Origin of the sequence: Roseibium sediminis (assembly GCF_008711325.1) — a bacterium.
Taxonomy (GTDB): Bacteria; Pseudomonadota; Alphaproteobacteria; order Rhizobiales; family Stappiaceae; genus Roseibium; species Roseibium sediminis.
On the sequence record NZ_VXDB01000020.1, the window covers coordinates 1 to 55,551 of the forward strand.

General features: G+C 58.1%; 57 protein-coding genes and 1 tRNA gene (1 of these 58 only partly in view). 21 read left to right on the forward strand and 37 right to left on the reverse strand.

Going from position 1 to position 55,551, the window contains the following annotated elements; genetic code table 11:
• Nucleotides 1-119: 119 nt before the first annotated feature.
• Nucleotides 120-383 carry a hypothetical protein gene (locus F0155_RS17735; RefSeq protein ID WP_208999346.1) on the reverse strand — a complete coding sequence of 88 codons (264 nt, stop codon included), beginning with the start codon at nucleotides 381-383 and terminating at the stop codon, nucleotides 120-122.
• 207 nt (nucleotides 384-590) lie between these two features.
• On the opposite strand from F0155_RS17735, the gene F0155_RS17740 reads away from it, so the two are divergent.
• Nucleotides 591-1,766: a low temperature requirement protein A gene (locus F0155_RS17740; protein ID WP_150525893.1), complete on the forward strand. Its 1,176-nt coding sequence runs from the start codon at nucleotides 591-593 to the stop codon at nucleotides 1,764-1,766.
• 166 nt (nucleotides 1,767-1,932) lie between these two features.
• On the opposite strand, the gene F0155_RS17745 is transcribed toward F0155_RS17740, so the two are convergent.
• The 9 genes from F0155_RS17745 to F0155_RS17785 form a co-directional block, all read right to left on the reverse strand.
• Nucleotides 1,933-2,715 (reverse strand): SCO family protein, encoded by a 783-nt coding sequence (locus F0155_RS17745; protein WP_150525894.1) that lies wholly within the window; start codon nucleotides 2,713-2,715, stop codon nucleotides 1,933-1,935.
• Entirely contained in the window at nucleotides 2,712-3,302 is a 591-nt protein-coding gene (locus tag F0155_RS17750) for a hypothetical protein (RefSeq protein ID WP_150525895.1), read from the reverse strand. The genes F0155_RS17745 and F0155_RS17750 overlap by 4 nt, the downstream gene beginning before the upstream one ends.
• Before the next feature lie 12 nt (nucleotides 3,303-3,314).
• Nucleotides 3,315-3,761 carry a hypothetical protein gene (locus F0155_RS17755; protein ID WP_150525896.1) on the reverse strand — a complete coding sequence of 149 codons (447 nt, stop codon included), beginning with the start codon at nucleotides 3,759-3,761 and terminating at the stop codon, nucleotides 3,315-3,317.
• Between the two features lie 170 nt (nucleotides 3,762-3,931).
• The gene (locus F0155_RS17760; protein WP_150525897.1) at nucleotides 3,932-4,486 is read right to left on the reverse strand and encodes an RBBP9/YdeN family alpha/beta hydrolase; all 555 of its coding nucleotides are present in this window, start codon (nucleotides 4,484-4,486) and stop codon (nucleotides 3,932-3,934) included.
• 82 nt (nucleotides 4,487-4,568) lie between these two features.
• The gene (locus tag F0155_RS17765) at nucleotides 4,569-5,318 is read right to left on the reverse strand and encodes a metallophosphoesterase family protein (protein WP_150525898.1); all 750 of its coding nucleotides are present in this window, start codon (nucleotides 5,316-5,318) and stop codon (nucleotides 4,569-4,571) included.
• Nucleotides 5,319-5,330: 12 nt separating this feature from the next.
• Nucleotides 5,331-6,659, reverse strand: a complete 1,329-nt coding sequence (purB, locus tag F0155_RS17770) for an adenylosuccinate lyase (protein ID WP_150525899.1) — start codon at nucleotides 6,657-6,659, stop codon at nucleotides 5,331-5,333.
• Nucleotides 6,660-6,760: 101 nt separating this feature from the next.
• Nucleotides 6,761-7,213 (reverse strand): MarR family winged helix-turn-helix transcriptional regulator, encoded by a 453-nt coding sequence (locus tag F0155_RS17775; RefSeq protein WP_150525900.1) that lies wholly within the window; start codon nucleotides 7,211-7,213, stop codon nucleotides 6,761-6,763.
• Nucleotides 7,206-8,312: an Acg family FMN-binding oxidoreductase gene (locus tag F0155_RS17780; RefSeq protein ID WP_150525901.1), complete on the reverse strand. Its 1,107-nt coding sequence runs from the start codon at nucleotides 8,310-8,312 to the stop codon at nucleotides 7,206-7,208. Before F0155_RS17780 ends, F0155_RS17775 begins: the two co-directional genes overlap by 8 nt.
• Before the next feature lie 113 nt (nucleotides 8,313-8,425).
• Entirely contained in the window at nucleotides 8,426-8,953 is a 528-nt protein-coding gene (locus tag F0155_RS17785) for a hypothetical protein (protein ID WP_150525902.1), read from the reverse strand.
• Between the two features lie 131 nt (nucleotides 8,954-9,084).
• Between F0155_RS17785 and F0155_RS17790 the strand changes: the two genes are divergently transcribed.
• On the forward strand, nucleotides 9,085-9,420 hold the full coding sequence (locus F0155_RS17790) for a hypothetical protein (protein ID WP_150525903.1): 336 nt from the start codon (nucleotides 9,085-9,087) through the stop codon (nucleotides 9,418-9,420).
• Between the two features lie 73 nt (nucleotides 9,421-9,493).
• Here F0155_RS17790 and rpe read toward each other — a convergent pair whose 3' ends face one another.
• The 3 genes from rpe to F0155_RS17805 all read right to left on the reverse strand — a co-directional run bounded on the left by rpe (nucleotide 9,494) and on the right by F0155_RS17805 (nucleotide 12,051).
• Complete coding sequence (gene rpe, locus F0155_RS17795; protein WP_150525904.1) at nucleotides 9,494-10,165, reverse strand: ribulose-phosphate 3-epimerase; 672 nt, start codon at nucleotides 10,163-10,165, stop codon at nucleotides 9,494-9,496.
• A 118-nt stretch (nucleotides 10,166-10,283) separates the two neighbouring features.
• A complete protein-coding gene (locus tag F0155_RS17800) occupies nucleotides 10,284-11,012 on the reverse strand; it encodes a DUF2259 domain-containing protein (protein ID WP_150525905.1) in 729 nt (242 codons plus the stop codon).
• 76 nt (nucleotides 11,013-11,088) lie between these two features.
• Nucleotides 11,089-12,051, reverse strand: coding sequence for a sodium:proton symporter (locus F0155_RS17805; protein ID WP_150525906.1), 963 nt, complete (start codon nucleotides 12,049-12,051; stop codon nucleotides 11,089-11,091).
• Between the two features lie 106 nt (nucleotides 12,052-12,157).
• Here F0155_RS17805 and F0155_RS17810 point away from each other — a divergent pair, with 106 nt between their 5' ends.
• On the forward strand, nucleotides 12,158-13,405 hold the full coding sequence (locus tag F0155_RS17810) for an NAD(P)/FAD-dependent oxidoreductase (RefSeq protein WP_150525907.1): 1,248 nt from the start codon (nucleotides 12,158-12,160) through the stop codon (nucleotides 13,403-13,405).
• Nucleotides 13,406-13,418: 13 nt separating this feature from the next.
• On the opposite strand, the gene F0155_RS17815 is transcribed toward F0155_RS17810, so the two are convergent.
• A complete protein-coding gene (locus tag F0155_RS17815; protein WP_150525908.1) occupies nucleotides 13,419-13,898 on the reverse strand; it encodes an Lrp/AsnC family transcriptional regulator in 480 nt (159 codons plus the stop codon).
• Between the two features lie 145 nt (nucleotides 13,899-14,043).
• Here F0155_RS17815 and F0155_RS17820 point away from each other — a divergent pair, with 145 nt between their 5' ends.
• Nucleotides 14,044-17,562: an indolepyruvate ferredoxin oxidoreductase family protein gene (locus F0155_RS17820; RefSeq protein ID WP_150525909.1), complete on the forward strand. Its 3,519-nt coding sequence runs from the start codon at nucleotides 14,044-14,046 to the stop codon at nucleotides 17,560-17,562.
• Between the two features lie 60 nt (nucleotides 17,563-17,622).
• Here F0155_RS17820 and F0155_RS17825 read toward each other — a convergent pair whose 3' ends face one another.
• The gene (locus F0155_RS17825) at nucleotides 17,623-18,624 is read right to left on the reverse strand and encodes a P1 family peptidase (RefSeq protein WP_150525910.1); all 1,002 of its coding nucleotides are present in this window, start codon (nucleotides 18,622-18,624) and stop codon (nucleotides 17,623-17,625) included.
• A 12-nt stretch (nucleotides 18,625-18,636) separates the two neighbouring features.
• Nucleotides 18,637-19,152: a flavin reductase gene (locus F0155_RS17830; protein ID WP_208999348.1), complete on the reverse strand. Its 516-nt coding sequence runs from the start codon at nucleotides 19,150-19,152 to the stop codon at nucleotides 18,637-18,639.
• Nucleotides 19,153-19,431: 279 nt separating this feature from the next.
• On the opposite strand from F0155_RS17830, the gene F0155_RS17835 reads away from it, so the two are divergent.
• Together F0155_RS17835 and F0155_RS17840 are read left to right on the forward strand one after the other, a co-directional pair.
• The gene (locus tag F0155_RS17835; RefSeq protein WP_150525911.1) at nucleotides 19,432-20,535 is read left to right on the forward strand and encodes a branched-chain amino acid ABC transporter substrate-binding protein; all 1,104 of its coding nucleotides are present in this window, start codon (nucleotides 19,432-19,434) and stop codon (nucleotides 20,533-20,535) included.
• Nucleotides 20,536-20,649: 114 nt separating this feature from the next.
• Nucleotides 20,650-21,171, forward strand: a complete 522-nt coding sequence (locus F0155_RS17840) for a L,D-transpeptidase (protein WP_150525912.1) — start codon at nucleotides 20,650-20,652, stop codon at nucleotides 21,169-21,171.
• A 207-nt stretch (nucleotides 21,172-21,378) separates the two neighbouring features.
• Here F0155_RS17840 and F0155_RS24055 read toward each other — a convergent pair whose 3' ends face one another.
• The gene (locus tag F0155_RS24055) at nucleotides 21,379-21,501 is read right to left on the reverse strand and encodes a hypothetical protein (RefSeq protein ID WP_280177010.1); all 123 of its coding nucleotides are present in this window, start codon (nucleotides 21,499-21,501) and stop codon (nucleotides 21,379-21,381) included.
• A gap of 180 nt (nucleotides 21,502-21,681) precedes the next feature.
• On the opposite strand from F0155_RS24055, the gene F0155_RS17845 reads away from it, so the two are divergent.
• A complete protein-coding gene (locus tag F0155_RS17845) occupies nucleotides 21,682-22,218 on the forward strand; it encodes a P-loop nucleotide/nucleoside kinase family protein (RefSeq protein ID WP_161599832.1) in 537 nt (178 codons plus the stop codon).
• A gap of 77 nt (nucleotides 22,219-22,295) precedes the next feature.
• Here the strand turns inward: F0155_RS17845 and F0155_RS17850 are convergent, their stop codons facing one another.
• From F0155_RS17850 to ftrA, 3 genes are all read right to left on the reverse strand, one after another.
• Nucleotides 22,296-23,525 carry a vWA domain-containing protein gene (locus tag F0155_RS17850; protein ID WP_150525914.1) on the reverse strand — a complete coding sequence of 410 codons (1,230 nt, stop codon included), beginning with the start codon at nucleotides 23,523-23,525 and terminating at the stop codon, nucleotides 22,296-22,298.
• Nucleotides 23,526-24,473 carry an AAA family ATPase gene (locus F0155_RS17855; RefSeq protein WP_150525915.1) on the reverse strand — a complete coding sequence of 316 codons (948 nt, stop codon included), beginning with the start codon at nucleotides 24,471-24,473 and terminating at the stop codon, nucleotides 23,526-23,528. It lies immediately after the preceding gene.
• Nucleotides 24,474-24,622: 149 nt separating this feature from the next.
• Entirely contained in the window at nucleotides 24,623-25,630 is a 1,008-nt protein-coding gene (gene ftrA / locus F0155_RS17860; protein ID WP_192913839.1) for a transcriptional regulator FtrA, read from the reverse strand.
• Between the two features lie 71 nt (nucleotides 25,631-25,701).
• On the opposite strand from ftrA, the gene F0155_RS17865 reads away from it, so the two are divergent.
• The 3 genes from F0155_RS17865 to F0155_RS17875 all read left to right on the forward strand — a co-directional run bounded on the left by F0155_RS17865 (nucleotide 25,702) and on the right by F0155_RS17875 (nucleotide 27,014).
• Nucleotides 25,702-26,103 carry a rhodanese-like domain-containing protein gene (locus F0155_RS17865; protein WP_150525916.1) on the forward strand — a complete coding sequence of 134 codons (402 nt, stop codon included), beginning with the start codon at nucleotides 25,702-25,704 and terminating at the stop codon, nucleotides 26,101-26,103.
• Between the two features lie 119 nt (nucleotides 26,104-26,222).
• Entirely contained in the window at nucleotides 26,223-26,585 is a 363-nt protein-coding gene (locus F0155_RS17870) for a cytochrome c (RefSeq protein WP_150525917.1), read from the forward strand.
• A 156-nt stretch (nucleotides 26,586-26,741) separates the two neighbouring features.
• Nucleotides 26,742-27,014, forward strand: a complete 273-nt coding sequence (locus F0155_RS17875) for an usg protein (protein ID WP_150525918.1) — start codon at nucleotides 26,742-26,744, stop codon at nucleotides 27,012-27,014.
• Between the two features lie 8 nt (nucleotides 27,015-27,022).
• Here F0155_RS17875 and F0155_RS17880 read toward each other — a convergent pair whose 3' ends face one another.
• On the reverse strand, nucleotides 27,023-27,829 hold the full coding sequence (locus F0155_RS17880; protein ID WP_150525919.1) for a tRNA1(Val) (adenine(37)-N6)-methyltransferase: 807 nt from the start codon (nucleotides 27,827-27,829) through the stop codon (nucleotides 27,023-27,025).
• 13 nt (nucleotides 27,830-27,842) lie between these two features.
• Nucleotides 27,843-28,082, reverse strand: coding sequence for a putative signal transducing protein (locus tag F0155_RS17885; protein WP_150525920.1), 240 nt, complete (start codon nucleotides 28,080-28,082; stop codon nucleotides 27,843-27,845).
• A gap of 147 nt (nucleotides 28,083-28,229) precedes the next feature.
• Here F0155_RS17885 and F0155_RS17890 point away from each other — a divergent pair, with 147 nt between their 5' ends.
• On the forward strand, nucleotides 28,230-29,246 hold the full coding sequence (locus F0155_RS17890) for a polyprenyl synthetase family protein (protein ID WP_204934524.1): 1,017 nt from the start codon (nucleotides 28,230-28,232) through the stop codon (nucleotides 29,244-29,246).
• 190 nt (nucleotides 29,247-29,436) lie between these two features.
• The gene (locus F0155_RS17895; protein ID WP_208999349.1) at nucleotides 29,437-30,447 is read left to right on the forward strand and encodes a zinc transporter ZntB; all 1,011 of its coding nucleotides are present in this window, start codon (nucleotides 29,437-29,439) and stop codon (nucleotides 30,445-30,447) included.
• A gap of 10 nt (nucleotides 30,448-30,457) precedes the next feature.
• Here the strand turns inward: F0155_RS17895 and F0155_RS17900 are convergent, their stop codons facing one another.
• Together F0155_RS17900 and F0155_RS17905 are read right to left on the reverse strand one after the other, a co-directional pair.
• Nucleotides 30,458-31,339 (reverse strand): 4-(cytidine 5'-diphospho)-2-C-methyl-D-erythritol kinase, encoded by an 882-nt coding sequence (locus F0155_RS17900; RefSeq protein ID WP_150525921.1) that lies wholly within the window; start codon nucleotides 31,337-31,339, stop codon nucleotides 30,458-30,460.
• An 8-nt stretch (nucleotides 31,340-31,347) separates the two neighbouring features.
• Nucleotides 31,348-33,150, reverse strand: coding sequence for a tetratricopeptide repeat protein (locus F0155_RS17905; RefSeq protein WP_150525922.1), 1,803 nt, complete (start codon nucleotides 33,148-33,150; stop codon nucleotides 31,348-31,350).
• Between the two features lie 309 nt (nucleotides 33,151-33,459).
• On the opposite strand from F0155_RS17905, the gene ppdK reads away from it, so the two are divergent.
• Together ppdK and F0155_RS17915 are read left to right on the forward strand one after the other, a co-directional pair.
• A complete protein-coding gene (gene ppdK / locus F0155_RS17910; RefSeq protein ID WP_150525923.1) occupies nucleotides 33,460-36,129 on the forward strand; it encodes a pyruvate, phosphate dikinase in 2,670 nt (889 codons plus the stop codon).
• Nucleotides 36,130-36,172: 43 nt separating this feature from the next.
• Nucleotides 36,173-37,132, forward strand: a complete 960-nt coding sequence (locus tag F0155_RS17915; protein ID WP_208999350.1) for an ArgK/MeaB family GTPase — start codon at nucleotides 36,173-36,175, stop codon at nucleotides 37,130-37,132.
• Between the two features lie 21 nt (nucleotides 37,133-37,153).
• On the opposite strand, the gene F0155_RS17920 is transcribed toward F0155_RS17915, so the two are convergent.
• The 3 genes from F0155_RS17920 to map form a co-directional block, all read right to left on the reverse strand.
• Nucleotides 37,154-39,433 (reverse strand): bifunctional diguanylate cyclase/phosphodiesterase, encoded by a 2,280-nt coding sequence (locus F0155_RS17920; RefSeq protein WP_150525925.1) that lies wholly within the window; start codon nucleotides 39,431-39,433, stop codon nucleotides 37,154-37,156.
• A gap of 141 nt (nucleotides 39,434-39,574) precedes the next feature.
• Entirely contained in the window at nucleotides 39,575-40,288 is a 714-nt protein-coding gene (radC, locus tag F0155_RS17925; protein ID WP_150525926.1) for a RadC family protein, read from the reverse strand.
• An 8-nt stretch (nucleotides 40,289-40,296) separates the two neighbouring features.
• A complete protein-coding gene (gene map / locus F0155_RS17930) occupies nucleotides 40,297-41,130 on the reverse strand; it encodes a type I methionyl aminopeptidase (RefSeq protein ID WP_150525927.1) in 834 nt (277 codons plus the stop codon).
• Nucleotides 41,131-41,337: 207 nt separating this feature from the next.
• Here map and F0155_RS17935 point away from each other — a divergent pair.
• Nucleotides 41,338-41,422 (forward strand) — tRNA-Leu (locus F0155_RS17935).
• Nucleotides 41,423-41,470: 48 nt separating this feature from the next.
• On the forward strand, nucleotides 41,471-42,244 hold the full coding sequence (locus F0155_RS17940; protein WP_161599833.1) for an HNH endonuclease: 774 nt from the start codon (nucleotides 41,471-41,473) through the stop codon (nucleotides 42,242-42,244).
• 59 nt (nucleotides 42,245-42,303) lie between these two features.
• Here F0155_RS17940 and F0155_RS17945 read toward each other — a convergent pair whose 3' ends face one another.
• From F0155_RS17945 to F0155_RS17965, 5 genes are all read right to left on the reverse strand, one after another.
• Nucleotides 42,304-42,654: a M48 family metalloprotease gene (locus tag F0155_RS17945; protein WP_161599834.1), complete on the reverse strand. Its 351-nt coding sequence runs from the start codon at nucleotides 42,652-42,654 to the stop codon at nucleotides 42,304-42,306.
• Nucleotides 42,655-42,685: 31 nt separating this feature from the next.
• Nucleotides 42,686-43,471: a hypothetical protein gene (locus F0155_RS17950; RefSeq protein WP_150525930.1), complete on the reverse strand. Its 786-nt coding sequence runs from the start codon at nucleotides 43,469-43,471 to the stop codon at nucleotides 42,686-42,688.
• A 39-nt stretch (nucleotides 43,472-43,510) separates the two neighbouring features.
• Entirely contained in the window at nucleotides 43,511-44,581 is a 1,071-nt protein-coding gene (locus tag F0155_RS17955) for a D-alanine--D-alanine ligase family protein (protein ID WP_204934526.1), read from the reverse strand.
• 511 nt (nucleotides 44,582-45,092) lie between these two features.
• Entirely contained in the window at nucleotides 45,093-46,154 is a 1,062-nt protein-coding gene (locus tag F0155_RS17960) for a M48 family metallopeptidase (RefSeq protein WP_150525931.1), read from the reverse strand.
• On the reverse strand, nucleotides 46,154-47,203 hold the full coding sequence (locus F0155_RS17965; protein ID WP_150525932.1) for a YjgN family protein: 1,050 nt from the start codon (nucleotides 47,201-47,203) through the stop codon (nucleotides 46,154-46,156). The genes F0155_RS17960 and F0155_RS17965 overlap by 1 nt, the downstream gene beginning before the upstream one ends.
• A gap of 322 nt (nucleotides 47,204-47,525) precedes the next feature.
• Between F0155_RS17965 and F0155_RS17970 the strand changes: the two genes are divergently transcribed.
• Together F0155_RS17970 and sfsA are read left to right on the forward strand one after the other, a co-directional pair.
• Nucleotides 47,526-48,950, forward strand: a complete 1,425-nt coding sequence (locus F0155_RS17970; RefSeq protein ID WP_150525969.1) for a TrkH family potassium uptake protein — start codon at nucleotides 47,526-47,528, stop codon at nucleotides 48,948-48,950.
• A gap of 36 nt (nucleotides 48,951-48,986) precedes the next feature.
• Entirely contained in the window at nucleotides 48,987-49,691 is a 705-nt protein-coding gene (gene sfsA / locus F0155_RS17975) for a DNA/RNA nuclease SfsA (protein WP_150525933.1), read from the forward strand.
• A 21-nt stretch (nucleotides 49,692-49,712) separates the two neighbouring features.
• Here sfsA and F0155_RS17980 read toward each other — a convergent pair whose 3' ends face one another.
• The 5 genes from F0155_RS17980 to F0155_RS18000 all read right to left on the reverse strand — a co-directional run bounded on the left by F0155_RS17980 (nucleotide 49,713) and on the right by F0155_RS18000 (nucleotide 53,431).
• Nucleotides 49,713-50,378 (reverse strand): L,D-transpeptidase, encoded by a 666-nt coding sequence (locus F0155_RS17980; RefSeq protein WP_150525934.1) that lies wholly within the window; start codon nucleotides 50,376-50,378, stop codon nucleotides 49,713-49,715.
• A 231-nt stretch (nucleotides 50,379-50,609) separates the two neighbouring features.
• Entirely contained in the window at nucleotides 50,610-51,119 is a 510-nt protein-coding gene (gene gpt, locus F0155_RS17985; protein WP_150525935.1) for a xanthine phosphoribosyltransferase, read from the reverse strand.
• Between the two features lie 13 nt (nucleotides 51,120-51,132).
• Nucleotides 51,133-51,885 (reverse strand): competence/damage-inducible protein A, encoded by a 753-nt coding sequence (locus tag F0155_RS17990; RefSeq protein WP_150525936.1) that lies wholly within the window; start codon nucleotides 51,883-51,885, stop codon nucleotides 51,133-51,135.
• Between the two features lie 73 nt (nucleotides 51,886-51,958).
• Nucleotides 51,959-53,173 (reverse strand): FAD-dependent monooxygenase, encoded by a 1,215-nt coding sequence (locus tag F0155_RS17995; RefSeq protein ID WP_150525937.1) that lies wholly within the window; start codon nucleotides 53,171-53,173, stop codon nucleotides 51,959-51,961.
• Nucleotides 53,174-53,185: 12 nt separating this feature from the next.
• Nucleotides 53,186-53,431: a zinc-finger domain-containing protein gene (locus tag F0155_RS18000; protein WP_150525938.1), complete on the reverse strand. Its 246-nt coding sequence runs from the start codon at nucleotides 53,429-53,431 to the stop codon at nucleotides 53,186-53,188.
• A gap of 231 nt (nucleotides 53,432-53,662) precedes the next feature.
• Between F0155_RS18000 and F0155_RS18005 the strand changes: the two genes are divergently transcribed.
• The 3 genes in view from F0155_RS18005 to F0155_RS18015 are tightly spaced (at most 44 nt apart) and all read left to right on the forward strand, a layout consistent with a single transcriptional unit that may run on beyond the window.
• Nucleotides 53,663-54,415, forward strand: a complete 753-nt coding sequence (locus F0155_RS18005) for an alpha/beta fold hydrolase (protein ID WP_150525939.1) — start codon at nucleotides 53,663-53,665, stop codon at nucleotides 54,413-54,415.
• A 2-nt stretch (nucleotides 54,416-54,417) separates the two neighbouring features.
• Nucleotides 54,418-55,293 (forward strand): alpha/beta fold hydrolase, encoded by an 876-nt coding sequence (locus F0155_RS18010; protein ID WP_150525940.1) that lies wholly within the window; start codon nucleotides 54,418-54,420, stop codon nucleotides 55,291-55,293.
• 44 nt (nucleotides 55,294-55,337) lie between these two features.
• On the forward strand, nucleotides 55,338-55,551 hold the 5' end (the start) of the coding sequence (locus F0155_RS18015) for a hypothetical protein (RefSeq protein ID WP_150525941.1). Its footprint extends 371 nt past the window's final position; the window shows 214 of its 585 coding nt (coding positions 1-214); the start codon lies at nucleotides 55,338-55,340; its stop codon lies off the right edge, out of view.

Here is a 55,551-nt window from a genome sequence, read left to right on the forward strand (position 1 = left end):
GTCATCATCCAACCAGGATTTGAGCGAAAAAACCAGCGGGTTATTCAGCAGCCTGCTAAAGGATTCCAAAGCGTATTTCCGGCTTGCGCCCCTCACGAGGCGCAGGTGCGAGCAGGCCTCTATTGCTTGCGTTGCAGGTGACAGACCTTGGTCTTTGAGCCGTCTGCATTCTTGCGCCAGCTGCAACCTTGCTTGGCGGGTTTGCCCTCATAGACGTGGTATTCACCGCGCTTCTTCTTGTTGAAGGTCTGGTTGGAGACGTCATGCTCGCCGATACGGACATTCTTGCCGAAGCGCACTTCTGCGGAGGCGGGCAAACTGCCGATGATCACAAAAGCGGTAAGGCAAAGCGTTGCCAGCAGGCTTAAAGCGGTGCGGCTCATTCAAAAACTCCCTGGTCCAATTTTTAAATGAAAAGTCGATCAGTCAATGCGAAGCGTAACCATAGGTGAAAATATAACGCTGGGGAAGGTTTTGGTGGCGGATGTTGCCCTTGATCCTGTCAGGGCGCGAACGCTTTTGAGGTGACGTTTACGTAATATGGGTCTTGCAATTCCGATTTGTAAAAATTACGTAGCGGCATTCGCTTCGTGAAACGATTGGACACCTTCATGCTGGACGGCCTTGCACTTCCTCCTCGAGACACGGACCAGGGGCACAGGGCTGCCACACAGCTGGAACTGCTGTTTGACCTTGTCAGCGTGATCGCGATCGCCTCGGCTGCAGTCGGGCTGCATCATGGAATCGCCCATGCCCATTATGCCGAAGCGATCCTGAAGTTCTCCTTTGCCTTCTTCTCGATCTGCTGGGCGTGGATGAACTATTCCTGGTTTGCTTCGGCCTATGACAATGGCAGTGCCTTTTTCAAGATCAACACGCTGGTCATCATGTTCGGCTCTCTTGTCTTTGCGGCCGGGCTGCCACGCTTTTTTGAAACCAACGACCTGACCCTCGGCTATATCGGCTACGGTATCATGCGGTTTGGCATGGTGATTTTCTGGCTTCTGGCAGCGCAGGGGCATCCCGAACGTCGCAAAACGGCGCTTCAATACGCCATAGGCATTTCAGCAGCCCAGGTTTACTGGGTACTGGTCATTGTATTTGCTCATGAACTGGGAGCCATCTACGGCGGTCTTCTGTTTCTCGGCCTTCTTATCGAACTGAGCATTCCCTATTTTGCAGAGGCCGATCAGCGTACGCCCTGGCACAGGGAGCACATCATCGAGAGATACGGTCTGTTGAACATCATTGTGCTTGGGGAATTGCTGCTGGCGGCCTCATTGGCCATCGGACAAACCGCGGACCTTGACCACTTCAATCCGGCTTTCCTGACTGTCGGTGCAAGCGCATTTATCGTTTGCTGCTGCATGTGGTGGATCTATTTCATTGACATTGAGGCCCTCGATACGGACGTCAAGACGCGCACTTTTACATGGGGTTACGGTCATTTCCTGATATTCGGATCAGGAGCTGCAGTTGGTGCGGGATTTGCCGTTTTGGTGGATGTCATCGCGCACAAGGCGCACACGACAATGCATGTCGGCGTCATGGCGGTCGGCCTGCCGCTGGCACTCTATCTTCTTGCGGTCTGGCTCACACGTGACCGGTTCCGCCGCTCGGGTGCCCATGGTCTCGTGCTGCCGGTGGCGGCAGCAGTGGTTGCCGCACTTTCTCTTCTGGGTGGGAATCTGGTGCTGATCACAGGTGCAATCGTGGTGACGACCATTGCCCATCACCTGACCCATCGCGAGGCCGCGCAAGGCTAAAGCGTTTCTAGGCGAAGTGGACACCGGTTCGCCGTTAGGAAACGCGATAAATCAAGTATTTAGAGCGCGTCGAGCGATTCAGTAAAAACGAGACGTGCGCTGGTAAAATCGGAGGGCGGCAGAGATGTGTCAGCCCTCCGGTCCTTGGGGTGCTTGTTAAAGCGTCTCAGCTTGCGCTTGCGGCACTCACATAGCCACGAATGACCTTGGCCAGATGCTCCGGGCTGAACACGGGGGGGAGGATGGTCTGGAGACGACCGTCCGGGCCGATCAGGTACACAAGGCTGCCATGGGCATAGATCGGTTCGCCCTTTTCATCGCGGCCAACTTCGGAAATTTCCACCTGAAACAGCTTGCGAACTTTGGCCAGGTCTTCCGGTGACCCTGTCAGGCCGATCAGGTTCTTGTGCCATTTGGCGAGGTTCTTGCGCATGGCTTCTGGCGTATCGCGGGCCGGATCGACGCTGATCATGACCGTTTCTACCGAGCTGCCTTCCTGATCCAGCACCTCCATTGCGTTGGCAATGTCCGGCAGAACGGCGGAGCAGATGGCTTCACAGCTGGCGTAGCCGAAGAAGAGGGCATAGGTCTTGCCACGGAAGTCGTCCGCCGTGCGCCGCGTCCCGTTCTGATCAACGAGGTCAAATTCAGCGGTCAGGTCGATCGGGAACGGCGTCTGCGGTCCGGAGGCTGATGGGCCAGCGCCGAAATTCGGTGCGATCTCTGCCAGTTTGCTGCGGCGGTCCTGCATTTCGCTTTCGATGGCGTCGCGCGTCATTGCCGCCCGCTCGCGCTTCTGGTGAACTTCGCACGTGTCCAGCGCCAGAAGATGCTCAAGGGCCGCAACCGGGCCCTTGATGTCAGGTTCTGCCTGAATGACCGCAAGCGCCCAGCCGGTGCCGGATGCGGCACCGATCAGGAGAAACGCGATCATCAGTGATCGGATCATTGGTTTTCCTCAAGCCAAGCCTTGTCGGCGTCGAGGCCAAGACCAAAATAGCCGTTCTTTTCGATCTCGGCCTTCACGTTCGGGTCGCGCTTGAACCACGGGCCCTTGCCCTTGGCTTCCGGATACCGTTCGGCCCACTGCTTGGTGTAGAGATTGGTCTTCAGCCACTCTTCAGAGCCAACCGCACGGATGAGCTGAACCTGATAGACCTTTGCGCCGATGCCCGGTGTCAGGTCCGGATCGCCGACCAGAAGACCATCCACTTCCACGTCCTGATTGCAGAACTCGGACAGGCGATAGTTGGCTGCGGTGAAATTCGGAGCGCCGCTCTTGTTCACCAGCAGCATCTTGTTGTCGTCCTTACGGATGACGGCCATCGGGCGTTCACCTGCGCCGCAATCTGCCGGGCAGTCGCCGGTCAATGCGCACAGCGCGTCGGTGACCTTGGCTTCAAAGCGGGCCTTTTCCTCGCCGAACAGGCTCCAGCTCTTGGCTTCACTGTTGGCGGAATAGGGACCTTCTCCGTCCTGAGCGAGGGCCGGGGCGGCAAGGGCGCTGAAGGCGAGAAGCAAAGCAATGCGTTTCATCAGATTTGCTCCTTATTGGCCGGGCTGCGCGAAGGGCGGCACAAAACCGTAGTCTTCGTGATTGTGGAGGGTGATGCCCTCGTCGGACGAGACTTCCTCAACCAGAATATAGTCGATCCCGTCACGCTCGTAGTGGATGCCGTCGGCAACAAGCTGGTGGCTTTGGACGGAGAGCATCGTCTTGCCGTCGGCGACCTTGTCGTTATTCGCCCATTTCAGCACCATGTAGATCTTGCCTTCCTCGGTCAGAAGGCCGACCGGAATGCCGCCTGCTGCACACCAGAGCGCGCAGGTATGGTGTGCCGACCCTGTCACGGCATCCGGACCGCCCATGACGCCGGAATAGTAGCACCAGCTGTCGATGACCTCTCCGGTGACTGTCACACGCTCACCGTTGGCCGCCAGTCCGGGAAATGCAGACAGGGCGAGAGCTCCTGCCGCCAATAACGTTCTCAACACGTTTCCACCTCCAAATGGCAATATTGTCGATACTATCGCTGAGGCAGGTGAGAATAAAAACCCGTATTTGAAACAATACCTTTCACAAAGTTGTCAACGAACTCCGTGAAAGCATGGCGGGCCTCTTGAGCAACAAAAAAGGTCGCCAGTGGCGACCTTTTCAGATTTCGTCAGCCGAGCTTGTTCATGAACCCGGCAAAGGACATCATGCCCTCCGGCCATGGACCATGGCCGGAATCGATGTTGATGTGCCCGACTTGCCCGGCATCCTGAAGGGTTGCTCCCCACGAGCGTGCAAAATGTTCCGCGCGCTTGAAGTCACAGTAGGGATCGTTCTGGCTTGCGACCACATGGGTTCTGAACGGGAGCGGGCTGAGCGGGATCGGCTTGAACGCTCCGCCATCAAATTCTGCCACCAATCCGTCGCGATCCCAATCGGACGGCGCGACCAGATAGGCGCCGCGAACCTTGTCCTTCAGCCTGTCGCCCGCGTGAGCGATCAGAATACAGCCAAGGGAGTGGCCGACCAGAACCACGGGCCGAGTGGTCTTTGCCAACCGCGCAAGCAGGGTGTCTTCCCATTCTTGCCTTTCAGGCTTGAAATAGTCCTTCTGCTCCACGATCCAGGCATTGGCCATCTTCGCCTGCCATCGCTGCATCCAGTGATCAGGCGGCGTTTCGCCGTAGCCGGGAACGAGAAGAATGTCCGTGTCTGCGATTTTCATCGACCAGCTTTCATTGTTTTCAAAGTCAGCTATGTGAGGCGACAGCTTCAGAAATTCAAGTGTTTACAATGCCAAGAGGCGACTACGAAAGGGGACCAAAAAAACCATGCCTGAGTGAATGAGCCCAAGTTGGTCGACCATTTAGCTCGGCTTGTTGCGCTGCCTTTTCCCAATCATAGGTCACGACTTTTTCGTAAAAGAACCAGCCGATATGCGTTTCCTGCATGATCGCATATCGTGCATGCGGGCTGCCGATCTCCATCTTGTGCCAAAGAGGCTGGTCATCGTCATAAGCAGGCAAACCGATGCTTCCCGGATTGACGATTGTCTGGCCGGTGCAGGTCAGCCGAATGACCCGGGGAATGTGGGTATGGCCGCAGCAGATGAGGGGTGAGCGTTCGCCTTCAAGCGCGGCTGCAATTGTTGCTTCATCCGCCAAAAAGGCTTTAGAGCCTTCGACCTGTTCTGTCAGGTATTTGTTGTCACGAGTTGGTGTGCCATGACAGAGGAAAATCTCTTCAGAAAACCGGATAGTCGGTTGCAGGGATGCGAGCCATTGTTTGCTTGTTTCTGAAAGCCGCCGAATGGAGAAACCGTCGGTGGTGGTTTCAGGCGAACTTAGTGCGTTCAGAACCTGCCTGTCATGGTTGCCTCGAACCGTCGGCCACTCTTGCTCCATGAGCAGTTGCGCAGTCTCCTCCGGCCACAGCGGACCAGATACGCAATCGCCAAGATTGACGACAACATCCGTCGCCTCCGACTTCAAATCGGCAAGCACAGCCTCAAGAGCTGGCAAGTTGCCATGAATGTCAGAGACGACGGCGATTTTCATGAGTGCAGGTCCTTAGCCTTCCCCGAACACCCGCTTGAAGATCGTGTCGACATTCTTGGTGTGGTAGCCAAGGTCGAACCGGTCGCGGATTTCCTCTTCGGAAAGATACTTGCGCACGTCCTCATCCGCCAGCAGTTCGGTCAGGAAGTCGACCTTGGCGTCGCCGGAGACCTGATAGCTGTCCCAGACCTTCATGGCGTTGCGCTGAACGAGGCGGTAGGCGTCTTCACGGGAAGACCCGGCCTGTGTGAGCGCCAGCAGGATGCGCTGGGAATGAACGAGACCGCCGAGGCGATCCATGTTGCCGACCATGCGCTCCGGATAGACCATCAGCTTGTCGATAACATTGGTCAGACGGACGAGGGCGAAGTCGAGGGTGACGGTGGTGTCCGGACCGATCATGCGCTCAACGGAGGAGTGGGAGATGTCCCGCTCGTGCCACAGGGCGACATTTTCCATGGCCGGAACGGTGGACATGCGTACCAGACGTGCCAGACCGGTCAGGTTTTCCGTCAGCACCGGGTTGCGCTTGTGCGGCATTGCCGACGAGCCCTTCTGGCCCTTGGAGAAGAATTCCTCGGCTTCCAGAACTTCAGTGCGCTGCAGGTGACGGATTTCCGTTGCCAGACGCTCGATGGACGAAGCGATGACGCCGAGCGTTGCGAAATACATGGCATGCCGGTCACGCGGGATGACCTGAGTGGAGACCGGCTCGGCCTGCAGGCCCATCGCCTTGGCGACATGTTCTTCAACGCGCGGATCGATGTTCGCGAAGGTGCCGACAGCGCCGGAAATGGCACACGTGGCGATTTCCTCGCGGGCATTGACGAGGCGGGTGCGGCAGCGGTCAAACTCGGCATAGGCCTGTGCCATCTTCAGGCCGAAGGTGACCGGCTCGGCGTGGATGCCGTGGGAGCGGCCGATGGTGACCGTGTCCTTGTGTTCAAAGGCGCGGCGCTTGATGGCAGCCAGCAGGTCGTCCATGTCCTTCAAAAGAAGGTCGGTTGCCTTGACCAGCTGCACGTTGAAGCACGTGTCCAGCACGTCGGACGAGGTCATGCCCTGGTGGACGAAACGGGCATCAGGGCCAACGATTTCCGCCAGATGGGTCAGGAAGGCGATGACGTCGTGCTTGGTCTCGCGCTCGATCTCGTCGATGCGGTCGATGTCAAAGGTGGCCGCGCCGCCCTTTTCCCAAATGGTCTTTGCCGCGTCCTTTGGAATGACGCCGAGGTCTGCGAGCGCGTCACAGGCATGCGCCTCGATTTCAAACCAGATGCGGAACTTGGATTCAGGGGACCAAATGGCGACCATGTCAGGCCGCGAATAGCGCGGGATCATCAGCTATCCTCTAGCTCGGGAGAAGGTGGGTGCGGCATAGCAGACGATGTGCCGGACCTCAACATGTCAGGCCTAGTGAATTGGTCGTCTGATGGCTAATCTCAGCGATTATCGCGGTTTGCATCCAGATAGGACCGGATTTCGGCGAGCTTCGGCAGGAGGTCGATGATGCTTTCCAGCGGGATTTGCTGCTGCAGTTTGGCAATGTCCGGGGCAAGGGCCAATATCGCGGCATCGCGCAACTGCCTGCCGTCCTCGGTCAGCCAGACGCATTTGCTGCGTCCGTCCTCCGGGTTTGGTGAGAGCGTCACCAGTTTGCGCCGTTCAAGACCGCCAAGCGTGTGGGTCATGGTTGTCTTGGGAACCTGAAAGGCATGCGCGAGGGCAAGTGGCGTTTGCCCGTCCTTTACCCGGATCAGGTGATTGAGCACGCCGAAATGAGCAGCTGTCAGCCCGTCCGGCAAACGGGCTTCCAGCAGCGTGCGACTCAATTGCTCTATGATGCCGATCTCGTTGAAAAAGCCGAAATAGGCAGCAAGCGTCTCGTTATGCATTCACAATCCGGGTTTCCAATGGCCAACGCGGGGAGGGTGCCCTTTGCGGACCATAGCCCAGCCGCCCGAGCATTTGCACCGTGTGGCCGGGTTCGGTAAGCAGTTCATGCACGGCTTTGTAATGGTCGGCCATTTCGGGATATTCCTGCAAGGCTTGGCTCACCGGGTGAAGGGCAAGGCCCAGCTCGGTTGTCGTCAGGTTCAGCCGGATCCAGCGACGACCTGCCTCGATTTGATCTTGCCGTGTATTTCCTTTTGTAGTGACCACGGCATAGGCGGGTGTGTTTTCGTGAATCTCGTGATAGATGCGCATGCCTTCCTGAAAGGCGCTGGATGTTGTGTCCAGCTGCGCTTCCCGCGTCAGCATGCCAACCAACATCAGGCTTTCCAGAAAAGGGCCGCCAAGATCGATTCCGTCGGGATTGGCATTGATTTCCGCCTTTCCCATGCGCATCAGATCCACGCTCTCCTTGAGGGTGTTCGGGGTCTGCATCTCGACCTCGTGAGCGGCCCAAGCCAGTTTTTTAACAGCGGAAACCTGCTGTTCCTCGGTTATCACCCTCGCAAGGGAGCTCAGGGCCGCAATCTTGTCGGCAGGAACCGGTGTTGACGCGAAGGGCTCCTTGCAGGTCCGGCGATGCATGATCTGGGCAAAGAGCGGATCGGCTTCCGCTCCCTTCGAGAATTTGGCGACCGACACCGGTCCCGTTTCCCCTTGGGGGTAAAGGTTCAGATCTACCCTGTAACCGTCCTGAGCGGCCGCAATGATCATGAGTTCCAGAAAACAACCAAGGCCGATGGTCAGCTGGCGGTGATAGGGATCGGTATGCGGCAGGTCACGTGTCGTGTCGCGGTAAAGGATCACTGTGTCCGGTGTGTTCAGATCCACCAGCCAGGGCTGGCGGTTATGCGGGTTGGGGGCGAGGATCGCGTAGGACAGGGCTTTGCGTCGCGGCTCTGTTTCGGCTCCGGCCTGATCCCACGGTGCAAGAGCAGTCTTGGGCGTTCGGGTGGCGGTAAAGGATCCGATGCCTGCACCGGCTGCCAAAATGGCTCCACCACCGAGGACAAACAACATCTTGCGTCTGGAAAGAGACATCTGAAACTCCATTAGTGCGATTTCGAACTAAATAGTGCGACATCGTACTAAATGCAAGAGTGAACTTTCCATAGACCTGATCGGGACCCCGGACGTCGTTTAATCTCAAAATGTTAGCGACTGTTTTTAGAGCGTCGGACTTCGAATGCACATGCACCCAACAGCAGCACAACACCCCAAGGCATCAGTAGGGGCGTGACGTGGACGAGGAAAATATAGAGTGATCCGGCGCCGGTCATGATCTGCTCTCCCACCCAGTATTTGAACGTCGAGCTGTGCCATGACGCATAATAGGACCGGTAGTCCAGAAAATGCAGGAAGGCGGAAAAGCCGACTGTTCCCATCGTCAGGCCGATAAACATTGCGGCGAAACGCGCGCTGGTCTGGGGGCGGAAACGTCGGACAAACACGGTGAAGACAAGCGCGAAAATCGCGCCAAGAAAGCTGCCGACAGCAAGGAAGCCCAACGTGTCCAGTCGTCCATCTTCCAGAGAGCGACCGGCCTGTGTGAGCTGGAAAGCCGCAAGTGCCGTGATCATCAGGCTCCAGACAAGTGCAAACACGGCAGAGCGTCCCCATCGGGAGAGATGGAGTGAAGAGAAGCGCGCGGGAGCGCAATCATCTGTCGGGTCATTTGCCATGGCCCCCTTGTTGTAACCAACAATTGATTGAAAAAGCCTTGGCATGGAGAAGAAGCGAAGTTGGAGCGGGTTTATCTTGATCTCTGATTGTGTCTACCTGTTTCTGCAATTCAGGATTTTGGAGTTTTTGCATGACTGTTCGTTCTATCGGCCTTGCGTTGGGCCTGACACTCTTTGCCGCAGCACCGGCAGCTGCGGAAGGCGTCGACTTCGGTCGGTTCCTGACCACAGCGTCAGGGGCCTCCGGCGTCGCGGCAGCACTGGCTGGCCTTGGCTCCTGCGACACGGAAATCTGGCACGGCTATGCCTATGACGAGGCGACCGGTGCGGAGAACAAGGACCACCTCTACTTTGCCTGTCAGTATTTCGACAAGGAAGACGAGCAGATGTACGACAAGAGCGTCGTCGCAAAGTTCATGTTCTGGGATAAAAAGGCCGTTCTTGACAGCCTGACTTACCTGCCCTGATTCCGATGATCAGCAAAAAGCCCCCGGCGAGCTTTCTCAGCCGGGGGCTTTGTTGTGATTATTTCACGTGATGTCAGGCGTTTGCGGCGGCAGCGCGGATGGCGTCGATATTGGCGCGGTAGCTGTCGATGCTGTCTCCCTTGAAGACGGCAGAGCCCGCGACCAGCACATTTGCACCTGCAGCAGCCACCAGCGGAGCGGTTTCCGGCGTCACGCCGCCATCGATTTCGATATCAATCGGGCGATCACCGATCATCGCCTTCACGCGCTTGACCTTTTCGATGACGGGATGAATGAACTTCTGGCCGCCAAAGCCGGGGTTCACGGTCATCAGAAGGACGAGGTCCAGCCGATCGAGGACGTATTCGATCACGCTTTCGGGAGTGGACGGATTCAGCGAAACGCCGGCCTTCTTGCCGAGATTGCGGATCGCCTGAAGCGAGCGGTCGAGATGCGGACCGGCTTCTGCATGAACGGTGATGATGTCCGAACCTGCTTTTGCGAAAGCCTCAAGGTAAGGATCGCACGGGGCGATCATCAGGTGCGTGTCAAAAATCTTGTCCGTGTGCGGGCGGAGCTTGGCAATCACGTCCGGGCCAAAGGTAATATTGGGCACGAAATGGCCATCCATCACGTCGAGATGGATCCAGTCGGCTCCCGCTTCCACCACATCGCGAACTTCCTGTCCGAGCTTGGAAAAGTCCGATGCCAGAATGGATGGGGCGATAAGAATGTCTTTGCTCATTTTGGGCTCCGCTGGCCTGAATTCCTGACTGGCTGCCCGCTAGCACGGAGAGCCATGCAGGGCAAGACGGCCGGCGGACCCTCAATCGGTTTAAGCCGGGATGGTGACCGGTTTGCGCTCAGAAAGTTGCGGTGATCGCAAGGAAGCGACCGTCTGGTCCTTCAAAGCCAAGCGTGCTCACATGGACGAAGATTGCCATGACCGGTGTTCCGTCCGCCGGGAAATAGGTCACGACACGTTCAATCCGGTAATCCGTTGCACAACCACGGCTCTTGGGCAGGCTCTTGTCGAGGTGAAGGACACGGTCTTCACCGCCACGGGAGACGGCAAGCTGGAAACCCTTTGTTTCCGCGCCATAGCTGCTGCAGGTCTCGTCTGGAAGGTCAAACTGCGAAAGGGAGACTTTCAGTTCGTCATCGATCGGCGGAACGACGAGGCGCGGATTGACACGCATTTCAAACGGGTTGCCGCTGAGCTCTGTCACCGGATTGCTGCCAACCGTTTCACCTTTTCCGGCAATCGCAGTGGAAACGAGCAGGTCTTGCGCCGCGAGGCGGTTCTCGCTGCGGGTTTCAGTCAAAAGCCTGTCGGGATCATAGCCCTTGGTTTCGTCCACTTCGTCCCTGCGGCGAAACGGGGAGGGCTTCACCCAGCTGTCGGTTGCCGCGTCCAGCACATAAATTTCCGAATAGGGAAACCCGGAGCCATCCTGAATGCCGAACTGCTCAAAGGCGAAATATTTTCCGTCCTCGGAAAAGCCGAGCACCTGCAGGTTAGCCTGATCTCCGGCTAGGCCGGAGAGGGGAAAGAGAAGGCAGCCAAGAGTGGCAAGAACAAACTGTTTCATGTGACCAAATCCGTAATCCAATTGCTTTTTCGAGTTTGCTCCCATGATTGTGGCCGCCTTACGTCGAAGGCCTCTTTTATGCGATGCCCGAGTACCACCTGCCAAACGGGCGCAAAATGTAGGGCAGCATGTAGATCGGGAGCTGGGCGAGGGCGAACCAGAGCCAGGCGCCGTCGGGCAACGTGCCCCCAAGGGCCGCGACCAGTAGGCCCATGTTGCGAGCGCCGCTGGAATGGGCAATCACGAAGGCATCGGCCCGGCTGGCCGGGGAAAAGACGAGCAATGTCAGTCCGATCTGGGTGAAAGCCAATACAAAGGTCAGCGCTGCAAGGCCGGTCGTGAACAGCGGCCTTTCAAGGAAGCTGACCGCGACGCCATCCATGGCGGCAATTGCGAAAAAGAAGAGCACGAGCACGTTGACGCCGTCGATCTGGTGGCGGGCGGTATCGATGCGGGCGCGCCCGGCAAGCTTTCGGATCAGCCATGCGGTCACCCATGACCCTGCCAGCAGGGAGAACAGCTGGACGCTGAGGCCAAGGGCGGTGAGAGGCAGGCCCGGGCCCAGCATGAGAGCGCCAATGAAAGGGGCGGTGAGCGGTGTCAGGACCACCCCGCAGACAAGCACCGTGAGGCTGAGAGCCCCATCCAGACCCATCAGGTAGATGAAAGCGGGCGCGGACATGACCGAGGGGGCAGCTGTGGCGATGAACATGGCCATCATGAAGTCCGGGCCCAGCTCGTTCAGGCCAGTCACATGGGCAAGTGCAAACGCACCCAGTGGCAGGACCAGCAGCATCCACCCGGAGGCAGCAGCCAGTAGGAGCGGCCTCTTGATCCGCCTTGCGACGGCCGCGCCATCAACCCTCAGGAAGGCGAGCACAAGCAGAACAAACACCGCCTCGCTCAAATGAGGTCGGGCAAGGGCGGAAAAGGACGGCAGCAACATGCCGATCACGACCGAGATCGCAACGGCAGCAGCCCCATGTTTTCCGATCCAGCCAAGGGCCGTAAACGGAAGTGTGATCGTGCGTTTGATCAAAAATGAGACCTTTCAACCGTTTAATCGCGCAAAGTGCCACTGTGCTTTTTGTCTGTCAGAAAAATTAGGGTAAGACATAAAATGTCTTTTTTTCCAAGAGGGTGCATTGCATCAGGCTGATGTCATCGTATTAGGTGCCGGAATTGTCGGTGTTTCGACCGCCATGCATCTGCGGCAGCGCGGCCTTGATGTCATTCTGATCGACCGACGCTACCCCGGAGAGGAAACATCCTACGGCAATGCGGGTGTTGTCGAGAGAAATGGTTTTGCACCGCATCCGTTTCCGTCCAGCCCCTCCTTGATTGCGCAGATCCTGTTCGGCCAGTCCTCTGCCGTGTCGATCGATCTTCGCACCGTGCTGAACATGGTGCCGTGGCTGTTGTCTTACCGGCGGTGCGGGTCTCTCAAGCATATTCAGGACTATGCCCGGGTGATGGGCTCCATGCGTGAGTTGGTGCTTGAAGAGCATGCACGGCTTGCCGAACTCTCCAACGCGCAACGGTTCTATCGGCGCAGCGGCTGGCTGCATCTGATGAAGGCCGGGCCGGGCTTTTCTGCCGGTGATACAGAGCGGCACTATGCACGGGTCTTCGGTGTGGAATACCGCGAACTGGATGAGGACGGGATTGCCGGTCTTGAGCGGGACCTGAGGGCTCCCGGCTACAAGGGCATCTTCTGGCCCCAGACCGAATCCGTTTCCAGTCCGGGTGCTGTGACCGAGGCGATCTGGCGTGGATTTGTGAAGGCGGGCGGCAAGTTCATCACGGCGGATGCCGCGAAGGTTGAGCGGACGCGTGGCCAATGGGTCTTGCCGACGGATCGCGGCGAGATCACGTCAAGCCATGCAGTTGTGGCGCTGGGCCCCTGGTCGGCAGATTTCTGCCGGAAATTTGGCGAAGACTTTCCCCTTGCGGTCAAGCGTGGGCATCATCTGCATTTCCGCCCCCGCTCCGGCGCATCGCTCTCCCGCCCGGTGGTGGACCTGACAAACGGTTTCGTCCTGACGCCGATGGAAAAGGGCATTCGCCTGACAACCGGTGTGGATTTCAGCAACCGGGATGCGCCGCCCAACAAGTCGCAGGTGGCAAAAGCCGAGCGCAAGGCGCGCATGCTCTTTCCGCTGGGCGAAGCGGTGGAAAGCGAGCCCTGGTGCGGCAGTCGTCCCTGCCTGCCGGATTCTCTGCCGATTCTCGGCAAGTCGAGCAAGGTCGCGAACCTTTGGTTCAATTTTGGCCATGGCCATTGCGGGTTCACGCTGGGTCCGCTCAGTGGTCGGCTGATGGCCGAGCTGTTGTTGGGGCACAAGACTGCCGTGGATGTCAGCGCTCTCAATCCCTATCGTTTTGACGTTTAGTGGATAAAGGGGATCAGTTTTCGCGCAGGGGCAGGGCGACCGTGTCCTTGACGGTGTTGACCACGATTCTCGATTGAACGTCTGACACCAGCGTGTTGTCGAGCAGCTTCAGACGCAGGAAATCGTCATAGGCCTTGATGTCATCGGTCACCACCTTGATCAGGTAGTCGACGGCGCCCGTGATGCGTTCGCAGGTGACAACTTCCGGCCAGCGATGCACCAGCTTGTCAAATGTTTCCATGTTTTCGCGGCTGGGAACGGCCAGCTTCACAAAGGAGTAGGCAACAAAACCGAGGCCGACCGATTCCCGGTCGATAATCGCGGTTATCTGCTTGATTATGCCTTGTTCCTTGAGTTTCTTTATCCGGCGCCAGCAGGGCGTCTGGCTCATGCCGGCTTCCCTAGCGATATCGGCGATGGACATGGATGCATCGCGTTGCAGGACGCGTAAAACGCGAATATCGGAAGCGTCGAGTAGATTTTTTTCGTTCATGGCTCTGGAGCGGAATTTTTACGCGTTGTTTTGTTATGTAGGCGGGACGATAGCACAGAAATTGCCGAAGAAAAGGACGATATTGGTCAAATGATATGAGGCCAGGACGACGGGCCCAATAAAATCCGGCACGGAGGGAATTCGGATGAACGTGCACTTGCCCAACACCCATCCAAAAGTCACGCTTGATGACAAGTATCTTGCAACAAGCGGGCGGGTGTATTTGACCGGTATTCAGGCCCTTGTGCGCCTGTCGCTTGACCGGGTACGCCTTGATCGCGCCAAGGGCCTCAAGACCGGCGGTTTTGTCTCCGGTTACCGGGGATCTCCGCTGGGCGGCTACGACACCGAGATGCTGCGCAACAAGCGCCACTTGTCCGCCCATGACGTCGTCTTCAAGCCGGGGATCAACGAGGAACTTGGCGCTGCCGCCGTGATGGGCTCCCAGAAGGCCCGCATGCACGGTCAGGGCTCTGATTTCGATGGCGTGTTCGGCATCTGGTACGGCAAGGCACCGGGTGTTGACCGGGCCGGAGATGCGCTCAAGCAGGGCTGTGCCTCGGGTACGGACCGCAATGGCGGCGTTCTCGCCCTTGCCGGTGATGACCACCTGGCAAAATCTTCCATTCTTCCGGCGCAGAGCGAATTTTTCTTCCAGCATGCCGAAACCCCGATCCTGAACCCCTCCGACATTCAGGATGTTCTGGACTACGGCCTGCATGGTCTTGAGATGTCCCGCTTCTCCAGCCTGTGGACCGCGATCATCTGTCTGGCGGACACGATGGACGCGTCGGCCACGATCAACGTGAACGACGAGCGCCTGAATTTCGTGCGTCCGACCGAGCATGATCCGCGTGAAGGCTATCATCAGAACCGCGACCTGTTCCTTGGCAACCGCCTTGAAACCGAACGTCTGATCCGTGAACTTCGTCTGCCCGCGGCACAGGCCTATGTGCGGGCGAACAATCTTGATCATGTCGCCTTCGGCTCTGACCGCCGGGTGAAGCTTGGTCTGGTCGCAACGGGCAAGGCCTATCGCGATCTGCGTCAGGCGCTGGATCTGATCGGCTTTTCCGAAGAACGCGCGCGCCAGTTCGGCCTTGCGATCTACAAGGTTGCCATGCCGTGGCCGCTGGAGCCGGAGGGCATCAGCAATTTTGCCCGCGGCGTCGAAAAGATGCTGGTCGTCGAGCACAAGCGTGCCTTCCTTGAAACCCAGATCAAGGAAATCTCCTATCACTGGCAGGCGGAAGCCCGTCCTCTCATCTGGGGCAAGAAGACCCCGGAAGGCGCGCCGTTCCTGTCTGATCTGCTTGAGCTGTCAGTCGCGGAAATCATCGAGGCGCTGCTGAAGTGGCTGCCGGAAGAAGCAGTCACCGCAGAGATGCGCGAAGTTTCCGAGCGAATGAACCGTCAGGTCATGTGGGCGCAAGGTCATGCCGAGCGTGCAGCGCGCGTGCCGTATTTCTGTTCCGGTTGCCCGCATTCCTCCTCCACAGTCGTTCCGGAAGGCTCCCGTGCCCTGCCGGGTATCGGCTGCCATGCGATGGCGGAAGTCGCAGGCCGTGTGACCGATGGCCAGATCGCCATGGGCGGGGAGGGCATCGTGTGGATGGGCCAGAGCGCCTTCTCCAAGGACAAGCACGTTTTTGCCAATCTGGGGGACGGAACCTATTTCCACTCCGGCATTCTCGCCATTCGCCAGTCGCTCGCGTCCAACGAGAACATCACCTACAAGATCCTCTATAACGACGCGGTTGCGATGACCGGCGGACAGGACATCGAGGGCACGTTGACCGTGCCGCAGATCACTCGTCAGCTGGCAGCCGAAGGCGTGAAGAAGATTGCGCTTTTGAGCGAAAATCCGGATGTCTATGGTCCGTGGAGCAATCTGGCTCCGGGCACGACCATCGATCACCGCGACGAGCTGATGAACATCCAGAACGAGCTGAAGCAGGTCGAGGGTGTCACAGCCATTGTCTATGACCAGACCTGTGCGGCGGAAAAGCGCCGCCGCCGCAAGCGCGGCCTGTTTCCGGACCCGGACAAGCGCATGTTCATCAACGACCGGGTATGTGAAGGCTGCGGCGACTGCTCTGTCCAGTCCAACTGTCTGTCCGTTGAGCCGTTAAAGACGCCGTTCGGCGAGAAGCGCCAGATCAACCAGTCGAGCTGTAACAAGGACTTCACCTGCGTGAAGGGCTTCTGCCCGTCCTTCGTCGAGATCGAGGGAGCTGCGCTCCGCAAGCCGCAAAAGGCGGATGTGGACATCGATGCGCTGGTGGCGGCCATTGACCGTCCGACACTTCCGTCTCTTGAGCGGACTCACAACATGCTTGTGGCGGGCATCGGCGGCATGGGCGTGACGACAATCAGCGCCGTACTGGCCATGGCAGCCCATATTGACGGCAAGCAGGCCTCGACGCTGGACATGACCGGTCTTGCGCAAAAGGGCGGTCCGGTGACCTCGCATGTGCGCTTTGCCTCTGCAGATCGTGCCATTGAAGGCCCGCGTGTTCCGACCGCCAGCCTTGACCTGCTTCTGGCCAGCGACATGGTTGTCGCCACCAATGCCGAGCAGCTGGCGCTTGCCAACCGTCAGGCGACCATTTCGGTTGCCAATACACGGGTTGCCCCAACTGCGGAATTCGTCCTGAAGCAGACGCTGTCCTTCGACGAAATCCGCATGGACCGTGCTTTGAATGAAGCGTCCGACAAGTATCTGGCCATGGATGCAGCCGGAATTGCCGAAAAGCTCCTGGGGGATGCCATCTACGCCAACATGCTGCTTGTCGGCATGGCCTACCAGTCCGGCGGTATTCCGGTAACGGCGGAAGCCATCGAGGAAGCCCTTCGCCTCAACGGCGCGTCGGTTGCTTCCAACATTCAGGCGTTCCGCGCCGGTCGTGTTCTGGCCGCAGCACCTGACATGATCCTCGACAAGCTGCCTCGGGAAGAAAAGCAGCCGGAGCTGACGCTTGATCAGAAGATCGAGAAGTTCGCTGACGAGCTGACCGCCTATCAGGATGCGGCCTATGCCGACAAATACCGTGAGCTGGTTGCTGCCGTTCGTCTGGCGGATACGGATCGTGGTACCGGCACCGAGCGTTTGACCACAACAGTGGCCGACATGCTCTACAAGGTCATGGCCTACAAGGATGAGTATGAAGTCGCACGGCTTTATTCCGATCCCGCGTTCAAGGCCAAGATTGCGGCTCGCTTTGCCGACCCGAAGAAGCTGAAGGTGCATCTTGCGCCGCCGCTTCTGGCCAAGCAGATCGATGCGCGCACGGGCCGTCCGAAGAAGATCGCCTTCGGCCCGTGGATCTTCAGCGCCTTCCGTTTCCTTACCAGGTTCAAGCATCTGCGCGGCAGCTGGCTGGACCCGTTTGGAAAGACCGAAGAGCGCAAGGCAGAACGCGCGCTGATCGCAGACTACACCGCTGACCTGCAGCTCATCGTTCGCACTCTTTCCGCCTCCAACTATGGTCTTCTGGTCGAGCTGGCGCGGGTGCCGGATATGATCAAGGGTTTTGGCCCGGTCAAGGAGGCCAACCTCAAGAAGGCCGCCGAAAAACGCGCCCAGCTTCTCCAGCAGCTGGACAAGAGCGGCAAGGATGGCAACGACAATGAAGGCGGCTCCTTCATGGAAGCTGCCGAATAACAAACTGCCTGCAAGGGCAGATACATAAGCGGGAAATGACTTCGGCTGGCGACCTTGTCGTCAGCCGAATTTCTTTTGCCAGGTCGGATAGGGGTCCGCGTCGGCAGGGGAGGCGTGATAGACGCCGTGTGCAATCGCGCGGGCAAGGCAGGACGCTGCGGCAGCGCCAAGCTGAACCATGTCCACAATGCCGCCGGTCATTGGCTGCTTTCCGGTCGCAAGTGCAAAGACCAGATCGCCATCCAGCGGTGTGTGGGCTGGCCAGAGCGCCCGGCCGAGCCCGTCGTGAGCCATCACGGCCAGCCGCTTTGCTTCGGCCTTGGAGAGGATCGCATCCGTTGCAACGGCGGCAATCGTGGTGTTGGCACCGGGTGTCAGGGCGTCCAGTTTGGTTCGCACGGTCGTCGCATCATCAGGCAAGGGAGACGGGTACCCGTTGGCCCCGAACTCGTCGCCGATCTCGTGGGGAGCCGCCCAGAAGTGCTTTGTGTCGCCGACGGTTGCCCGTCCAAGCGCATTGACGGCGACAATCGCGCCAACAGTGATGCCGTTTGCAAGCTTGATGGAGGCGGAACCAAGGCCGCCTTTCAAATTGGCGGTTGTTGCGCCCGTGCCCGCACCAACGGAGCCAAGCTCGAAGTCCTGACCGGCGGCGTCCAGTGCCTTGCGGCCCAGATCCCGATAGGGCGGGTTGATGCCCCAGTCCTTGTCCCCTCCGTTCAGGAGGTCGAACAGGATGGCGGTGGGGACGATCGGGACACGCACCGGACCGACCTGAAAGCCGTGGCCGAGCTCAGCAAGGCGGAGCTGAACGCCGGACCCTGCATCAAGTCCAAAGGCGGAGCCGCCGGACAGGACGAGCGCGTCCACCCTGTCGACCGTCTGTTCGGGCTCCAGAAGCGCTGTTTCCCGCGTTCCCGGCGCACCACCATGAATGGCAACCGAGGCCACGCAGGGCTCATCCGGCCAGATGACCGTGACGCCTGACTTGGTTTTCGCATCAGACGCATTGCCGACCCGAAGGCCGGGAACATCGGTGATCAGGTTTTTCTCGCCGGTCATTTGTAGTCCGTTTCAGGTGGCAAGGCTGGTATAGGCGCGCTGGAAATAAAGCAGCGAGCCGCCCGGATCTCTCATGCGCAGGTCGGCCACCTTGCCGATGATGACGGAATGGGTGCCCATTTCCGTGATGCTGAAAATCTCGCAGTCAACACTGAGCGCTGCATTGTCGAGGGCCGAGCAACCGGTTGCCAATGGCGTCCAGCTGGAGCTGGAGAAGCGGTCCTCCATCGCCATGTTGCCGCGCCCTGCAAAGGCATCCGACACCGCCTCCTGACCTTCACACAAGGTGTTCACGCAAAACACCCGGTTGCGCAGGACGGCAGCATGAATGCGCGTTGAGCGATTGAGGCAGATGAGGACGCTCGGGGGATCATCGGAAACGGAGCAAAACGCCGAGACCGTTGCGCCGAACCGACCGGCCACTCCGTCGGTCGTCACGATGTGAACGGCTGCGGGAACGCGGCTCATGGCTTCGCGGAAGGCTTGCGACGTCAGTTCTCTGGAGCCGTCAGTATCACCCTTGGCCAAGGATGCGTCGTTGTCTTGTGTCCCTGAACCCAAAACTGGCCGTCCTTTCAGGATTTTAGACTGATAGTTACAAGTGTGACTGTTTTCCTGTTTCACCATATAGGCAGATTTCGGCCTTGGCGAGGTTGAATTGCTCAAGGCACATCACCCGCGATTGGCTTCCTTGACGAGGCAGCCTTTGGCTTTGCAGCGTGATCTTGCCCACGTTTGCGGAAAACGGGCTTTTCTCGGCGCTCCAGAGTTTCTATGGTCCGGCGAGGCGAACAACTGGAAGCGACCATGACGACAGCGTTGAAAGCTCTGGGACTGTCCATTCTTGCGGCGACCTGCCTTGCGGGGTCGGCAATGGCGGAGATTCGGGTCGGCCTGTCCGGACCGATGAGCGGAGAACTCGCCCAGTTCGGCCAACAGATGGCAGCAGGCGCCGAGCTTGCTGTTGCTGATATCAATGCCGCTGGCGGGGTTCTGGGGCAAAAGCTGGAACTTGTTGTCAAGGACGACAAGTGCGATGCGGATGAGGCGACGGCGGTCGCGAACCAGATGATTGGCAGTGGGACGCCGGTTGTGATCGGAAGTTTCTGTTTTCGGGCCTCACTCGCGGCAGCGCCGGTCTATGCCGGGAAGGACATCCTGCAGATTTCACCGGGAACCACCGTGCCCCAGCTGACAGATGATCGCGCCGGGCCGGGCGTGTTTCGTCTTGCGCCCAGGGATGATCAACAGCCCCGCGTCATCGCCTCTCATCTGGTGAAGGCCCATGGCGACAGGCGGCTTGCGATCCTGCATGACAAGTCAGCCTATGGGAAGGCGCTGGCGGATGCGGTTCGAACCGAGTTGCACGCACAAGGTGGCAAGGAAGCGCTCTACGAGGCGGTTGATGCAAGCTCTCCCGATTACGGCACCATCGGCTCGATCCTGCAGCTGGATAATATCGAGGCAGTGTTCTTTGGCGGTTATCATCCTGAAGCAGCAGCCATTCGCCGGGAATTGGCCTCTCGCGGCATGACTGTGGCCTTCATCGGCGGGGACGCGCTTGCAACTGATGAATTCTGGCTCTTGTCCGGAGAGGCGGGGGAGGGAACAGAGTTTGCACTTGCGCAAGATCCGCGTTCCGTTCCATCTGCAGCAAGCCTCGTTGAGCGGCTCAACCAGAGTGAAACCCCGGCCCGAGGCTATGATGTGGTGACCTATGCGGCGATTGAGGCATGGGTTGCAGCAGTGCGCCGGGCAGGAAGCACGGATCTGGCACCGGTGGCTGCGGCAATGATGGAAGGTGGTCTGCCAACCGTTCTTGGGTCGCTGTCCTTTGACGACAAGGGCGATGTGGAGCAGCAGGGTTACGTGCTTTATCGCTGGAATGCCGGGCGCTACAGCGCGCAATAACCCGTTGCCGGTTAAGCACAAACCTTAACCAAGCCTTAAGAAAATCGCTCGAATGCCTTTAGGTGGGCGGGCGCATGATGTAAAACTCCCCGAACAACAGGGTGGAGAAAGGTCATGCGTATCAAGGCCTTATCGTTAACTATAGCGTTTTTGAGCATTGTCGTCGGACTGCTCGGATCAGCCATGCCGTCTCAGGCTGCCGAACTTGTCGGCTTTCACGACCAAAGGTTTCGTCCGGGCACCATCGTGATCCGCAATTCCGAGCGGCGGCTTTATCTGGTGCTGCGCGGTGGTCAGGCGATCCGCTACAAGGTCGCCGTTGGCAAACCGGCCAAGGCTTGGACAGGGCAGGCGCAGATTGTCGGCAAGCATCTTCGGCCAGATTGGTCACCGTCTGCAGAAGTGCGCCGGGATTTCCCGCATCTGCCTGCTGTCATTCGCGGCGGCGCGCCTAACAACCCGATGGGCGTTGCGGCCATGACGCTTTCCAACGGCAATTACGCCATTCACGGAACCAACCGACCGGGCTCTATCGGACGAGCGGTGTCCTATGGCTGCATTCGCATGGCCAACCACGACATATCCGATCTGTTTCAACGGGTTGGCGTGCGCACTCCGGTCATTGCGCTTCCGTAATCCGGCACTCATTTGCCTGCGACAGACCTGCCGCAGGGACCGGATGTCGCATTTACTTGCGTCATGATGAAAGTACTCTGATTGCGACTTGGGCAGGCAACTCCAGATGCCGTTTGCCCGACAGTCCGCGGTGATGGCTCCTCCTTATCATCACCTGCCATGTGCCTGATCCCCGGTGTACCCCCAAAGCACCGGGGCAGGTGTTTTTCACTTACAAGAGGTCGATGCTTCCAGCCACGTCTTCGGATCGGTGGCAATTGTCTTGCCGGATTTTGTGCCGAGTGCGGCAAAGAGGTCTTCGATGGCGTTGAGCGAATGGGGTCGGTGCATTGTTTAGGTGCTGCGATGTCAGTGGTAGAGGAACAAATACTCCCCCGACTTAACAGGTCGCAGTTGCAACAACTCAATCAAATGAGACAATCTAGGTATTGATCTGGTTTACCGCCTTGTCTTGGCGTGAAGCTCCCCCAGCATGATACAGATTATCCCGCTATTGGATGGAAATTTGAATTGTCACATGTCGTAATCATCAATGGTCCTGCAGGGGTGGGAAAAACCACTATTTCATTCAAGCTGGCAGAAATGCTCCCGGGGACGATTAATATTTCGGGCGATGCCATTCGATGGTTTGCGCCACTCGATGTTGGTCAATACCTCGGCCCCGGCTCAACCTACCGCGCCGGAGCGTCTTTGACATCGGCATATCTAAGAATGGGAGCACCGCGAATAATTTTCGATTATGTCTTTGATGCTGCAGAAAAGATCTCGAGATTTTGCCGATGGCTTCCTCCGGATACCCCGATCTACCTCTTCACGATCTGGGCACCTATTGAAGTCGTCATCGAAAGAGTCGCCACTCGCGAAGGCCGAGAACCATTAGGAGACTTAACGATACAGACTTACCGTGAAGTCGAACGCAATCTACGATTTCTTGGGTGCACGGTTCAAAACACCGCATCCCCGGAAGCCGCAGCCTCCGAGATTTTTGCAAAAATCGCCGAAACCGAAGGCGCACCCGCTGCTGGATTTGCCCGTAATGCATCCTGAACCAAGTTATTTGAGAGTATCCGTCGGGCTCTAAAGTCGAGATTTGAGTTTCTGTTGGTGTCTCCACCAAAACTTCGTTAGTTCGCTTCCAACCACTTCTTTGGATCGGCCGCCAGCGTCTTGCCTGACTTTGCCCCGAGTGCGGCAACAAGGTCTTCGATGGCGTTGAGAGAGTGGGCGGCGCGGAATTCGTCTACATGGGGCAGCATGGCGCGGATGCCCTTGGCCTTTGCCTCAAAACCGTCAAACCGCAGCAGCGGGTTGAGCCAGATGAGACGGCGGCAGGAGCGGTGGAGGCGATCCATTTCCCGCTCCAGGTCCTCGTCCGTGTCCCGTTCCAGACCGTCGGTGATGAGCAAAACGGTCGGATTGCCGGAGAGAACCCGCCGCGACCAGACGCGGTTGAACTCGTGCAGGGCGGTGGCAATGCGGGTGCCGCCGGACCAGTCTTCAACGCCGGAACTGCAGGCCATCAGGGCTTCGTCCGGGTCTTTCATGCGCAACTGACGGGTGACATTGGTCAGCCGTGTTCCAAACAGGAACGTGTGAACGTCACGCCGCTCGGCCATCACGCCATGCATGAAGTGCAGCAGCAGGCGGGTGTATTGGCTCATGGAGCCGGAAATGTCGCACAGCGCCACAATGGGCGGGCGCTTCTCGATGGGTTTTCGGAATTTCAGGTCGATGATATCGCCGCCCGCACGCAGCGAAGCGCGCAAGGTTCTGCGGGGATCGATCTTGCCGCGTGTTGAGGGAGCGAGGCGGCGCTGCCTGATCTTGTCCATCGGCAGGGTGAGATTGCGAAGCGCGATCTTCGCCTCGGCCACCTCTTCCACGGTCATCTGCGCAAAGTCCTTGGCCTGCAGAAGTTCCTTGCCGGAAACGGTGAAGGTGGCATCCACTTCCACCTGCGGCTTGGTCTGCTCGCTCTGGCGCTCCTGCACGGACTGGAAGGCTTGCGAAATGCGGGTTTGGCCTGCCTTTGGCTTTTCCGGTTCGCCGCGCGGTGGGGCGACAGGAGACAGGATTGCCAGCATTTTTTCAATCAGGCCGCGGCTTTGCCAATAGATGTTGAAGGCTTCATCAAAGAGCACGCGGTGCTCGCGCTTGCGCACGAAGACCGAATGGAGTGTCCAGTAAAGGTCCTCACGGTTGCGAATGCCGGATACCTCGACCGCGCGCACGGCGTCGACCACGGTGGAGGGGCCTGCGGGCAGACCCGCTTTGCGCAGGGTGCGGGCAAAATAGACGATATTGTCGACAATCCGGCTGTCGGAAGCCGACAGGGATGCGGCTGCCGGGCTCATCTATCGGCCTGCGGAGCCAATGGCCGTCTGGGCGCGGGCCGTGTCCTTGCGAATGTCGTCGACCATCTGGCGCACCTTTGAACCGCGCACCCGCTCGATATCGTCCTGATACTTCAAGAGAACGCCGAGCGTGTCGGAGGCCATATCCGGATCAAGGGCAATCTCGTTGAGTTCGCTGAGGGCCGTCGCCCAATCGAGCGTTTCGGCGACACCCGGCTGTTTGAAGAGATCTTCCTCGGTGCGCAGTTTCTGCACAAAGGCGACGACTTCGGCGGCAAGGCGTTCCGGTGCGCCGGGTACCTTCTTGCGCACGATTTCCAGCTCCCGCTCGGCGCTTGGATAATCCACCCAGTGATAGAGGCAGCGGCGTTTCAGGGCGTCATGGATTTCGCGGGTGCGGTTGGTGGTGATGATCACGATGGGCGGCTCATCCGCCTTTACGGTGCCAAGCTCCGGGATCGTCACCTGGCTGTCGGCCAGAACTTCCAGAAGAAAGGCTTCAAAGGCTTCATCGGCGCGGTCGAGCTCATCGATCAGGAAGACAGGCGGTCCCTTCGGCGAGGGTTCCAATGCCTGCAGGACCGGGCGCTTGATGAGGAAGCGCTCATCGAAGATCGATCTGGAGAGGTCGCCGTGATCGGTGTTTCCGGCTGCTTCCGAAACCCGGATTTCCACCATTTGCGCGGCATAGTTCCACTCGTAGACGGCGGAGCTTACATCCAGTCCTTCATAGCATTGCAGGCGGATCAGGTCGCGACCCAGCGTCTCGGAGAGGACCTTGGCGATCTCGGTCTTGCCGACACCGGCTTCCCCTTCCAGAAACAGCGGGCGTTTCATCCTGAGCGACAGGTGCAGCACGGTCGCAAGAGCCCGGTCAGCCACGTATCCGGCGCTTTCCAGCAGCGCGAGCGTTTCTTCGATCGTGCCGGGAAGGGGCTGTGCGGTCATGGGAACTCCTGAAACCTGATGGGCGAATGGTGATGCGGCTCGTTTCTTCTACCAATATAGGCAGAAGCGGGGAGAGGAAAGGCACCGCTCCGGCTTGTCAGTCTGCCCGATTCCGGATGCCGCGTGCCACTGGACCTTCGGCCATGTTTTCAGGCGACTACCCGTCTGAACTTCGCACGATAAGCTGCCGGGCTGGTTCCCAGTTGCTTCTGGAAGTGATGGCGCAAGGTTGCGGCTGTGCCAAAGCCGGTCCGGTGTGCCAGATCCTCAAGGGGCAGGGACGTTTCTTCCAGCAGGTCCTTTGCCTTTTGCAGGCGCTGAAGTGTCAACCAGCGGGCGGGCGCGCTTCCGGTCGCATCCTCGAACCGGCGCAGGAACGTGCGGCGACTCATGCCGACACGTTCCGCCAGAGCGTCAATCGGATGGTCTTTTGAGAGGTTTTCCTGCAGATAATCAAAAAGGGGTCCAAGCCGGCCGGCTTCGTGAACGGGGGAGACTGCCTTGTCGATGAACTGGGCCTGCCCGCCTTCGCGGTGTGGCGGCACGACCAATCGCCGTGCCACGCTATTGGCAGCTTTCGGGCCAAAATCCTTGCGGACCAGATGCAGGCAAAGGTCGATCCCGGCAGCGCTGCCAGCAGACGTCAGGATCTGGCCATTATCGGTATAGAGCACGTTCGGAACCACATTGACGCCCGGATATCGCTGGCGCAGTTGGTCCTCGTAGCGCCAGTGGGTCGTAACATTGAGGCCGCGAAGCAGACCCGCCTCGGCTAAAAGAAAGACCCCGGAGCAGATGGTCAGGAACCGGCTGCCACGTTCATGCGCTTGCACTAGTGCCTCCAGCAGAGACCGGGGAACAGGTGCATCCAGACCGCGCCAGCCCGGAAGCAGGATGGTGCCGGCGGAGTGCAACAGCTCAAGCCCGCCGTCGGCCTGAAAAGTCAGGCCGGCCGAGGTCCGCATCGTCCCTTCGTCGCTGGCAGCAACGCCATAGCTGTACCAGGTGTTCCCCATTTCCGGTCGTGGCAGGCCGAAGATTTCATAGCCAATGCCAAATTCGAACAGGCACAGCCCGTCATAGGCGAGCGAGACGACCTTGCGATTGGCCGGATGGGAGGAGGCAATCTTTGGCATGATGTTGATGATATATGTCATTCATGCCAGCGGACGCAAGAATTCCATCTGGCTAGGGTTAGCTCAGTTCAAAGCCAACCGGGAGATCCCCAATGAGTTATGTCACCGACCACCCAGCCGCGTCTTCGGAAGTCGCCCTTGCTCATTTTTCGGCAAGACTGTCTCTGGAAACGGATTGTGCAGATGTTCACGCAGCCTGTGAGTCCGGCGATGTTGACTTCGTGTTGCTTCACGTTGTTGGCGCGCCTGCGATGTTTGCAAAGCGTCACATCCCGGGAGCAATTCATCTTCCCCATCGGGACATGACTGCGAAACGGATGGCTGAGTGGCCGATGGACACGTTGTTCGTCGTTTATTGTGCCGGTCCGCATTGCAATGGTGCCGACCGCGCGGCCGTTCGCCTCGCCAGCCTCGGTCGCCCGGTCAAGATCATGATCGGTGGCATCACCGGTTGGGAAGACGAGGGTTTTGCCTTTGCGGGTGCCGCGCAGTGAAATCTGGTGCAGGGGCAAACGGGACTGGAGCATTCCGCTTCATTCCCTTTCATTGGTTTTGTTAATCGTTTTCCATTAGACCCCAAAACCGGTATAAACCCGCCAAAGGGGAGTGGTGGATGAGAATCGCGATTCTGGGCGTTGTCGCCGTTGTCTTGGCTGGCGGGTATTACTTTTATGCGCAGCAACAGCAGGCCCCTGCCGCTGCTCCATATCCGAGCGATCAGGCGAGCCTTACCCAGGGCCAGGAAATTGCCGAGATCATGTGCGGGCTTTGCCATGCAACGGGCACCAGCGGTGCGAGCCCTATGGCCGAAGCCCCGGCCTTCCGCGATCTGTCGAAGCGCTATCCCATTGAGCATCTCGAAGAAGGTCTGGCTGAAGGACTGGTCGCCGGTCACGACCAGATGCCGGAAGTGGAATTCGAGCCTGAGGAAATCGATGCGTTTCTCGGCTATCTTGCCTCCATACAGGTGAACTGACTTCCGTCCTGCGGCGACCTGCAGTCTGGCAGCACTCTATTTGGGTTGCTGCCAACTCATTCAAATCAAACGATTAATCCGCTTTGTTCATGCTTGATTAACCAGATCGGCCTGACACTTTTCCTTTAGGTCAACCCGGAGGAAAGTGAGGAGATCATGGAAGTAAGTTCTGATTTTCGCCGTCGTATTCTGGGCTATGGGCTGCTGACGGCTGAAATACTGTATCGAATGCCGGACCATCCCAAGCTGCTGCAGAGTTTCCTGTGGCAGACCGAGGACATGGCCCCGCATTTCCCGGAGCTGAACAAGTTTCTGAAATTCTGGGAGCGCGAGATCGAGGGACGCATTCACGCGGTGCGGATTGCCCATCAGGATCTGCTTGAACCCGTGGATTATCGCTACGCGAAGGGTGAGATCCAGCTGCACTGATCGGCAAGTTATCGCCGTGACTTCAGGCCGAGCCCGGCGCCATCGCGCATGACGGCGCGGGCTTCATCGACGAAATTCGACCCTTCGCCCTGATGCAGGACAAAACCGGGCAGGAGCTGGAGCGGTGCCTTGCTGGCGCGAATGCCGCGCAGGAGCACCCGCGTTGCCGGTGCTCCCGGCCTTGGATAAAGCGGCACGATATCCAGGGCTCCGAAGCGGCTGGAGAGAACGTCCAGTATTTCCCGAAGTCCATCGGCGCGGAAAATCATCGTCAGGCTGCCGCCCTCGCGCACGATGTCTGTGGCCGTCTTGGCCCACGGTTCCAGCCCCCGTTCATCCAGCATATGGGCTCCGGCCTTGTCGGTTTTTGGGGAGGCGCGGAAACGATCCGCCTCATAATAGGGCGGGTTCATGATGACATGATCGGCAAAGCCCGGTGTCAGACCGGCGGCATGGCGCACGGTGCCCTTGGCCGTAATGTCGGCTTCCAGCACATTTATACGTGAAGAGAACCTTGCATTTTCAGGGTCTTGAAGTCCGTGGCGGGCAAGGTCGAGCGCGACCTTGTCGATATCGACCAGCGTGACCGTGATGTTTTCGAGCCGTGTGGCTGCACACATGCCGGCGGTTCCAACGCCAGACCCCATGTCCACCACATGCCCTGTCGTGTCATCGGGCAGGGCGGCGGCCAGATAGACCGCATCGAGGCCTGCGCGGTGGCGACCGCTTGCTGGCTGGTAGACATGAACCTTGCCCCCGAGAAAGGCATCCCGTGTGGTTTCAACAATCGGATCAGGGGACAGGGTGTTTGTCATCGATGGGCACGCCTCATTCGCCCGTTGGGCGCTCTGCGGGCAGTTCGTGGCCCAAACCGGCATCGGTGACAATCCGTCGCGCCTTGATGATCTGGTCGGAGTCCACCAGCACCCGTCTCGGGATCATGGCAAGTGACCCCTCAAGGATACTCATGTTGCCGTCTGCGATGAAATGCGCGATCCGGGCCTCATCCAGCAATGATTCCAAAAAGGAAATCAGGACCGGGTCATTTGTGCGGAGAAGTTCTTCCATGCCTTTCGAAACCATACCTTTCAGCATTTTTCAATCACGGATGCAGGGGAAGGATGTCAAATGAACGGTTTGTCAATGAATTGCTCCCTTGCCCAAGCGCTTTGAGCGCCATATTGTCCGCTCAACTAGATCAAAGGAGTGCCATTCGTGGCGGTAGTCGCATCTGTGAAAAAATCCAAGACCCCACAGCCGAGCATCGAGGCGCTGGTCGACCTCGTCTCGGGCGGCATGGAAGAGGTCAACAAGCTGATCCTGTCAAAGGCAGGCTCGAATGTCGAACTGATCCCTGAAATCGCACGGCACCTGATTTCCTCCGGCGGGAAGCGCTTGCGCCCGATGCTCACACTCGCCTTTGCCGACATGTTCGGCTATCGCGGCGACGGGCATGTGGTTCTGGCTGCCTCCGTGGAATTCATGCATACCGCAACGCTGCTGCACGACGATGTGGTGGACGAAAGCGACATGCGCCGCGGCAAGCTGGCGGCCCGCAAGCTCTGGGGCAATCAGGCCAGTGTTCTGGTCGGCGACTACCTGCTCGGTCAATCCTTCAAGATGATGGTGGATGTGGGCTCGCTGGAAGCCTTGCGCATTCTCTCTGAAGCGTCGGCCATCATCGCAGAAGGCGAAGTGATGCAGCTTGGGGCTGCCCAGAACATCGCCACGACGGAAGAGCAGTATCTGAAGGTCATTGAGGCGAAGACGGCAGCCCTTTTTGCTGCCGCAGCCGAGGTTGGCCCGGTCATTGCCGATCAGGATGCATCGATGAAGGCAGCTGCCCGCACCTATGGTCTGGAACTCGGCTTTGCCTTCCAGATGGTGGACGATGCACTGGATTACGGTGGATCAAGCGCTGACCTTGGCAAGGACGTTGGTGACGATTTCCGCGAAGGCAAGATCACGCTTCCGGTGGTTCTTTCGATCAAGCGCGGGACCGATCAGGAGCGGGCCTTCTGGAGCCGCTGCCTTGAGGAAAACGACATTCGCGACGGCGACCTTGATCAGGCGATTGCCCTGATGAAGAAGTATGACGCGATTTCCGACACGGTTCAGCGGGCGCGGGATTACGGCGCGAATGCCCTTGGCGCACTCGACCAGTTGCCCGACGGCCCTTACCGGGACGCGCTGGCGGATGCGGTTGCTTTCTGCATTGCCCGGGTGAGCTGAAGCAGATCGCATTTCCACCGGTTTTTCAGGCCGTTGCGCTGGCCTTCTCACCGGTATTGCCTTCGCATATCCTTTTCGGAAAGGCGACGTGGGGTGACTCCTGCCGCGCTCGGCTCAATGCCGGACCGGCGAGGTCATCCTATGCATCAGGCTGCTGCGCAGATGCGGCATGGAAAATGGCGGTCCATTGATGAACCAACAGGCAAGTGTCCCACCCAACAATGCCCCTTATCCGGACATGTTCGCGCTTGTGTGCGACGGAAGTGGGACGTCCCATGATTGCGCTCCGGGTGAATTGCCTGAAGAGCAATTATCGGGATCTGAAACGGCTTTCCGCTGGGTGCATCTTCATCGCGACAATCCGGAAACGATCGAATGGCTGCGGGGACAGGGGATCGACAGCCTTGTTCTTGAAGCGCTGCTCGCCGAGGAAACCCGCCCGCGCTGTACCGTGCATGGTGACGGCGTAATCCTGATCCTGCGCGGAGTGAACCTCAATCCGGGAGCTGAACCGGAAGATATGGTTTCCGTTCGCCTGTGGATCGACCAAAGCGGCGTGATTGGCATCTGGCGCAGACCGCTCATGGCGGTGCGTGACCTTCTGGATGATGCCAACCGGCATAACGCGCCCCATTCACCGGGCGATCTGGTGGCAAAACTGGCGTTGCGACTGGCAGACCGGGCGGAGCCGCTGATCGCCACCTTGAATGAACAGCTGGATGATCTGGAAGAAGCGGTCCTGGACGAAACAGTGGATCTTTCGCGCGGTCCTCTGGCCCGCATTCGGCGCATGGCGATCGTGCTTCGACGTTTCATGTTCCCCCAGCGCGATGCCTTGACGACGCTGGAAATCGAAAGCCTGAGCTGGCTCACGGATCGGGATCGCAGCCGGATCCGGGAGGCTGCCGACCGGATCACGCGTCTTGGAGAAGAGCTTGATGCCATTCGGGACAGGGCACAGGTCGTGCACGATCAGGTTCTGGACAAGCGATCGGAGACCATGAACCGCCGCATGCTGGTTCTGGCCGTAGCCACCGCCTTCTTCCTGCCTCTTGGGCTGCTGACCGGCCTGTTAGGGATCAATGTCGGTGGAATACCCGGCGCCGATGTGAAATGGGCCTTTGGCGCCGTGTGCGGGCTGATCGTGGTTATTGGCGCCGTTCAGTATTGGCTGTTCAGGCATTTCGACCTGATGCGCTAGCTGCTTCCTGTCAGGCCAGGGTTCCGGCTTGGATCCACCAGTTTGGCCGGGCTGCCTTCAGCTTGAGACCGGCGGCAGTTTCTTGTCCCTTTACGCACAAGGCAAGGCAAGTCGCTCCGGAGCCGGACATGCGTGCAAATACAACACCCGGCAGCTTTTCCAGAGTGTCGAGAACAACGCCAATTTCCGGGCAAATCGAGATGGCAGGGGCCTGAAGGTCGTTGCGTGTTTGCTGCAACCACGCGCAAAAGACCTCAAGGTCTGCAAAAGACTGAGGAGCTTCCGGCATTGGCGAATTGGTCTTGTTCGTCAAGGCCTTGAAGACGGCAGGAGTTGAAACGGCAAGGCCCGGATTGACGAGGAGTATGCCGCAGTCCGGCATGTTCGGCGCAGCTTGAAGCTGCTCGCCGATGCCGCGCATGAGAGCTGGGCGAGAGGCAAGGCAGACCGGAACATCTGCTCCAAGGGGAAGGGCGATCTCTTCCAGTTCACGTTCCTCAAGACCAAGCGCCAGCTCTTCGTTCATGAGGCGAAGAGCGGCAGCGGCATCGGAGGAACCGCCACCGATCCCTGACGCGATGGGCAGGGTCTTTTCAAGAGTGAAATGCAGAGGGCCGAGTTCCCGTCCAGTCCGTTGTTCCAGCGCCTTGCGCGCCTTGAGGACCAGATTGTTGTCGCTGTCCGAAGCAAGGCCTTCGCCAAACGGGCCCTTGATTTCCAGCCCGTCGGCAGATCCAGCGGTCATTGTCAGCCGGTCGCCGATCTTGGGGAAGACCACAAGCGAGTCCAGAAGATGATATCCATCGCCCCGCTGGCCGGTGACATGCAGGCTCAAATTGACCTTGGCCCGGGCAAGCTGCGTCGCCGGAGCCTTGTTTTCAGGGGCAGTCATGGAATGGATCAGCCGCCGTTCTTGTCGCTATCAGCCTTGGCTGCATCCGTTGCCGGTGTTTCAGGCAGACCGTTGGCAATCTTGTCCAGGATCTTGGGCAGCTCTTCCTCGGTCGGCTCCAGATCGCGGGCATGGTTCCACTGGAAACGGGCTTCCAGACGACGCCCGACTTTCCAGTAGGCATCACCAAGATGGTCGTTGATCACCGGGTCTGCCGGGCGCAGCTGCACGGCGCGTTCCAGCTCCTTGACGGCTTCTTCAAAGCGGCCAAGCCGGTAGTAGACCCAGCCAAGACTGTCGACGATGTAGCCGTCATTCGGGCGCAGCTCGACAGCCTTCTGGATCATGCCGAGGGCTTCATCGAGTTTCAGGCCCTGATCAACCAGAGAATAGCCGAGATAGTTCAGAACCAGCGGCTGGTCCGGGTTCAGTTCCAGAGCCTTTCTGAGATCGGCCTCCGAGGCTTCCCATTTCTTCTGGCGCTCCAGACAGATGCCGCGGAAATAGAACAGCAGCCAGTCTTCCGGCTTTACCTCCGCAAGCCCGTCGATGCCTTCGGAATAGACCTTCTCGGCTTCCTCGAATTTCTCGTGTGAACGCAGGACATTGCCGAGGGTCAGGATCGCCTCGACGTCCTTCGGATCTTCGCTGATCAGGGCGCGCAGATGTTCGCGGGCCTGATCGAGCTGTTCCAGCGCATTGTAGTTCAGGCCGATCTGAACCTCGGCATCGCGCTTCAAAGTGCCGTCCGCGGGAACCAGGCTGAGAACTTCAATCGCCTTTGCGGGCTGCTCAAGCCGCTCATAGATGCCGCCAAGGGCAACAGCGGCGAACTCGGCATTCGGATCAAGGTGCAGGGCGAGGCGCAGATACGCCATCGACAGTTCTTCCCCGCCATCGCGACCGATCGCTGAACCGATCCCAAAGAGGATTTCTGCAATTCCTTCCGCCGGATCGACAATCAGCGGCGGGATCGGGGCATTGCCCGCGATCTTGTCGCGCGTGTCGGTCAGCAGCGGATGACCGTTCATCAGCTTGTTGTATTCGTCCAGAACCTTGAGCGCCTCGTCCTTCTGGCCATTGGCCGCAAGAATGCGCGCATAGGCATTGACGATGCGGATCGCGCCGCCGTCTGCCTTGAAGGCGGCGTTGATGTGTTCGAGCGCTGCCTCATTTTGCCCGGCGGCAAAGGCGATCATCGCCATGTGCGAGCGCTTGAAGGGCTCGAACCACTCCGGGCCGGTCAGGCCGTTGATCTGCTTCAGGGCGTCCTCGACCTTGCCGGTGCCGTAAAGCGCCCAGCCGCGGGAAATTCCGGTGGAAAGGTCGGCCAGTGGTCCGGAAACCGGCAGACCATAGAGGCGTTCAGCTTCCGCATAGTCGCCGGCCAGCAACGATTCGCTGCCCAGAACCAGGTTGCTGAGGAAGTTGTCCTTGCCGCGATCTGCTATCACCTGAGCATAGTGGATCGCTTCCACCAGCTCTCCGTTGGCGAGCTTCAGGCGGAAGGTGCGCTCCAGCAACTGATCATTGGAACTGTCGGCATTGAGCGCTTCCTGAAAGAAGGCGGCTGCAGCTGCAAAGTCATTGTTGAAGTCTGCAATCCGGCCCGAAAGATAGCTGCCGGACAAGGTGATCGGCAGGTCTGGCGGGGTGCCCTGATACTGTTCTGCGGCGGTCAGTTCACCGGGATTTGCCTCGGCAAGGGCAGGGGCGGACAGGGCCATGAACGCAACACTTGCCAACGCGGCTTGTCTCCATTTTCCGCCAGGGAGACAGGTGCGAAAGAAAGCGCTGGGTGTGTCGGTCATGGCACCTCACAAAAAGGATCGGAAACTCGCAAGCTATATGTTCGCCCGACAATGGCTGCATTAAGGCCTTGCGGCAAGTTTCCAGAAGGCGGACCTGGCGAGTTTTGCAGTGACAAATCAACAAATTTGCCGTGATCTCTCTCACCGGCAGACAAGTTGGGTCATTGGGGCGACTTGTCGCAATTTCGTCATGTAGAGGGTATTCGACGAAAAAAGGCCTTGCAGCTGCTGGCCTGCCATAGCAGGAATGTGCAGTGCAATATTTGCAGCTCGCCGTTACCATCAACGGGCGTCAAAGGGGGAGTACTGATGACCAAGTGGGTCTTCAATTTCGGCAATGGTTCTGCAGAAGGTTCTGCAAACATGAAGAACCTGTTGGGTGGCAAGGGAGCCAACCTGGCCGAGATGAGCAGCCTGGGACTGCCGGTTCCGCCCGGCTTCACCATCACCACTGAGGTCTGCACCTGGTATTACGAGAACGGCAAGGCCTATCCGACCGAGCTGAAGGGGCAGGTGGAAGAGGCTCTTGATAAGGTGGGAGCGGCCACCGGACGCAAGTTCGGCGATGCGGTCAGCCCGCTTCTGGTCTCGGTTCGCTCTGGCGCGCGGGTCTCCATGCCGGGCATGATGGACACGGTCCTGAACCTTGGTCTCAACGACGAGACAGTGAAAGCCATTGGCGCTTCTTCCGGCGACATGCGCTTTGCCTATGACAGCTACCGCCGCTTCATCCAGATGTATGCCGACGTCGTTCTGGGCGTCGACCATCACGAGTTCGAGGAAGTTCTGGAAGATCACAAGGACCGGAACGAACTGTCCCTTGATACCGAGATTTCGGCGGACGACTGGATCAAGATCATCGAGGAATTCAAGGCAATCGTCGAGCGCGAGCTGGAAAGACCGTTCCCGCAGGATCCGCACGAGCAGCTTTGGGGCGCCATCGGCGCCGTGTTCGGATCCTGGGAAACGCCACGGGCGAAAACCTATCGCCGCCTTCACGAGATCCCGGGTGACTGGGGCACGGCGGTGAATGTTCAGGCCATGGTGTTCGGCAACATGGGCGAAACATCCGCCACCGGCGTTGCCTTCACCCGTAATCCGTCGACCGGCGAAAAGGCGCTTTATGGCGAGTTTCTTGTAAACGCGCAGGGCGAAGACGTCGTTGCCGGTATCCGGACGCCGCAGGACATTACCGAAAAGGCCCGCAAGGAAGCAGGGTCCAGCAAGGCGTCTCTCGAAGCGCTGATGCCAGAAGCCTTTGCCGAGTTCCAGACCTACTGCGACAGGCTTGAAGCGCATTATCGCGACATGCAGGACCTGGAGTTCACCATCGAGCAGGGCAAGCTCTGGATGCTGCAGACCCGCTCGGGCAAGCGGACCGCAAAGGCGGCGCTCAAGATCGCCGTGGACATGGCAGCTGAAGGCCTGATCACGCAGGAGGAGGCGGTGGGCCGCGTCGAGCCGGGCGCGCTTGACCAGCTTCTGCACCCCACGATCGACCCCAAGGCCAAGCGCGATATCGTTGCGACCGGTCTTCCGGCTTCTCCGGGGGCAGCCTCCGGCGCCATCGTCTTCACGTCCGATGAAGCCGAAGAGGCAAAGGCAGCCGGTCGCCCGGTCATTCTGGTGCGTGTTGAAACCAGCCCGGAAGATATTCACGGCATGCATGCAGCCGAAGGCATTCTTACAAGCCGCGGCGGCATGACCAGCCACGCGGCAGTGGTGGCGCGCGGCATGGGCAAGCCGTGCGTTTCGGGCGCGGGCATGCTGCGCATCGATTATCGCAATGGCACTGTGACAGCCGCTGGCCGTGTTCTGAACAAGGGCGACATCATCACCATTGATGGTGCGACAGGTCAGGTTCTGGCTGGTCAGGTTGCCATGCTGCAGCCGACCTTGTCGGGCGACTTTGGCACCTTGATGGGCTGGGCGGATGGCGTGCGCCGCATGAAGGTGCGCACCAACGCTGAAACGCCTGCAGATGCACGGGTGGCCCGAGAGTTCGGAGCCGAAGGCATCGGCCTGTGCCGTACGGAGCACATGTTCTTTGACGGTGAGCGCATCGTCGCCGTGCGCGAGATGATCCTTGCCGAAACCGAGGATGGCCGCCGTGCGGCGCTCGCCAAACTGCTGCCAATGCAGCGCAAGGATTTCACTGAAATCTTTGAAATCATGAAGGGACTTCCGGTCACGATCCGCCTTCTTGACCCGCCGCTGCATGAGTTCCTGCCGAAAACGGATGAGGAACTGGCAGATGTTGCCAAGGCAATGAACGTTGACGCGGCAAAGCTGCGTGAACGGGCGCTCGATCTGGAAGAATTCAACCCGATGCTTGGTCATCGTGGCTGCCGTCTGCTGGTGTCCTATCCGGAAATTGCCGAAATGCAGGCGCGTGCCATCTTCGAGGCAGCTGTTGAAGCTGCGAAGGTGACGGGAGCGCCGGTTGTTCCGGAAGTCATGGTGCCGCTGGTTGGTCTCAAGGGCGAACTTGATCTGGTGCGCGCCCGCATCGAGGCCATGGCAGAAGCCGTTGCCAGCGAGACGGGAACGAAGATCGACTATCAGGTCGGAACCATGGTGGAACTGCCGCGTGCTGCCCTGCAAGGCGCGGAGATCGCCAAGTCCGCCGAGTTCTTCTCCTTCGGTACCAACGATCTGACCCAGACCACGTTCGGCATTTCCCGCGATGATGCGGCGTCGTTCCTCGGAACCTATCAGCAGAAGGGCCTGATCGAGCAGGACCCGTTTGTGTCGCTGGATCAGGATGGGGTTGGCGAGCTGGTCAAGATCGGTGCGGAACGCGGTCGTTCGACCCGCCCGGACATCAAACTGGGCATTTGTGGTGAACATGGCGGTGACCCGTCATCGATCCACTTCTGCGAAAGCGTTGATCTGGACTATGTGTCCTGTTCGCCGTTCCGCGTCCCGATTGCCCGTCTTGCGGCGGCACAGGCAACCCTTCGCCGCTCGAAGGGCTGAGCGATACGTCGGCATGATCGTGAGTGCATCAGGGGAGGGACATTTGGTTCGTGAGTTTCCATCCCTTGATGATCTTCGTGCGGGCGGGAAGAGAGTGCTGTCGCGCGTTCTTTCCCGACTGGAAACCGACTGGGGAACGCCGGAACTGGCGGTGTTCCTCGATCATGCCGCGGTCTCGGCAAGCGCGCATGTTCTTGGACTGACCGGGCCGCCCGGCGTTGGCAAGTCGACCCTGATCGATGCCTTGATCCGGGCCTTCCGGCAACGCGGGGAGCGCGTCTGCGTTCTTGCCATTGACCCCTCATCCCGTTTTACCGGCGGCGCGCTTCTTGGCGACCGAACCCGGTTCCAGACCGACCCGGACGACATGGACGTGTTCGTGCGCTCCATGGCAGCACGCGACCGGTTGGGTGGTCTCTCTGATCATGCCATGGCGGCCATTGCGGTTCTTCGGGCTGTGTGTGACCGGGTGATCGTGGAATCCGTTGGCATTGGTCAATCCGAAAGCGATCTCGCTCAGGCGGCTGACACGGTTGTCCTGTGCATCCAGCCCGGTTCCGGCGACAGCCTTCAGTTCATGAAGGCAGGGGTGATGGAATTGCCTGATGTTGTTGCCGTCACCAAATCGGACATGGGGCCCGTTGCCCGTCGCGCTGCAGCCGACGTTGCCGGGGCTCTGTCACTCTTTCGCGGCCGGGACGATGGTTGGAAAGTGCCTGTGTGCGAGCTTTCGGCAAAAGATGGCCACAACATCGACGCTCTGCTGGAGAACCTGCAGCGGCACGCGGACTTTCTGCTCGAAGATGACCGGCTGAGTACGCAGCGCCTATCGCAGCAGGATCACTGGTTTCAGGACATGGTTCGGGTTGCCTATGGTCAGGTCGGCTTGTCGCTGGTCCTGTCATCTGAGGGGCCGTTTGCAGGACGCCTGAAACCCGACAACCGGCGCCCGTTCACGACGTTTCATGAAGCATCAAACCTGCTTTCTAGCCGTTTGGGCTGATGCCTATGGCATGATCTGCGCTCAGGCTGACTGCCTTTTGGGCGCAGGCAGGGACGGGGTGTCATCCATGGCGGCCTGCAGCTCATAGTCTTCCAGATAATTGGTGAGCGCTTTTGCGTCGAGCGGCCTTGCGATGTGGTAGCCCTGCATGCGGTGACAGCCGAGACCGCGCAAGAATGTGAACTGCTCTTCGTTCTCGATGCCTTCTGCAACGATTGTCATCCCCAGCACATGACCAAGCTGGATCATGATGGACAGGATGTCTCGTGCTTCCCGGCCATCGTGGATCGATCCGGTGAAGTCGCGATCGATCTTCAGCGTGTCGAAGGGGAAGCGGCGCAGGTAACTCAGGCTTGAGTAACCGGACCCGAAATCGTCCAGCGCAATTTTGACGCCGAGTTCCTTCAACCGGGTGAGCGTGTCCAGATTGACCTTGTCGCGGCCAAGGAACACGGATTCCGTGACCTCGATTTCGAGACGGCTGGGCGGGAAGTCGTTCTTTTGCAGCGTGTCGATCAGGCGCTCTACGAAACGCGGATGCTTGAACTGGTTTGGCGAGACATTCACCGAGACCACGACATCGGACCAGTTGATCGCGTCCTTGCAAGCCCGATTAAGCACCCAGAACCCGATTTCGTTGATCAAACCGGTTTCTTCAGCGATCGGGATGAAGACGGATGGTGGCACCGGGGTGCCGTTGATCGGTATCCAGCGAACCAGTGCCTCAATGGCGACAATCCGGCGATTGACCGCCTCGCACTGGGGCTGATAGGCGATTTGCAACTCGTCGTTTTCCAGCGTCTTGCGAAGGTCTCTCGACAGCTGGTCACGGGTGCGAACGTGGTCTTCCATCGACGGGTTGAAGAACGACCACCGCCCGCGCCCTTCAGACTTGGCTTCATAAAGCGCAATGTCCGCTTTTCGCAGCAGTTCGCCGGTCTGTGTTCCGTCATGCGGGGCAACGGCGACGCCCATGGACATGCCCACATGCAGGGCATTGGTGCCGATCTTGATCGGCTTGGCGAGGCTGTCCTGCACCTGTTTCAGGATATGCTCGATCCACTCCCTGTCGTGTGCTTCGGGCAAGAGAAGTGCAAATTCGTCGCCGCTGATGCGGGAAACCGTGCCGGAGGAGGAAATCACGTCGCTCACCCGCTTCGCCACGGTGCGGATCACTTCATCGCCCGCAGCATGGCCAAGCGTGTCGTTGATGTCCTTGAACCGATCAAGATCGATATAGACCACCGCCGTACCATAACTTGCCGGGCTGCGGTCCACCAGTGCAGTAGAAACGAGGGTGCGGAAATTCTCGCGGTTTGGCAGTCCGGACAAGGCATCGTGGGAGGCTGCATGACGTGCGTTGCTCTCACTCTTGGACAGGCGGCGCGTTGCCTGGCGGGTGAAATCAACGACACCAAGCGTCAGGCCGAGAATTGAAATCGCCAGAATGGCGAAGATCGGCAGAATGCGGTTGAGCATCTCCGAACCCGGTTCGGTCGGCGTCCAGTGCAGTTCGCCAATCGTTTTGCCGTTCGGTGCGCGCAAGGCAATGAAACTGCCGGTATGTTCATGCTCTTCATGAGCAGGTTCCACCGAAATATCGCGCAGGCCGGAGATCTTGGTGAAGACGTCCAATACCAGCTTGTTGATCGGGCGGACATTGACCAGAACGACGGGGGGCCTGCGGTTCGCGGTGATGATCTGCGTTTCCGGCACAATCGCGGACGCGCTGAACATGTATGGGCGACCGGCAATGCTGATGATCGAGGTTTCGAAGATCGACCTGTCGTTGATGCGGTAGTTCGGGCTGAAACGGTAGAGCCCGGAGCCCGTGCGCACGAAGGAATTGATGAAGCGGGCGCGAACCTTGGCGACCGCGCTTCTTGTCTGGTCCTTTACGTCATCGTTCAGCCAGTCGTGATGATTGTCCGAGGAATAACTGAAGGTCGGTTCCATATCGCGGCCGATCAGGGCGGTCTTGGTGAAACCGTGGTTCTGGAGTTGCCAGATGGCCAGGTTCTGCTCCAGCCACGCCTGATCGAGAAACGGTCCTGCTGTCTTGTAGAAGGCCTTGTCCCACACAACAGTGCCGATCTGTTGCTTAGCCATTTGCTCAAGCTTCAGTTCCAGCGCACCGGACAGCAATTGCCGCTCGCTCTGTTCAGCCGAATTGTCGGTCACGTTCGATGACCAGATCATCAGACCGAAAACGCTGAGCAGCGAGATGATTATGACTGCAAACATGGGCAGGATGATCGCGTTTGCGATCTGGCCTCCGGAGCGCCCCGTTTGTGGTTTCATACGTGTAGTTTCCTCAAGTCAATCGAGGAAACCTTCTCACAAACGTATTAAGGAATGCCGGACAAGAGTGGTTAAGGAAGCGAAAACATAAGTCGAAGCAAAAGCTTACGTAGCGTCATAATTTTCTTCTATCGAATATTATCAAATAAGCTGCATACCGCGAAAACTGACATGGGCACCGCGTGCAACAATGATGTGGTCGTGAATTTCGATGCCCAGCGGCTTGGCGATGTCAATCAGCTGGCGGGTCATCTGAATGTCGGCACGCGAAGGGGTCGGGTCGCCGGAAGGGTGGTTATGAACCAGCACAAGAGCGGTTGATTGCAGTTCCAGCGCCCGGCGGATCACCTCGCGCGGATAGACCGGCGTGTGGTCCACCGTGCCCTGTTGCTGGACTTCGTCAGCGATGAGGCCGTTCTTCTTGTCCAGAAAGAGGATGCGGAATTGTTCGATGGTCAGATGCCCCATGGCGTTCTGCACATGCGCGATCACCTTCGACCAGCTGTCGAGCAGCGGGCGGTCCTTGATGTCCTCGCGGTTGGCGCGGATCGTGGCTGCATGGACGGCATGCAGAGTGTCGACGGCGACATCGCCAATGCCGCTGACTTCCTTCAGCCGGGCGCGCGGCGCACCCAGCACGCCGGAAAATGTGCCGAACCTCGCCAGCAGCTCCTTGGCGACTTTCTTGGTGTCGCGGCGAGGCAGCGCGGAAAACAGCAGCAGTTCCAGCAGCTCATAGTCGGGAAGGGCGGTTTCGCCCGTCAATCTAAACCTTTCCCGCAATCGTTCCCTGTGACCGGCCAGGTCGTTGGATTTTACTGGTGTTTCTTCAAATCCGGGAAACTGGCCTGCCATGGAACTCCTTAAGGGGTGTGGGAGAAGCCGGGCATGTGCAGCCCGCCCGGCGAGGTGGTGAAGATCTGGCAGCCCTCTGGCGTAATGCCAATGGAATGCTCGAACTGCGCGGAAAGCGAGCGGTCGCGTGTCACCGCAGTCCAGCCATCGCTCAGCACTTTCACATGCGGGCGGCCCAGATTGACCATCGGCTCAATGGTGAAGATCATTCCCGGCTTCAGCTCAACCCCTTCGCCGGGGCGGCCATAATGCAGGATGTTTGGCGTGTCGTGGAACAAAAGGCCAAGGCCGTGGCCGCAGAAATCGCGCACGACAGAGCAGCGTTCGGCTTCCACATAGGACTGAATGGCCGCGCCGATGTCGCCGGTCGTATTGCCGGGCTTGGCTGCCGCAATGCCGCGCATGAGGGATTCGTAGGTCACCTCGATCAGGCGTTCGGCGGCACGCTTGATCTGGCCGACCGGATACATGCGGCTGGAATCGCCATGCCAGCCATCGAGGATCAGCGTCACGTCGATGTTGACGATATCGCCCTCGCGCATCGGCTTGTCATTGGGAATGCCGTGACAGACCACATGGTTGATCGAGGTGCAGGACGATTTTGTATAGCCGCGATAGTTCAGCGTTGCCGGGATCGCGCCGTGGTCCATGCCGTATTCATAGACGAAATCGTCGATTTCCTTCGTCGTGACGCCGGGCTTGACCATGTCGGCCACCAGATCGAGGCATTTGGCCGTCAGCTGGCCGGCCTTCATCATGCCCTCGAAATCCTCCGGGCCGTAAAGGCGAACCTGTCCGGTGTTTTTCAGCGGGGCTTCGGCAGCATCGATGTAGGAGACCATTGTTTCTTAGCGTTCCGGTGTTCTGGACGGGGCCTGCCTGAAAGCATGATGGGGGCGTGGCACATCCGGTTTGTCCCTGTTCCCTTATGAGATACAAAGCTCTCCGCCAGATTTCCAGTGCCTCATTGGAAAAGTCATAGGAAAGTGCATGCCCCATGCCAAAGGTTCTTGCGAAACGCCCCTCCAGAGGCTAGGCAAGGGCCCATTGCGGACGTGGCGAAATTGGTAGACGCAAGGGACTTAAAATCCCTCGACTTCGGTCATACGGGTTCGATTCCCGTCGTCCGCACCAAAGATGTTTCAATGTCATTTTTCTTTCGTATTTTCATGCAGAGCAATCATGGCCTCACAATTGCAAGAAGTGTCGACTACTGATCTTTATTATATTTGCCAGATCGTCGATAGCGTAACAACATCTCCTCGGGCGTATCTCCGAAAACTCGAAGATGTTTTCGGAGATATGTCCTCATCTAACTTAGTTAGAAAATTTCCTAAATGGACCTGTTTCCACATGTTTATAGAGGAAGTAATATCGAGTGTGATCTTTGAGGATGCAGAGCAAGCGCTCATAAAGCCGGGAAAATATTGGATTGATCACCTTTTGAAATCTAATAATTTTGATTATCCGGCTCCCCCTTTCTCTGAGTTTTCTGTGTATGAGGGATATGAGTATTTGGAAAAACTGCAGGAGAACGAGCTTATTGATCGGGTTTGTGAAGACATCTGCAAACAGGTTTTTCATGTTTTGTTTTCAAATCGCAGGACGCTGACTGCTTTTGGATGCCTTGTGGGTGACTATGTCTTAAATACGTCTTCGGCTTTCGTTCCTGATGCATTTAATGACAAAGGCTTTCTCCGAAGAGCATCGATCCCAACTTGGGCAAAGAGTGCGGTATTTCACCGAGATAAGGGACGGTGCGTTCTTTGCAAGGTAGATTTAACGAGACAATTTAGTCAGAAGGCAAAAATTCATTATGACCACATTGTTCCTCTGGCACGTGGAGGGATGAACTGTGTCACGAACCTCCAACTAACTTGTTCTGGGTGTAATACTTCGAAGGGTGGTCGTTCTTCGAGAACCTCTCACGAATATGAATCTTGGTATGATTACTAAGTTGGATATCTTGTAATAAAAATTCGACAGATTTTCTCATCAACAAAAGTCCCGAAATCTCAATACCTGTTCTCTTCAATAAAAGCGTCGCTGCGGTCGATGCGGTCCTTGTTGAGCGGGTGGATTGAGAGCCATTCGCTGTCGGTTTCGCTGTCTGGCGCAAGGTCCTCAAGGGTGGCGAAGAAGCGTTTGAGGCCTTTGGGGTCGTAGCCTGCATTGCTCATCAGGGCGAAGCCGAAATTATCGGCGGAGTGGTTCCGGTTGCGGCGATGGGGCGGTGACTGGCGACGCGTGGCCTTTGGAGCGATCCGGCTTGCTGTCGGCAGGCGGGTAATATCAAACTGGGTCAGACAGGTTCGTACCTTTTGAGATTGGTATAGGGAACGCGTGAGGACCAGGTGCGGTCCCAAGGCAGAGCCTTGGGATATGCTTTGGAAGGGATCAGAACAAAATGCAGCTGTTCTGGTCCTTTTTGTAAGGCTTGTCGCACACCCAATCGCTGCCGGTGTAGTCCAGATGGGCATTGTCGGGGACTTCCACAGCGGTGCAGGCGTTTTCGGTCGCGTTGTACCCGCGGTCGCATTTCCAGCCAGTTCCGTAGGCCGAATCTGTCAGATAGGCGTTTTGCGGCACGTCTATCGCAACGCATTCGTCTTCGATTGCGCGAAATCCGCGATTGCATCTCCAGCCCGGGTCATAGGTTTCTTCAGTGAAATAGGCGTTGGCGGGGACACGGACCTCCACGCATTTGTCGTCCTTTGCGCGAAAGCCCCGGTTGCAGCTCCAGCCACGCCCATAGGCCGTTCCAACCAGATAGCCATTCTCGGGAACATCAATGGCGACACAGTCATCCCCAACGTCCTGAAATCCACGGTCGCATTTCCATCCATACCTGTTGCCGGTGTCAGACAGGAACCCGTTCTCGGGCAGTTGAATTTCCAGGCAGGCATCGTCTTTCCGCCTGTAGCCGCGGCCACATTCCCAGCGATCGCCTGAAGCATTCAGGAAGGCATGTTCGGGGATGTCGATGAGAACGCAGGCGCTGTTGACGTTTCGGTAGCCCCGATTGCACTCCCATCCATCTCCATAGTTCTTTGCATAGGAATTGTCGGGCAGGGAGGAGCTTGTGTCGGCTTGCGCCCTTGCCATGTTCGGACCCATCGCCCAGAGGGAGAAGAAAATCAGAAAGCAGAACCGGATGAAGCACTTCTCTTTGAGTATATTCAATAACCTATTCCCTGTTTCTTGAGTTTGTGGAGCCTGCTGTCAGGATGGGGTCAGGGACCCTGGTGAAGGCAGCAGTCCGACGGTTCTCCCCACAGGGAGCGCTACGTTGGAGTTGTCGGCTATTGCAGGTTCGCTTGGAGCGGTGGCTGTGCCACGTTTCTTTCTATTGATTGCGCCTTGAATTATCAGCCTGACGACTTCGTCGTAGCTGAAGCCGCTGTGGATCTCGAAAGCACGGGGGAAATAGCTGGATCGCGGCGTCATGCCCGGCACCAGATTGGCTTCCATAAAGTGGCATTTGCCGTGATTGTCCATTTTGATGTCGATGCGGGCGTAGTCCCGGGCGCCAATCGCGAGGAAGGATTTGCGCGCCATTTCCGCAACTTCAAGCAAAGTCCCGGTCCTGGTTATTTCTGCCAGCTTCTCATTGTTGAGCGTTTTTGTTTTAGCGCTCAGTATTCGTCTACCCTCGACAATTGGGGGAATGATTTCAATCGGGGCGAGGACCAGATCACGACTTCCCTGAATGATGGAAACGGTGAACTCCCGACCGTTCAGATAGTCCTCTACCAAAGCAGGCTCGCAATAGGTGTCGCTGAGGGCCTGTATCTTGGCCTGATATTCCTCGAAGTTGCTGACCACAGAATCTGAATCAATGCCGTTGCCGTTTGCAGCGCTCAAAGGCTTTACAAACAAGGGGTAGGAAAGGGGGAGTTCGTCTTCAACCGTGTAATCCCCTGGAAGGGCAAGGAAGAACTTCGCAGTCTGAATTCCTCTCGATCTCACAAGCTCCTTTGCAGCGACCTTATTCGAGTCAAATAGCAGCTCCTTTTTTGCGCTGCCTGTATAGAAGATGGAGTGCTCTTCAAAGAAACTCGAAAGCCAGATTATCTTTCCAGTCTCCAGCTTTATGTATTTCGCTGCGAGCATGACGATGTCAGGTTTGCGTGCGCAAATTTTCTCCAGATCATCAATGGTTTCGCAGACGGTTACTGCGGCATTTCTGCCTGATCGTTCGAGTGCTTCCATAATCGCACTGCAGGCATTTGCGGTGCCCATTCCCGTTTCTTTCAAACAATCATTGGGCGTCGTAACGATTTCGATATTCAATTGGATAATCCCTAATAGCCGCATGTATTCCGGTGGATATACTTCGGCGCCAAGTAAAGTCGTGAATGTCAGGTTTGTAAGAGTCGTCGCCAGAACGTCGGGCCTGTATGGAAGTGGACGCGGCCAGGGCAACGGAAATACACTTGAAGACGAGATCAGGTCGTAGAGTTCTTTTGAGCGCGAAGGACCAAATCTGTCGGCACGATTGATGACTACGCATCGTGACGGATTTTAGCTGAAAGAACTCAAATGCAGGCTCGGGCCACAGGTCGGTCCAGCATCACATCGCACTTACCGAACTGCTCGGACAAGAGATTGAGTCGAAATGATGTAGTATTTCCATATGTAGCAATTAAGGTTATTGTGAGGCAGTTTGAGTTTCTGAAATACTAAATAGTGAAATTGGTGGCGAAATTACTGTATAATTGGCGTTGTTATTTTAAATATTTTCAAAAAGATTTATTCGAATATTTATAATTCAACTCGTATTTCGTGTGGGTAGATCGGTCTTTCAGTGTCTGTTCTCTTTAATAAAAGCGTCGATGCGGTCGATGCGGTCCTTGTTGAGGGGGTGGGTTGAGAGCCATTCGCTGTCGGTTTCGCTGTCTGGCGCAAGGTCCTCAAGGGTGGCGAAGAAGCGTTTGAGGCCTTTGGGGTCGTAGCCTGCATTACGCATCAGGGCAAGGCCGAAATCATCGGCGGAACGCTCGTGGGCGCGTGAGTGGGAGAGTTGCAGCAAGAGCTGGCCTTCAAAGAGGAAGTCCTCGAGGATAGGGCCGGTGTCACCGGCAATCAGCGCGACCAGAAAATAGACGGACAGCGAGCGATAAAGCTGCCTCAGTCCGTGGGCTTCCACCTTGTGACCGATCTCGTGGCCGAGCACACCGGAAAGCGCGTCGGGGTCTTCCTGAAACTGGCCGACGAGCGCATCTGTCATGACCAGCGTGCCACCGGGCAGGGCAAAGGCGTTGGGGCCAAGGCTCTCTGGAAACTTGCGGAACTGCAGGGTGAAGCCGGGTTGTTCTTCCGGGGGAAGGGCGTCCACCAGGGTCTTGAAGATGGTTTGCACCTTCGCCTGCAGGGGCGCGGAAAGCTGTGTTTCGTCAGCCAGCGTGGTGTCAATGGTTTGCATCGTGGCAACATCCATCGCGCTGGTGAGGCCGGGCGGCGTTGCGGCAACGGCCAGGGAGGCCAGAATGTCGAGGCCGTACTTCCACAGCAACCAGACGCAGAAGGCGGTGGCCGCAACTGCGATCAAAAGGCGGGGGCGCACGGCTTCCCAGCTACGCAGGGTGCGGCTGGAAAAGCTCTCATCCATGAGGGCTGTGACGTCATGATCCTCGGTCTGGAACAGCCAGCCGCCAGACAGCATCACGTTCACCGGGCCCGAGCCGACGACCGATCCAAGCTCCGCCTGCGCGCGCGGGCTGCGGGTCAGGATCGAGCGATCCGCGGAATTGAGCAGAAAGAGTTCGGGGCTGTTCGGGCGGCAGACAAGCTCTGCCTCGATCAGCTCTGAAGAACCGGGCGCGAACGCCCGGCCGGTTACCTTGGTTTTTCCTTCCGGAAGCATCAAAGGGCGATCCCCAGATCAATGCCTTCAATGTCGGAATAGGCATCACCGATCGCGCTGCTGTCGGCAATCATTTCGCCGTAGAACGCGTCGATGGAGCCATTTGGCTGTACGAATGTGTTTTCCGTCCAGTAGCGGTGCATGCGGACCTGTGTGTAGGGCAGCAGCAGGCCGAGGGAAAACACGACCATCAGCATGTTGCTGATGGTGAGGACCAGCACATCGAGCGGCGAGACGGTGGAGCGGAAGGCATGGCCCGCCAGCGTCATGTGGCCGTATACGTGATTGCGCAGCAAGGCATCATAAACGACGCGTGCGGCGGCAAAGCTCAGGATCAGGATGCCTATCGGAGCGAGAGCCTGCGGATTGTTGGCAATGGTGCGCACATCGTCAGCGGGGTTTTCGCCGAGGAGAAGCGGGCCGTCGGACAGGGCGAAGAAGATGGCAAAACCGATGGCAAAGACAACCACTGCGGAAATGGACGCCAGATAGAACGGGCCAACGCCACTGTCGAACTTGAAGCGGGTGCGCCCGAGCAGGTGACCGTTGATGCCGAAGCGATTCTTGGCCCGCGCCCAGAATGGCTGTGTGGTGTAAAGCGTGACACCCATCAGGATCGGGTAAAGCAGATAAACTTCATAGGCCTTGCCGGTTCTCTGATCGAAGTTGAACCGCACGTTGGACCAGCTGCTGTTGCGCGCGTTGAAGCGCGTGCTTCGCAGGATCAGGATCGGGACAATCGCAAACAGGACCAGCGAGAGAATGCCGCCCGCCAATGGGCTCGCCGCGTTTGCCATGTAGAAGATCACGAGGCCAGCAACCACGATAAGGCGGCCGATCAGAATCTGCTTCGGTGTGGCGTGGTAGTCGAAATTCCGGCCGGCAATATAGGTGTTTTGATAAAAGTACTTCTTGGTCCGGACCTTGGCCCATGCCGAGTAGATGCCAAGGGTGACGATTGACAGGAGGACGTTGGTGATCCAGATCCCGAACCACTCCTTTGCGTTACCTTTGAACTCGAACTGCTCGATGTTCTGGTAGGGCGTCATATAAAAATCTCCAGATTCTGTGCAATGGCAATCGTTTGGAGGAAGGTTTGCTTCGGGTCAATAGATGAACCTGCAAAAATTACGTAGAGTTAGGTATGAGTGTGCTGACTGGGTGGAAAAGACACAATTGGCCGCTTTTCGGGCAGATGGAGTACGGTGAACTCGCGGGACGCTGCACGCCCGTCCTTTCATCATTGAAAATTTTCAGAAAAGCGGTAGGAAGAGAGTCGAGATTCAGCCCCCGGGTAATTGTGCCCGCCGGGTGCAGCCAGCACTCTTGCCGAGACCTGACGAGACAGATTTGATCTCCTTTCGACCCGTCCTGAACGTTCTTGGCTTCCTTTATGTCGGCCTTGCGACCGCCATGCTGATTCCCGCCATTGTCGATGTGGCGTTGAAGAACCCGGACTGGCAGGCTTTTGTCTTTTCCTCACTGCTGACCGGCTTGCTCGGCATGCTGTTGTCGATCTCTGTCGGCGGTTCGCTGGAAAAGGGACTGGATACGCGGCAGACCTTCGTTCTGACGACGCTTGCCTGGGCAACGCTGCCGGCCTTTGGCGCGTTGCCGTTTCTGTGGCTCGGCATCGGTTATGCGGATGCGGTGTTCGAGGCCGTCTCCGGCTTCACCACCACCGGGTCCACCGTTCTCTCCGGTCTTGATGATCTGCCTCCGGGACTTCTCGTCTGGCGTTCGATCATGCAGTGGATGGGCGGCGTCGGGATTATCGTTATGGCCATCGTGCTTCTGCCGTTCCTGCGTATCGGCGGGATGCAGCTTTTCCAGAGCGAGAGCTCTGACAGGTCGGAAAAGATCGTCAGCCGTTCCGTGGAGCTGATCCGTCTCATCGGCCTTGCCTATCTGTTCCTGACGGTCCTGTGCATCATCGCCTATATCGCGACAGGTATGGACCTGTTCGACGCCTTCAATCATGCCCTTACAACGATTTCGACAGGCGGCTACTCCACGCATGACCTGTCCTTTGGTTATTTCACCAATCCGGCTTCCGGCTGGGTCGCCATCGTGTTTATGGTCATTGGCGCGCTGCCATTCGTTCTGATCATTCAGGCGCTGCGAGGCCAGCCGCTGCTCTTGTGGCGCGATCCGCAGGTGCGGGTGCTGATCGGCTTTCTGGCGGCCGTGTCGCTGACGCTGACGGTCTATCTCGGTGTCGAGATGGATTTCCCGTTCGACGAAGCGTTGTTGAAATCGACGTTCAACGTCATTTCCGTCGTCACCGGTACCGGTTATGCGCTCGGCGATTTCACCGAATGGGGTCCGCCGGTTGTCGGTATCGCACTTCTCTTGATGTTTGTCGGCGGCTGTACGGGATCCACCACTGGCGGTATCAAGGTTTTCAGGTTTCTGGTGTTTTTCGGCACGGTGCGCGCTCATTTGCGCCGCATGGTTCGACCCAACCGGGTCATGTCGGAAGAATATGGCGGCACGCGTCTGACCCCGGAGCTTTCCTTCTCGGTTCTCGCCTTTCTGGTGGTCTATCTCGGGTCCGTCGGGATCATCACGCTGGCGCTGTCGTTCTTCGGGCTGGATCTTGTGACGGCTGTTTCGGCGGCTGCCACCGCTGTTGGTAATGTCGGTCCCGGTCTTGGCCCGGTCATTGGACCGGCAGGCAATTTCGCGCCGCTTCCCGAAGGTGCCAAGTGGCTTTTGTCCTTCGCCATGCTGATGGGGCGTCTGGAGCTCTTCACCGTTCTGGTGCTGCTCGATCCGGATTTCTGGTCGCGCTGAATTTCCACTCCCTTGCCATCCACACTGGGGGCTTTCATGAAATTTCCCGCACCGCTGCAGACCGGCAGGCTGGTCAAGCGTTACAAGCGATTTCTGGCTGATATCATTCTGGATGCGGATGGGTCGGAGATCACCGCCCATTGCGCCAATCCGGGCTCGATGCTGGGGCTGAAGGAGCCGGGCTCGCGGGTCTGGGTCTCGGTCTCTGACAATCCGAAGCGTAAGCTCAAGCATTCCTTTGAAATCATCGAGGCAGATGGCGCGCTTGTGGGGATCAATACCGCCTATCCGAACAAGCTGGTGGAGGAGGGGATTCTTGCCGGGGCAATTCCGGAGCTGGCCGGATTTGAAACCCTGCGGCGTGAAGTGAAATACGGCAAGAACTCCCGCATCGACATTCTGCTGGAGGGCGGGTCGCATGGAACCACCTATGTCGAGGTGAAAAACGTTCACCTGATGCGTCAGGCCGGACTTGCCGAGTTTCCCGATTCAGTGACCGCGCGCGGCGCGAAGCATCTGGCGGAACTATCCGACATGGTGGCTGAAGGTCACCGCGCGGCGATGGTGTTTCTGGTGCAGAGGCCCGATTGCGATCGTCTGGAACTGGCGGACGATATTGACCCCAACTACGCCGAGGCCTTTGCGGCGGCACGGGAAGCAGGTGTCGAGGTCTATGCCATTGGCTGTAGCGTGACGCCGCAGGCCATCGAAGTGAATCGGGCGGTCAGCGTCGATATCTGATCCGCCCGATCATGATCTCGATCAGGCCTGCCGGACGACGATCTTGGTGTTGTTCGGCACGCGATTGTAGAGATCGATGATGTCGTGGTTCAAAAGGCGCACACAGCCGGAAGAGACGGCCTTGCCGATGGACCAAGTTTCAGCCGTGCCGTGAACGCGGTAGAGCGTGTCGCGGCCACCTTCGAATATGTAGAGGGCGCGTGCGCCGAGCGGGTTCTCGATGCCCGGGGCCATGCCATTGCGAAATTCTTCCAGTTCCGGCTGGCGCGCGATCATTTCCGCCGGCGGCGTCCAGGTCGGCCATTCCTTCTTGTAGGCAATGCGCGCGCTGCCGCCCCATTCAAAGCCGGCGCGACCGATGCCGACGCCGTAGCGCATGGCCTTGCCGCCTTCCATGGTCAGGTAGAGGAAGCGATTGGGCGTGTCCACAATGATGGTGCCGGTCGGTTCCGGCGAGGAATAGTCGACGAGCTGCCGATAATAGACGGGATCGATATCCGTCAGCTTGACCGCAGGCACCGGAAACCGCTCGTCCAGCAGCGGGCCGTACATGGCCACATATTCCGGACTTATCCGCTTCGGGGCTGCATCGCCCGGAATGGTCGGGGCGAGAGTGCGCTGGGTGCTGGAGCAACCGGCGAGCAAGGCTGCGGTACCGGAGATGAGAAACAGTCGGCGGTCGAGCATCAAACTTCCTGAGAACGGTCTGGCGTTGAAATGATCATGGCGACACCAGAGATAGGCGGTCATGGTTAATCAATTCTGCCCCTAACATACGAATTAAGCCGGAAACGGGGCAGGGTGATCACCAAATGGTGATGGAGCCGCTAGAACTTCAGGTTGTCGCTTGCTGTGGCATCCGGGCAACAAAAAAGGCGGCCCTGGAGCCGCCTTTCGGGTTTGGGTTGCGCGTTGCGCTTATCCCTTTGTGTCGCGGGAAAGCGGCGGCTGGAACTGCCAGCCCATGTCCCACGGGAAATAGATCCACGTGTCCTGTGAGACTTCCGTGACGAATGTGTCGACCATCGGGCAGCCGACCGGCTTGGCATAAACGGTGGCAAAATGAGCTTTCGGGAGCATTTCACGCACGACTGCTGCTGTCTTGCCGGTGTCGACCAGATCGTCGATGACCAGAACGCCGCTGCCTTCGCCGCCTTCCAGATCAATGAGGTTGCCATCAACCGGCTTGATGACTTCCAGTTTTCCCTGGTTTTCATAGTCGTGGTAGGAGGCAATGCAGACAGTTTCGATGGTACGAATGCCGAGCTCGCGCGCGACGATGGCAGCTGGAACTAGGCCGCCGCGTGTGATGCATACAATCGCCTTCCACTGACCTTGATCTTTCAAGCGCCATGCCAGTGCGCGCGCGTCGCGGTGGAACATGTCCCATGAAACCGGGAAGGCCTTGTCTTGAGCTGGATTTTCCATGAAAGCGTCCTTTTCAGGCAGATTGGTTGGTGGCGTCCCGCACGACTGCTTCCACGGCAGCTGTGGCCTCGGCCAGAATGGTTTCATCGCGGGAGCGAATGACGATTTGGGTGGTGAAGCGCCCGTCCTGAGCGCGCGGATAGGACCCGATCATGGTTTGCGGGAACCGATCCTGAATCTCGCCGATCTGAAGCGCGATACGGCTTTCCGGAAGCTCTGCATCGACGGACCGGGACAGGATTTTTGTGCCGGTCTTCAGTGTGGGAACAATGGCGTCGACCATGGCCTGCATGATGGATGGAACGCCAGCCATCACATGAACATTGCCGATCCGGAAACCCGGTGCCTTGGAGACCTTGTTCTCGATCAGGTTCGCGCCTTGCGGAATGCGGGCCATGCGCAGGCGTGCTTCGGTCAGCTGTCCGGGAGGGTAGTGCGCTTCAAGGATCGCCCGTGCTCGCGGATCGACATCAATCGGCACGCCGAAAGCGGCGGCGATACTGTCGGCGGTAATGTCGTCATGGGTCGGACCAATGCCGCCGGAGGTGAAGACATAGGTATAGTGCGGGCGAAGCGCGTTCACCGCCTCGACGATCTTCTCACGAATATCCGGCACGATGCGGACCTCGCGAAGATCGATGCCGATCGCGGTCAGATACTCGGCCAGAAAGCCGATATTCTTGTCCTTCGTGCGCCCGGACAGGATTTCATCACCAATAACCAGAAAGGCTGCGGTGACTTCCCCGTCGCTCTGCTCTTCGGCCATGGCCGACTCCGTTGCGATAAGGTGGTGCATGGCTTTAGCCCAGCTGGTCGCCGGGCTCAAGGCCTCGTCCCACTTATGTGGAGCGTGAGGCTGTGGCCGTCCAGCGATAAATCCAGTCCATCTGGTCGATGAACTTCTTCGGCGGCATCATCCGCATGACCGTGTCGCGGGCAAGCGCCAGCGGAGCGCCCATGTGGTAGATGGAAGCATTGCGACGGGCGAGGGCCTGCACCCTTGCCACGCGGTCCTTCCGCTCTGCCTCATAAATTGCAAAGGCGGTATTGGCGTCGCCGTTCTGGGCCTTGAAGGTGCGGGCGAGAACAAAGGCATCCTCGATCGCCATTGCTCCGCCTTGCGCGGCATAGGGCAACATGCCGTGTGCCGCATCGCCCAGAAGTGCGACCTGGCCGTGGCGCCACGGTCCGTTGGCGTCCACACCGCACAACGCCCATTTCAGCCATTTCGGGGATTTTTCAATCAGGCTCAGGAGTTCTGGCGACCATCCGTCGAGAGCTGCATGAACCATGTCTGCATCTGCCGGGGCGGACCAGTCCTGTTCGGTCCAGTTTTCCGCAATCAGCACCACGATGTTCAGCGAGCTTCCGCCGGAAATCGGGTAATGCACCACATGGGCATTTGGGCCCAGCCAGAGCCCGGTCCTGTTCAGAACGTAAGACGGGAGACCTTCAGCCGGGATGGTTGCCCGGTATGCGGCCTGGCCGGTGAATTTCGGAGTATTGTGACCGGGAACGAACCGGCGCACCTTCGACCAGACGCCATCTGCACCGATCAGCGCGCGCGTTCCAACGGCATTCACGTCGTCGCTGGTTTCATAAAGGCAGGTAATCTGACCTTGGTCGTTGATCTTGATGTCCGAAACCGCCGCATCCAGCCTGATATCGATGCCCTTGCGGCTGCAGGCGTGCTCAAAGAGCGTTGCCTGCAGATCAGCGCGGTGGATGACGAGATAGGGGAGGCCATAGCGTTCCGCGATGTCGCCGCCCAACGGAACCGTTCCAAGAAGCTTCCCGGAGTGCCCGCTTCTGATGGATATGCCTTCAGGCAAGACGGCATGGGGCAAAAGCTCGTCCAGAACACCAAGGCGTTCCAGAACCGAACAGGCATTTGGCGAAAGCTGCAATCCGGCTCCGACCTCGCGAAGCTCGGACGCCTTTTCAAGGACGCAAACCTCATAACCAGCGTCATTGAGGGCGAGCGCAGCCGTCAGTCCTCCGATTCCGGCGCCAGCAATGACGACCGGAAAGGACCGTTTTTCTCGTTCAGGCATGTGAGGTGCCGATCAGGCCGCAGCCGGTGTCCAGGTGCAATCAGCCGGGGAAGATTCGGACGGCTTTAGAGTGCGGTCGAACTTGTAGAGCGTCGAGCAGTATGGGCAGACGACTTCCTTTTCGGTTCCCATGTCGAGAAAGACATGCGGATGGTCAAAAGGCGGGTTCGCGCCGATGCACATGAATTCCTTGGCGCCGATTGCCACTGATTCATGACCACTAGTGTTTTGGAAGTGCGGGACAACCTGATCCGCCATGGGCCGAACCCCTTTGTCTTGATTGGTATTTGTGCGCGAACATAGCCCCTCATGGACAACTTGGATAGGGGGGCGGAAAAGTTTCACACCATCGTTTGCTGCGTAAATTTGCCTCGTCTTTGGATTTTGTTTCCCTGTTCGACTGTGTGGTCAAAAAAACTTTACGAGTTCCCCGCACTGAGCGTAAGCTGACGCAGGTTGGATTTTCCCTTTACGTAAAGGTTAGTGTGAATGCCGTCGTTCCAAGCAGGTGCCGTCAACATTTCCTATCTGGATGAAGGGGAGGGAGACCCGATCCTGTTGATCCACGGCTTTGCGTCGAACAAGCAGGTGAACTGGGTTTATCCGGGCTGGGTCGATACATTGGTGAAGGATGGACGTCGCGTGATCGCGGTTGACAATCGTGGCCATGGCGACAGCACCAAGTTTCATGACCCGGACGCATATGGCGCGCCAATGATGGCGGAAGATGCCTTTCAGTTGATTGAGCATCTTGGTCTGACGAATGTCGACGTGATGGGCTATTCGATGGGTGCGCGGATCTCTGCGTTTCTGGCCATGAACCACCCCGAGCGCGTGCGCCGCGTGATCTTCGGTGGCCTTGGTTATGGCATGATCACCGGCATCGGCGATCCAGAGCCAATTGCCAGCGCGCTCGAGACCGATCGTATTCAGGATATTCCCGATCGCACGGGCCGTGCCTTTCGCGCATTTGCAGAACAGACCGGCTCTGACCGTCTGGCGCTGGCTGCCTGCATGCGGTCCTCCCGGCAGAAGATCTCGGAAGAGGAAGTCGCGCGGATTTCGGTTCCGGCGCTTGTTGCGGTCGGCACCAAGGACGACATTGCCGGATCGCCGCAGAAACTGGCCGACCTGATGCCGGATGCGGAAGTTCTCGACATTCCGAACCGCGACCACATGGTTGCCGTCGGTGACAAGGTCTTCAAGCAGGGCGTGCTGGAGTTTTTGAACAGGACCATCTAGCGATGAAACATAGTGCCGTGACATTTGATGGGGCGGAAGGAAACCGCCTGATTGCCGACCAGGTGGGGGAGAGCGGGCGTCCCGTTCTGCTGCTTCACGGCGGCGGGCAAACCCGGCACTCCTGGAATGTTGCGGCAGAGCGCATCGCGGCTCTTGGCCATGTCGTTTATTCCATGGATCAGCGCGGCCATGGTGAAAGTGACTGGGTGCCGTCGGGCAACTATCATTTTCATCATTTTGCGCGTGACCTTGTCGAAGTCTCGCATCAGATCAAGGAACGCGACGGAGCGCGGCCAGTCCTCGTCGGGGCGTCTCTTGGTGGACTTGCCGGACTGTTGGCGGAAGGAGCCTATGAGCCGGGTGTGCTTTACGCGCTGATCCTTGTCGACATCACGCCGCGCATGGACATGGGCGGTGTTGCCAAGATCGTCGGTTTCATGGCCGAAAAGCTGGAAGAGGGGTTCGCCTCGGTCGAGGAGGCTGCGGATGCCATTGCGCTCTATATTCCCAACCGCTCGCGCCCGAAGGATCTTTCAGGTCTTTCCAAGAACCTGCGGCTTCATGATGATGGCCGGTATCGCTGGCATTGGGACCCGAAATTCATAAAAGGCTCCAAGCGGATCAACCCGGAGGACAGGCAAGCGGTTCAGGACGAGCTGGTGGCTGCTGCAGCCAAGCTGGGGTTGCCCGTCCTTTTGGTGCGAGGCCGCAATTCAGAGCTTGTTTCAATGGAATATGTCGAGGAATTCCTCAGTCTCGTGCCGCATGCCAAATTCGTCGACATCAAGGATGCCGGCCATATGGTGGCGGGCGACCGGAACGATGTTTTCGCCGAAGCGGTCGAGACATTTCTGACTGATCTGTTTGCCAATGTCTGATGTCTCGTTGTTAAAAGTCGCCTTATTTCAGTGACTTGCCTCCGTTGCTTTTGATATTGATTCATTTGCCTGAGAGATTGATTCAAAAGTACCGTAAGGTAAGTTACGGCATGGCCGATGGTTCACAAGTAGATTCCGTTGCGCGGAGAATTGCTGCGCAGTTGTTGCGACGGTTTATTGGCGGCCGGATTTCCAACGACATGTTTGAGGACAGCGAACCTCAGACAAAAGACCGTGCCGTACGGGCGATCTGGAACA

Excerpts from the sequence above, each read along its gene's own strand:
- F0155_RS17735 (WP_208999346.1), bottom strand. The coding sequence starts at position 383 with ATGAGCCGCACCGCTTTAAGCCTGCTGGCAACGCTTTGCCTTACCGCT.
- F0155_RS17745 (WP_150525894.1), bottom strand. The coding sequence starts at position 2,715 with ATGATCCGATCACTGATGATCGCGTTTCTCCTGATCGGTGCCGCATCC.
- F0155_RS17750 (WP_150525895.1), bottom strand. The coding sequence starts at position 3,302 with ATGAAACGCATTGCTTTGCTTCTCGCCTTCAGCGCCCTTGCCGCCCCG.
- F0155_RS17760 (WP_150525897.1), bottom strand. The coding sequence starts at position 4,486 with ATGAAAATCGCAGACACGGACATTCTTCTCGTTCCCGGCTACGGCGAA.
- F0155_RS17765 (WP_150525898.1), bottom strand. The coding sequence starts at position 5,318 with ATGAAAATCGCCGTCGTCTCTGACATTCATGGCAACTTGCCAGCTCTT.
- purB (WP_150525899.1), bottom strand. The coding sequence starts at position 6,659 with ATGATCCCGCGCTATTCGCGGCCTGACATGGTCGCCATTTGGTCCCCT.
- F0155_RS17775 (WP_150525900.1), bottom strand. The coding sequence starts at position 7,213 with ATGCATAACGAGACGCTTGCTGCCTATTTCGGCTTTTTCAACGAGATC.
- F0155_RS17780 (WP_150525901.1), bottom strand. The coding sequence starts at position 8,312 with ATGTCTCTTTCCAGACGCAAGATGTTGTTTGTCCTCGGTGGTGGAGCC.
- F0155_RS17785 (WP_150525902.1), bottom strand. The coding sequence starts at position 8,953 with ATGGCAAATGACCCGACAGATGATTGCGCTCCCGCGCGCTTCTCTTCA.
- F0155_RS17790 (WP_150525903.1), top strand. The coding sequence starts at position 9,085 with ATGACTGTTCGTTCTATCGGCCTTGCGTTGGGCCTGACACTCTTTGCC.
- rpe (WP_150525904.1), bottom strand. The coding sequence starts at position 10,165 with ATGAGCAAAGACATTCTTATCGCCCCATCCATTCTGGCATCGGACTTT.
- F0155_RS17800 (WP_150525905.1), bottom strand. The coding sequence starts at position 11,012 with ATGAAACAGTTTGTTCTTGCCACTCTTGGCTGCCTTCTCTTTCCCCTC.
- F0155_RS17815 (WP_150525908.1), bottom strand. The coding sequence starts at position 13,898 with ATGAACGAAAAAAATCTACTCGACGCTTCCGATATTCGCGTTTTACGC.
- F0155_RS17820 (WP_150525909.1), top strand. The coding sequence starts at position 14,044 with ATGAACGTGCACTTGCCCAACACCCATCCAAAAGTCACGCTTGATGAC.
- F0155_RS17825 (WP_150525910.1), bottom strand. The coding sequence starts at position 18,624 with ATGACCGGCGAGAAAAACCTGATCACCGATGTTCCCGGCCTTCGGGTC.
- F0155_RS17835 (WP_150525911.1), top strand. The coding sequence starts at position 19,432 with ATGACGACAGCGTTGAAAGCTCTGGGACTGTCCATTCTTGCGGCGACC.
- F0155_RS17840 (WP_150525912.1), top strand. The coding sequence starts at position 20,650 with ATGCGTATCAAGGCCTTATCGTTAACTATAGCGTTTTTGAGCATTGTC.
- F0155_RS24055 (WP_280177010.1), bottom strand. The coding sequence starts at position 21,501 with ATGCACCGACCCCATTCGCTCAACGCCATCGAAGACCTCTTTGCCGCA.
- F0155_RS17850 (WP_150525914.1), bottom strand. The coding sequence starts at position 23,525 with ATGAGCCCGGCAGCCGCATCCCTGTCGGCTTCCGACAGCCGGATTGTC.
- F0155_RS17855 (WP_150525915.1), bottom strand. The coding sequence starts at position 24,473 with ATGACCGCACAGCCCCTTCCCGGCACGATCGAAGAAACGCTCGCGCTG.
- ftrA (WP_192913839.1), bottom strand. The coding sequence starts at position 25,630 with ATGACATATATCATCAACATCATGCCAAAGATTGCCTCCTCCCATCCG.
- F0155_RS17865 (WP_150525916.1), top strand. The coding sequence starts at position 25,702 with ATGAGTTATGTCACCGACCACCCAGCCGCGTCTTCGGAAGTCGCCCTT.
- F0155_RS17870 (WP_150525917.1), top strand. The coding sequence starts at position 26,223 with ATGAGAATCGCGATTCTGGGCGTTGTCGCCGTTGTCTTGGCTGGCGGG.
- F0155_RS17875 (WP_150525918.1), top strand. The coding sequence starts at position 26,742 with ATGGAAGTAAGTTCTGATTTTCGCCGTCGTATTCTGGGCTATGGGCTG.
- F0155_RS17880 (WP_150525919.1), bottom strand. The coding sequence starts at position 27,829 with ATGACAAACACCCTGTCCCCTGATCCGATTGTTGAAACCACACGGGAT.
- F0155_RS17885 (WP_150525920.1), bottom strand. The coding sequence starts at position 28,082 with ATGGAAGAACTTCTCCGCACAAATGACCCGGTCCTGATTTCCTTTTTG.
- F0155_RS17895 (WP_208999349.1), top strand. The coding sequence starts at position 29,437 with ATGAACCAACAGGCAAGTGTCCCACCCAACAATGCCCCTTATCCGGAC.
- F0155_RS17900 (WP_150525921.1), bottom strand. The coding sequence starts at position 31,339 with ATGACTGCCCCTGAAAACAAGGCTCCGGCGACGCAGCTTGCCCGGGCC.
- F0155_RS17905 (WP_150525922.1), bottom strand. The coding sequence starts at position 33,150 with ATGACCGACACACCCAGCGCTTTCTTTCGCACCTGTCTCCCTGGCGGA.
- ppdK (WP_150525923.1), top strand. The coding sequence starts at position 33,460 with ATGACCAAGTGGGTCTTCAATTTCGGCAATGGTTCTGCAGAAGGTTCT.
- F0155_RS17920 (WP_150525925.1), bottom strand. The coding sequence starts at position 39,433 with ATGAAACCACAAACGGGGCGCTCCGGAGGCCAGATCGCAAACGCGATC.
- radC (WP_150525926.1), bottom strand. The coding sequence starts at position 40,288 with ATGGCAGGCCAGTTTCCCGGATTTGAAGAAACACCAGTAAAATCCAAC.
- map (WP_150525927.1), bottom strand. The coding sequence starts at position 41,130 with ATGGTCTCCTACATCGATGCTGCCGAAGCCCCGCTGAAAAACACCGGA.
- F0155_RS17940 (WP_161599833.1), top strand. The coding sequence starts at position 41,471 with ATGGCCTCACAATTGCAAGAAGTGTCGACTACTGATCTTTATTATATT.
- F0155_RS17960 (WP_150525931.1), bottom strand. The coding sequence starts at position 46,154 with ATGCTTCCGGAAGGAAAAACCAAGGTAACCGGCCGGGCGTTCGCGCCC.
- F0155_RS17965 (WP_150525932.1), bottom strand. The coding sequence starts at position 47,203 with ATGACGCCCTACCAGAACATCGAGCAGTTCGAGTTCAAAGGTAACGCA.
- sfsA (WP_150525933.1), top strand. The coding sequence starts at position 48,987 with ATGAAATTTCCCGCACCGCTGCAGACCGGCAGGCTGGTCAAGCGTTAC.
- F0155_RS17980 (WP_150525934.1), bottom strand. The coding sequence starts at position 50,378 with ATGCTCGACCGCCGACTGTTTCTCATCTCCGGTACCGCAGCCTTGCTC.
- gpt (WP_150525935.1), bottom strand. The coding sequence starts at position 51,119 with ATGGAAAATCCAGCTCAAGACAAGGCCTTCCCGGTTTCATGGGACATG.
- F0155_RS17990 (WP_150525936.1), bottom strand. The coding sequence starts at position 51,885 with ATGGCCGAAGAGCAGAGCGACGGGGAAGTCACCGCAGCCTTTCTGGTT.
- F0155_RS17995 (WP_150525937.1), bottom strand. The coding sequence starts at position 53,173 with ATGCCTGAACGAGAAAAACGGTCCTTTCCGGTCGTCATTGCTGGCGCC.
- F0155_RS18000 (WP_150525938.1), bottom strand. The coding sequence starts at position 53,431 with ATGGCGGATCAGGTTGTCCCGCACTTCCAAAACACTAGTGGTCATGAA.
- F0155_RS18005 (WP_150525939.1), top strand. The coding sequence starts at position 53,663 with ATGCCGTCGTTCCAAGCAGGTGCCGTCAACATTTCCTATCTGGATGAA.
- F0155_RS18010 (WP_150525940.1), top strand. The coding sequence starts at position 54,418 with ATGAAACATAGTGCCGTGACATTTGATGGGGCGGAAGGAAACCGCCTG.